Genomic DNA, 57,671 nt, shown 5'->3' on the forward strand with positions numbered 1-57,671 from the left:
TTATAAAGATAGGCCATATGGTGGCTCGGCTCGTTTCCATGAGCGTATTGGCCGATCAAGCCGGTAATATCTCCGGAGGCTTCCGCCCCGTCAATCTGGGAAGAGGTGGTGAATAAGGTGTCTAAACGTGTTTCCAGCTCTTTCTTGCCACCGATAGCGGCGATGAAGTTATCCATATCATGTGGTGCGAAGAAACTCCATTGGAAGGCATTCCCTTCGGTATAGTCGCTTTTCATATGCGAAGAATAGCGAGGGTTGAATGGAGTACGGAAAGAACCGTCGCCCATTACCGGACGCATCATCTTCGTCTCGGGATCTAAATAGCGTTTGTAGTATTCGGCTTTCTTGGCATACTCATTCGCCAACTCCATGTTGCCTGCCTTCTTGGCGATTTGGGAGATACACCAATCCTCGTATGCCATCTCCAATCCCCACGATACGGATTCGGGAACAGAGTCGGCGGGGACGAAACCATATTTCTCCTTATAGTAAGGGTGCATCGTGATCAGATCCAACTCACGGGTTCCTTTGAACTTCTCGGCAAGATCCTCACGGTAAACGGAAGAACGTGCGCCGGCTTCCGCCCACGTGCTCATATCACCTTCCGCTAAATCTTTCGCTACAAGATCGGCGAGGACCGAGACGGCCGGATATCCTACCATACAACCTGTATAACTAGAGGCTAAAGGCCATTTGGGTAATATTCCACCTTCTTTATAACCTTGCACGAGTACCTTACCCCAATCAGTCGCTAAGTCCGGATTAATGATTGTCATTAACGGATGAAGCGCACGGAACGTATCCCACAAGGAGAATACGGAATAATTTACGTAACCCGGTTCGGCGGTATGCACTTTCTTGTCCATGCCCAGATAACGCCCGTCCACGTCTTGATAAGCGAAGGGGGCGATCATGGTATGGTAGAGCGCCGTATAGAAATTGACCATGACTTTCGGATCTGCCTCGATCTGGATCAAGTTTAACGCCTCGTTCCAAATATGCGTTGATTCCTCACGGGTCTTATCGAAGTCCCATCCGGGCAATTCTGCCTCGAGATTCTTCTCGGCGCCTTCCGGATCGACTACGGATAAGGCTACTTTTACATAAAGCGGTTGTGCCTTTTCAGCGAATTTGTAATGGAACTTCAAATCTTCTGCCGTATTTAGGCGTAAGAACAAGGAGTCTTTACGTAATTTCCCTCCGATGTATTGGTATACGGTCTCGATCGGTTCCGAGAAAGTAATCCGATAGGACATGGAGTGGAAATGTGCCCAACCTTGTGTCTTCACGGTTCCTTCCACCGTGGAGTCGTTTACAAGTAAATATTGGTTACCGATCAGCTTATGTCCCCAGTTCGGTTGAAGGATATGCCCTAAGTCAAGCAGGACACGACGTTCTTTGGGATTGTCGTATGTATATTTATGGAAACCTACACGATCCGTAGAAGTCAATTCCACGTTGATGCCAAAGTTATCCAAGCGTACGGCATAATACCCCGGTGTCGCTTTCTCAGTGTCTTTCTTGAAGGTAGCTACCGGTTTGATGGAATCTCCACCGGAGAAAGGCAATAAAGCTACGTCACCCAGATCGCCGATACCCGTACCAGAAAGATGCGTGTGGCTGAATCCATAGATATGGTCGTCGTCATAATGGTAGCCACTACTTGCGTCCCATCCCAAGATATGGGTATCCGGGCTTAGTTGTACCATTGCGTACGGACGGGTAGCTCCGGGGAATGTGTGTCCATGGAACCCGGTTCCGATGAATGGGTCTACATACCTCACCTCATCTTGTAGTCGCAGCAACTCCGGCGCTTGCTTGCATCCTACCAGCAGGCAGGCAAGAGCGGCCTGAAAAAATAAGATCGTTCTTTTCACTGTTATTATTGATTTAGTTTGTAATAAGCGAATTATCAATCATCTGTCACAAAGATAATGGCTTTGGGGGAATATTGGAAATTTCCTTTTAAAATCTGCAACCTTTTTCGGGCTTGGCTCGTCTTATAGATAAAAAAGTATGGGAACAAACGAATTTACGACAAAGATATTGCCGCTGAAGAATAACCTTTTCCGGGTTGTTTTCCGGATTACCGGAGACGTGGAGCAGTCTGAGCAGATCGTTCAGGAAGCCCTGCTTAAGGTTTGGGAAGACCGGGATAGCTGGATTGTCATTGAGAACTTACCTTCCTATTGCATGATGGTAGCGCGTAATCTGGCATTGAGGGAAACGTATTCCGGAAATAAGGAAAGGATGGATCGGTATGCGGTAAGGTAATCTGTTTATGGATCGTGTATGGACTATCAACGAATAAATAAGTTGCTGGATAAATATTGGGAATGCGCCACATCCGTGGAGGAAGAGCGGGAATTACGCCAGTTTTTCTCCTCAGCGGTGGTACCTCCCGACTTATTACCCTATAAGGCTTGGTTCGTATCTCATGAGGCCGAGGCATTACCCCCTTTGGGGAAAGAATTTGATGCTCGTATATTAGAACATATCTCGGAAGATCGAAAATTAATCACTACATTTGGAACGTTATTTAAATCTATTACTCATTTAATACATAAGATTATGGGAACGAATATGAAGAAAGCCTTTACCACCCTTTTATGCCTTTTGTTTTGTATCACGATCTCGGCACAGGATAAAGCCGCTGATTTTAGTAAGCTCGTAGGCGATTGGTCCTTCTCTGCCCCCGACGCTCCGTATGGATATCAAGATGGAAGTTTTCAGATAAAGCAAGAGAACGGCAAGTTGACCGCTAAAGTGAATATACAAGGTAGTACCTTGGAGATAAACGATATCAAGGTGAAAGGAGATACCTATACCAGTTCTTTTTATGTGGATGGAACGCCTGTAGACTTAACTATGACCCAGAAAGGAAATAAGTTAGAGGGAATGGCCGACGCCGGAGGTATGCAGATTCCCGTGAAATTCAAGAAAACGAAGAAGTAACCGCTTTGTGGTACTGTGAGTTTCTGTTAACTTCGCGGCAAAAACTACAAAGGGATGTTTACAGTAATCGGAATCATGTTCTGCGGCATTGCCGTCGGGTATTTCTTTCGTAAAGTAGAATTGCTGCAAAAGATCGGTAAGCCTATTTCTTATACAATTCTTCTTCTTTTGTTCCTGCTGGGAATTTCGGTAGGGGCCAATGAGTCTATCGTGAATAATCTTACGACGTTGGGCGGGCAAGCCTTGTTGATCGCTTCGGCCGGTACGTTGGGTAGCGTCTTGGCGGCGTGGGGAGTTTATCATTTCTTTTTTAAGGAAAGGAGCCGGGGATGAAAGGGAGTTTGATCGTCGTGGGCTTCTTTGCCTTGGGGTGCTTGCTGGGATGGAGCGGTTATCTGCCCGGGGTCGTTATCGAGAATGATATAACGGTTTATGTACTTTACCTCTTGATGTTTCAAGTAGGGATTAGCATCGGAAGCGATAAGAAACTGAAAGAGATTTTGTCGAGCATACGGCCGAAACTCTTATTGGTGCCTCTGGCTACTATTATCGGGACGTTGAGCTTCTCCGCCCTGATCAGCCTTGCTCTTACCAAATGGAGCGTGTTCGATTGTTTGGCGGTCGGAAGCGGTTTCGCCTATTATTCACTATCCTCCATCTTGATAACAGAGCTAAAAGAACCGACGCTGGGGGCTCAATTGGCGGCGGAGTTAGGAACGATCGCCTTGATCGCTAATATTATCCGTGAGATATTCGCCTTGCTGGGCGCTCCGTTGTTCGTTAGATATTTCGGAAGGCTATCTCCGATCTGCGCGGGAGGAGCTACTACGATGGATACGACATTGCCGATCATCACCCGTTATTGCGGAAAGGATTTGGTCTTTGTCTCTATCTTTCACGGGATCTTGGTGGACTTCACGGTTCCGTTTTTCGTTTCTTTCTTCTGTTCGATGTGAGTGAAAGAGGCTTCCGAGATCTCGGAAACCACCTTGCAAGGTTGAAAAGTCATTTCCGAGGCCTCGGAAGGCATTTTGCAAGGTTGAAAAGTCGTTTCCGAGGTCTCGGAAGGCATTTTACAAGGTTGAAAAGTCGTTTCTGAGGCCTCGGAAGGCATTTTACAAGGTTGAAAAGTCATTTCTGAGGCCTCGGAAGGCATTTTACAAGGTTGAAAAGTCATTTCCGAGGCCTAGAAAAGCTATTTTACAGTTTGCAGCATCACTTCTACCGCTCTTTTTAATTGCGTGTCCTCGCCGGAGAGCTGCGCCTCGGGAGTATTGTACACCTCGACATCCGGTTGCAATTGTTGGTTTTCCAGATAATTGCCTTGCATATCTTTCACGCCTACTTGCGGGATACCGAACACCAAGGTCGGATCGATTTGCGTTTCCCACCATACGGCTGTCATGGTTCCCGGAACCGGGGCGCCGATCAGCTTGCCGATACCTAAGGTCTTATAAACCCAAGGGAAACCATGAGCGTTCGAATAATTATCCTCGCACATCAAGACACAGGACGGTTTGGTCCACTTATTGTAAGGATCGCTACCGATGTATTGTCCGCGAGGCTCGAAGCGCTGATACTCCTTGCCGCTCAATAAGGTAGCCAGATCATCATGCAACCAGCCACCTCCGTTATGGCGGGTATCCACGATCACGGCTTTCTTATTCCGGCACCGGCCTAATAAAGCGGAATAGACCTCACGGAAACTCTCGCTGTTCATACCTCTCACATGTACGTACCCGATTTGCCCGTTCGATAATTTATCTACGGTTTCTTGGCAATTCTCGATCCATCTTTTATAAAGGAGGTTCGATTGCTCTCCGTTACCGATCGCTTTCACCTGTTCCTCGAAACGCTGTTTACTGGTAGGATCATAGACAGAAAGCATTACTTTCTTACCGACTTTACCGCTTAGCAGTGGATAATAATCGGCGTCTTTCTTTATCGGTGTCCCGTCTATCTTCTCGATGATACAGCCTTTCTTTATCTGGCTGCCGGCCAATGTCAGCGGGCCCTTGGCGATGATTTCCTCGATCTTCAATCCGTCGCCCGTGTATGCGTTATCGAAGAAAGCGCCTAGGCTGGCGGTTTCCGGCCCGGTTAGTCCCGGATTGTAACGGGCGCCCGTATGGGAGCCGTTCAGCTCGCCCAATAGCTCGGAAAGCATCTCTTGGAAATCAAAATTATTGTTGATATGCGGAAGGAAACGGGCGTAAGCGGTCTTATATCCTTTCCAATCCATGCCCCGGAGTGTCGGATCATAGAACTTATCCAAGACTTGACGCCAAGCGTGGTGGAAGATATAAGCACGCTCCTCTGCCGGACGATAAGCGAACTCGGCCTTGAAAGCGATCGGTTTTTCCTTGCTATCCTTCAACTCGATCTTTTTCAGTTTACCGCCGGCGGTAAGATAGAGGTTCTCTACTTTCTTATCGGCGAATAGAGTGCCTCGACCGACATTCTTGAGCAGTAATTTAGTGGACTTTTCCTTCAAGTCGTGTTCCCATAAATCAAAGCCTTTCTCGAAAGCGGCGCAATAATATAGTTTATCTCCTTTCGGGGCGAGTACGGCGTCTCCCAATGAGGATGAATTGGCGGTCAGGCGAATAATCCGGTCCTTGCGGTTCTCCAATTCAAACTTCAAGGGGGCTACAGGCTTATCCTTATCCTCTTTTTTCTTATCGGAATCTTTATCGGATGTCTTATCTTCGTCCTTATCTTTGTTTTCATCCGCTTCTACCAAGGCCTGTTCTTCTTTACTGAGGCGGAATTTATCGTAAGCCTCACCGTCGAAGAACATGATGTACACATCCCGCTCAGCACCCCAGCTACCGTGGCTGCGGAAACCGGCACGGTCGGAGGACCAGATTATGGCCTTACCGTCTAATACCCATTTCGCGTCGCCATCCGAATAACCGCTTTCCGTCAGGTTCGTTACCTCGCCGCTACCGTCCGCTTTCACGAGGGCGATATCCGTATTGTTCCATCCTCCGACGGAGATGTAATCTACCAAGAACCACTTGCTGTCTGGCGACCATTGGAAATGCTGGTCTCCATCGCTATACGAATAGAGGTATTTCCCGTCCAATACGGTGCGGACCTGCTTGGTCTTTCGGTTGATAACACGTAAGGTGGTGCGGTTCTCAAGGAAAGCCACCTCGTTACCATCCGGAGAGTATAAGGGTTGGAACGAGGTTTGTCCGGAGACGACAAGAGGCTCCTCTTTCAATTCCGGGGCGTAAGTGAATTGCTTATCTTCGTCACGTGTAAGTTTACTTTCGTAGATCCCCCATGTTCCTCCCCGTTCGGCGGAATATACCAATGAACGTCCGTCGGGGCTGAAATCTATATTGCGCTCTTGTTGCGGCGTGTTCGTGATTTGACGAGTAGTCTCGTATTCAATAGAAGTTACGTAAACATCGCCACGAGTGATAAACGCTACCTCTTTTCCATTCGGGGAGACGGCGATATCCGTAGCTCCATCGGTCAGAAGACGATGGATCACGTCGTTCTCGATCTTATCCGCGACGATCTGGATATTCACCTTGGCAGGTTTCTGGCCTTCCTTAACGGTATAGATCTCGCCGTCGTAACTATAGCATAGAGTCCCGGAATTATCGGAGGTAAGGAAACGCACAGGGTGGGTGGTATGCGTCGTGATTTGTTTCTCGCTGTTGCCTGCCAAATCCTTCTTGAAGATGTTAAAGCTTCCTTTCTCCTCGCTTAGGTAATAGAAAGACGCCCCATCCGCGGCCCATACAGGATTACGATCCTCACCGCCAAAAGTGGTTACTTTCTGGAAAGAACGATCTTTTCCAAGCGTACATAACCAGATATCACGGGTGATAGAAGATTGATGATGCTTGCGCCAAGGGTCCTCGTAACCTTTATAGTCATTGTATAATAGCTTACTGCCATCCTTGCTGAGGGCTATATTCTCCATGTATAACGAAGAATATAAATCCGGCCTTCCTCCGTCCGTGCTTATCTCATAGACTTGCATAAAGCGGGTGCCGGGGAATTGGATATCCTTGGCATCTTGCAATATGTTGGCCAGATATAAGATGTGTCCGTTATCCTTAAAGGTCGTGGGATATTCGTTTGTGGAGTGGGTGGTGAGCCGCTTGGGTTCCCCTCCCTCCTTATTCATGAGGAATACATCGAAGTTACCGCTACGGTTGGAGGCAAAGGCTATTTTTTGTCCGTCGGGCGACCAGACCGGACGGGTGTCATGAGCCGGATGTGTTGTCAACTGCCGGGCTTTCCCTCCGGAAGAAGGGACCGTGTAGATATCCCCTTGGTAAGAAAACGCGATCGTCTGCCCGTCCGGGGAGATCGCACAGTAACGCATCCATAACGGACTGTCGTCTGCTTGCGCCGCCGCCGATAAAAATAACGCCAGCGCAGGAATCATCAAGTTTTTCATGTGTACTCTATTTTAGATTTACAAATGTAATCGATTTTCGATATTTATTAGGAGAAATAATTGCGTAGATTAAATTTTTAAATATTTTTGCATATGAACTTTAAAACCGCCAAGATGATGACGAAATATAGAGTGTGTATGACTTTTATGTCCATTTTATTATTGCTATTTCATTTTGTGTTTCTGTTTTCTTGTGGAAAGCTACCGGAAAAAACATTTGCTTTTTCTGATAACCTGCGGATTGATTCTTTGGAACATATGGCTATGGATTCGATTTACCGGAATCCTCGATATGCTCATTCCGCATTGGATGAAGCTTTAAGTCTAACTAAAGATAGCGATAAATATTATAAATTGCTTGCGGCTAAAAGCCAGATTTATTTTGCTAATAGTGTATATGATTCCGGGTTTGTTTTACATCGGTCAATTATAGATTATTGCGACCGTGTACCGATGTCTCCCAAGATACATGGACTCTTAGGGACGCTGAAAAATACGGTTGGCAATTATTATTCATTTTTGGATAAAACGGATTCGGCCCTCCTTTGCTATTCCGAGGCGTATCAAGAGATCCGGCAGAGTGAGATGGAGCATAAAATCCCGGATATTTATATCAATATAGCGGATATATATGCCCGGAAAGGAGCTTACGATCAGCGAGCCCGCTACTTTCGCCAAGCTCTTTTCGTGAGTGATTCATTGGGTATTATGGATCGGATGTCCTTTCCTATTTATTTTGGTTTGGGCGAGACGTATATGGAATTGAGGGACTTTGACTTATCCGATCACTTTTACCGTTTGGCGGAGAAAGAACTGGATTCTCGTAACTTGAGCGAGAAATTCACCTTTTGCAATAGCCGGGGAAATTACTATTATTACAAGGAAGAATACGCGGAGGCGCTTCCTTGGTTCTTGAAAGCCCGTGAGGTGGTACGTCCTACTCATATGGATTTCTATACCAACGTATGCGAGATCAATTTAGGGGAGATCTATCTATGTATGGATCAGTTGGATTCCGCTCGTTTTTATCTGGAAAAAGGGTTTAGGTACTTCCATACCTATAATAATAAGACAGCCTTGTACCATTTGACAACCCTGAAGGCTTCGCTAGCCTTAAAAGAGGGGAACTCCGGGCTGGCTTATCAATTGTTGAGGAGTTACACGGATACGGTAGGCATAGATCCCAAGATGGTAGTGATCCGTAATAAGAACTTGCAGAATTACTTCGCTACCACGGGCGATTTTAGGCGTGCTTATGAGTATCAAACGAAGAATAGCGTCATTGAGAACAATATTCGTAGCGAACGAACCCAGATGCGTGTCGCCGAGATCGATATGCGTTATAGGCAAGATACGACTTTGCTCAAGCGGGAGGCTATTATTAAACAACAGGCCGGCCGGATGGAATACTTGGAAATGAGCCGTTGGGTTTGGATCTTGCTTTTTGCGATCTTGTCGATCGTCAGCGGCATGGCTTATTACTTTATGAAACGTAAACGGCATGCCCAGTGGTTAAGCCATATCGATCAGGTGACGAAGCTGAAGATGGAGAGTATCCGCAACCGTGTATCCCCTCATTTTATATTCAACGTTTTGAACCGGGAAATCAGCACGGAAGAGGAGGGAAGCCTCCGCCGCACGCAACTTTCCGGGCTGGTGGAGTTGTTGCGGAGTAGCTTGGAGATCTCGGAAAAGCTCAGTATTACGCTGCGGGAGGAGCTGAGGTTCGTGCGTACGTATCTGAACCTGCAAACGCAAGCGCTGGGGCCGGACTTCCATTTGGCATGGAATATCGATCCTTCCCTTGACACGGACGCGATCTATCTCCCGGCCATGCTGATCCAGATTCCCGTAGAGAATGCCGTGAAACATGGCTTGTGTGCGATTGAGGGCGAGAAGCGATTATCCGTTTTCGTGGAGCGCGACGGGAAAGGCATCCATATCCGTATAGAGGATAATGGACCCGGGTATCGTCCGTTTACGAATGCGGGACATACGAACGGTACGGGGATGGGAACGAAAGTCCTTTACCGTACGATCCTATTGTTGAATAGGAGAAATAAAGAGAAGATCACCTATTCGGTCCAAAGCAAGGAGAAGGGGATGGGGAGCGGAACAATCGTCAGTTTCTTTATTCCGTTGGATTTTAATTACGCTTTCTAGGTATCGTGAATGTACGAAAGTAATCCGGGCCGTTTCCTCCGGATAGTGGAAGGAAGCGGCCCGGATCGAATTGAATCGAATCGGTTGATTCGGGTTATAGTCGCTCAATGTCTTCAACAGAAAGTCCGGAGCATTGGGCGATAAGTTCGGAGTCAAGTCCTTGCTCCTTCATCTTTTGGGCTATCTGGAGTTTTTCCTCTTGACGGCCTTTCTCGATCCCTTTCTGCATTCCTTTTTCAATCCCTTCCGTTTGTGCGTAATCGATGGTCGCATACCAATCCCGATAATTCTTTAGGTTTTCCTCGTAGATCGCACGTTCTTTTTCGCTGAGTGAGTTGACGTTCGCCACATCCAGCAAGCGAAGGAAGGTCTCCTGTTCCTCCTTGAAGGGAGATTGTTCAAATAGGTTCATATTCTTCAATGTATAAATCCAACGTTCGAAGGAGCTCTTGCACTCCTCCTTGCTTAAACTGAATAACGGGAACGATATGTAGATCTGCTTCATCTTGATCTCATTGAACACCTTTCCCGTCCTCTCGTTAGCGAGGACAACATCTGTACGGAAGTCTGTGAACTCCGGCAACTTGAAATTCAAGAAATAGACTCCGTAGATGGGTAGCAACCGATATTGCCATTGCTTGCCGATTTGTCCTTGCCGGGCCACCATGCGACAAAGATAATAAAAACCTCTGTTAAAGAAATAGTACTGGGGACAATTCTGCATCTCTAGGATGAACTTGGCCCCGGACACGTCCTCGCAGAGCAGGTCGAATATGATGGTACGGTTCTCGACAATCTCGGGCTTGGTCTCCTTGTCGAGGTAGGTGATGTCCTTGATCTGTCGTTCGCCGGCTAGGGCGGCGTTAAGGAACTTGATGGTAACTTGCTTGTCTTGGAAGACAGCCTTAAATCCAGCATCAGTCATGATGTCTACGTATTGTGCCATAGTTAAATGGTTTTAGGTGATTACTGCTCCAAAGGTAAGGTTTATTTTCGTATCGCACATCCTGTTTATTGTATATTTCTTAAAAAGCAGATTCATGGTAGTCAGCTTTACTATTTATAGAAAGTACGATTAGTATTAATAGTAGTGCAAAATACTATGGATAGTAATCGGCTCCCATTTTGATCAATTCTTATTATACGCTGATTATCAGAAATATAAATAACAATCTTTAAATATTAGGCTTATTGTACTTTTTAAGAGATCAAATTTGGTATGGTTGACTTATTCTTTTCACGTATAAAGATAACATTAAATAATAGACTAAGCCGCTAGCATAAAGTTCTCCAAGTGAATAACTAATCACTTCTCAACTCGTAAGCTTATGGCTTGACAAGCCTTGGATTATACGTTTGTAGTATTTGCAATGATTACATGTGAATGTTTGTATTTTGTATTTATTATGCGGTTATGGATGGATACCATATATAATGTACATGCGTACATTATATAATAGATAGAAACGGCTAGTCTAAACGATCGATTCTTTTAGTCATTTGCAAAGGTACGCGTTTCTTCGATACTTGCAACCCTTCCGAGCTATTTTTTTTTCACTTATCCTCTTTCTTATCAATAGGATAGGTTATCATTTACCAAACAAGCGATTCCTTCAACGAACCTCCCTCTCAAGCGTCTAAAAAAACGCAAGATCTAAACGATCGTTTAGACTAGTCGTTTTCGAGAAAAACAAGGGTGCTAAACGGTGGGATGGACTTTAATTAACACTATTATTAATATTAAATTTTTGATTTATGAACAAAAAGATTACTACGCTTTTAGCTAGTGCTATGTTGGCGACTGCATTCTCTGCGGGAGCTAGCATAAACGCTAAGAAGGGCGAGGCTACTTTGTTGGGTGCATCATCAAATTACTTATCTGTAAATACAGAGAATAATTATGGTGCATTGAGCTTTGATCCTACAACTCTTTCTGATTTAAAAGAGTTGAATCCAGCAACATGGACTGTCTCTAACGTGAAGACTTCTTTAGGAAGAACTCTTTATTCTTTCGTAAATAAGGCTACCGGTTTAACATTGTCTGTAGATCCTGCTACAGCTATCGCTGTGGATGACAATAACAAGTCTCAAAAGATCGCTAGTGCTGCTCCATTGGCTTTAGGAGGAAGTGCTTCTGAGTGGGTTGTTGAGACAGTGGGTGGAAAGGATATCTTGGTTTCTTATATTGATGGTGAGAATGTTGTTTATATAGCTCAGTCAGGTAGCAAACTTTATTTGGAGAAAGCAAAGAAAAGTGCAATCTCTACTGCTGCTATAGCTTTGTCTTCTGACCAAGCAAATATTCCTGCAAGTATTTCTTTGGATAGTGACGCATTGAATACTTTATTACATTCAGTAAAGGGCAATAATGCAGCTATCGCTAAAATGTTCTTTGGCTTAACGATGAATCCGGAGACTTCAGGGAATAATAAGAATGTTTTAACTGCTACAGCTTTACATGCAGGGGATCAGGAATTTGATACTCAAAATGGAGGCTATTGGGTAACATTGCAAGCTAAAGACCAAAAGATTGGTGACAAGAAAGCATATGTTGTAGTTGATACCGCTTATTATGACGGAACAGAGACTAGCAAGTTCTTGAAGTTTGCTTGTGATGAACTAAACGCTGATGGCCGTAATGAGGGTTCTTATAAATTTAAGTTCACTTATAACGCTCAGAGAGATGAGCTGTATGCTCAAGTTCAGAAGGCTGTTTATAAGATTACTAAAAACGGCGGTGTATCTGATGAGGATTTCGCTAAATGGGTGAAAGAGGAGAACAACAACTCTAATTGGGTACTTTCTGATAACACAGCTTCTGCTAAGGGAACTCAAACAGCAGCTATTGATAAATACATTTACATGGCTCGTTTGGCCGGTACGAATGTATTGACTGTTAATACAGATGAAACAGATGGTACTACTGCTGGTGCTCTTGTTGCTGTTAAGGATGTTCAGAAAACAGTTATCAAACTTGGTACAAACTTCACGGGTTTGACTCAAACAACTTTGGCAGACGGTGTTTATATGATTCAATATAAATCTACTGGCGGTAATAAACCGGAACAAAACAACGCTTATGCATTGGCTAACTTGGCTGGTAATTTTGGTTGGGCAAAACAAGCAGATCGCCAAGATTTCAACCATATTCCGGCAGCTCAGTGGGTTATTACAAAGAATGGTACGGCTTCTACTGCTTCTATTACGATCCAGAACCGTGAGTTCAACGATTTGTCTGATAATGCTGTAGGTCTGAATAAGAAAACTGTTCAGCTGTATGCTGTAAAAGATAGCAAAGATGTATTCTTCTATAATAACGGTGTTGCTGATACTTTGAGTTTTATCCCTGTTAAAGACGCTAATAACTTAAAGGTTGGTTACAGATACTTGACAGAGGATTCCGCTAAGGTTCAGACATATGTATTCAATTATTTACATGGTTTGGCATTAGATAAATATTTGTATACTCCGGCTGGTAAGGATTCTATCGTTCGTGTAAACGAGAACGGTGATAAGACTAACTTCCGTTTGGAGATCGTGGTTAAGAATGATAACTATGGTGTTGGCGATAGCTTGGTAAGAAATGTTTACTATGTTAAGAATGGCGAGAGCTATTTGTCTTACGATGATGTTGCTAAAAAGTATATGATGAAGAAGGATACTAAAACTCCGTTCTTCTTAAAAGAAAACAACTGTGTGGACGGTAAGCACTATTATGCGTTAGTTGAAGCTGAAATAGTAAAAGTTTATGATAAAGATAATAAAGAATTCTTCATCGTAAAAGATAATTCAGAAGTAAAGGCTCGTGCTTCTGTTGGTGCGGCAGAATCTATAATTACTTATTCATCTGATGAATATACGAATGGTGTAAAAGTTTCTGTTGATGATAATACTCTGGACTTATTACAAGGTTCTACAGATGATAAGTTCAATCAAGGCAATAATCGTGAACTTCGTACATCCGCTTTCGCTGTGGTAACAGATGACTCTCCATTATACCGTCGTTTCAACAACGTAGCATTGGGTGAGAGCGCTACAGACGCTTGCGATAGCTTGGCATTCGTAGAGAGCGTACGTGGTGAGTACTTGATGGATGAGTGGAACAAGAACTTGCAAGACAAGGTGGTTAACTACGCTGGTATCTGGAATAAGGATAAAGCTAATGGTAAATTGTTCTTCCATATCGATACGGCTTGGGTAAATCGTGGCGCAGGTAATATCAAACCTCAATATTTGATCTCTGCGGCTCACGTAGATGTACCGGGAACTCCGGGTGTACCTTGTACTTATGCGCATAATCACTATGATAATGCTGGTAATAAGGTTGATGCTGCTCACTGCTCACACGCTACTCCTGCTCACGCTGGCTACCACTATGGTAAATATTTGGTAAACTTCTCTGATTCAGCGAAGGTCTATGATGAAAGAAAGGTTGCTAATCCGTATAAATTAAGTACTAACTCAAGTGTTAATAGCAGCTATACTCGCGTTGGTTTCGTTGAGGCTATTCACATGGGTGACAGCTTGTATGTATTGACAAATGGTTTCGAGAAGATGGCTCCGGCTGATTTGGATACGGCTGAAATCATCGCTAACTATAAAAAAGCAAAAATTGAACATTTCATTGTGAACTTGACAGGTGATAAACATAAGAACGTAACTTGGTCTTTCCGTTATGTAAATCCTGACAAGGCTGGAAATGTAACAGAAGAAGGTGCAGATAACTCTTTCTTGTTTGAGTCTAATGTTTATGGTTCAGCGGAAGTTAATGGACAACCGGTTTATGATGATCAGTATACAACTGTTTATGGCAATAAAGATGAAGCAATTGCTCCGAAAGAGAATGTTGCTTGGTTGAAGATGCATAATGGTTGCTTGGTAATCACAGATGAGAACGCTAAGTTCGATAATGCTAAGACTAGCGGTGACGGTGCCTTGGTATTCAATGTACAACGCATGACAGAAGATGATGAATTCGTTACTTCTAACGATGAGATCGCTACTGAAGGTGTATCCGTAATCGCAGGTAACGGTACCGTAACCGTTCAAGGCGCAGCTGGTAAGTCTGTAGTTATCACGAATATCTTGGGTAAGGTAATCGCTGAGACCGTTCTTACTTCCGATAACGCTACAATCTCTGTTCCTGCCGGTATCGTAGCAGTGGCTGTTGATGGTGAGGAAGCTGTTAAGGCTATCGTTAAATAAGAATTTAACAAAATAAGATAATCATACAATTCCCGTGCGGGTATCGATCCAAGTAATCCGTGACGGATGAACAGGCGGGAGTTGGATTAATATTAATACTAAAGTAATAAATTAAGAGGTCCGTAAGTACCTCCGTGAGGAGGAAGTACGGATAAAGGAACAAGAGGATGCGTCGATATAATGTACGCATCCTCTTTTGTGTTTATAGCGGGTGTTGAGGATAAATCCTGCTTCTACTTGCAAAAGAGCGAGATAAGCAACGGCACGCTGATCTCGAGGATAATCCCGTGAATAATAGCCACAGGTACGATATTCTTTCCGGAATACCGGCTGATAACGGGAAGACAGACATCCATAGAATTGATTCCCGCCACGGATACCGGAGCGAATTTACCAAAGAAAGAGGCATACAACGGTGCCCCGAATAAAGCTAACATTTCCCGGATGATATTAGCCAATAATGCGATAGCCCCGAGTTGCGAAGCGATTTCTATCCCTGCCGACGCCTCTTTCAGTTGTACGATAAGCAAGGAGGATAAGGAATAATAAGCGAATCCGCTTCCTACAGCCATACAATCATATATATTCCACGAGGTCAATAACAAACTCGCCGCCGCAGAGAATACTAACGTGCCGATGATCGTAAAGAACGGCAGTAGCAAACTGGAAAACCGGATATCCTTTACCATCTTTCCTAATTCGGCGTTTGCTCCCAGGTTCAATCCTACTTGGATAACGAGAGCGTATAGCAAGAATTGCGGTAGTTTTTCGCAATACGTGGAGATAGTCGTGTTGGCGAAGGTTCCGCAAAAGATTCCCGCTGTGAAACATAAGATAACGATTAGGTTATTTTTCATTGAGACCTCCTTTCTTGATAAATAATTTATAAGCGATAAAAGATGCTACCAGACTTCCCAATACTCCGCAAATAGCTAGTATGGCAGCTTGTATTCCAAACTCACCAATATTATTCAGCAAAGATTGGTTGGCTCCTATGGTAATACCAAATATGAACAACATCGCGAAAATCGTATAAGAGATGGAATGTTCCAATCCCTTGAAAGCGGGGACGTGTCGGCATAAATAACCGACGCTTATCCCCAGACCTAATAGACCTAGAATGATAAACATAAGCATATTGTATTTTGAGATGCGCAAGACATCTTTTCCCCGGAAACGAAGCATACGAATACTCCCTCTTTTCCGCAGAAGTTAAACTTGAGTGCAATTAAGACCTAGATGTAGGTGTAAGAAGAGAACTATAAAAAGAAGTCCTCTCAAGAAGAGTATGGATGGATTTAGACAAAACCGCTGAACCAATGAACATGCACGATCGTATTGCCCGAGAAAGCCCGGGTATACCATCTTTTTGAGTTGTTCAGAAGCTTCTTGTTCATCTTATTTGTATCATTGTTTGATTTCCGGCGCAAAGGTAGTAATAAATTAGAGATTCTAAAACTTTTTCTAGGATCGGATATATAAGGGACTTGACTTGGATTTTGGATCTTTTTATGTACATTTGAGGTCCTACCCGCTATTGGGCCAACTAAAAACGGATAGAACAGATATGATTAAAAGAAAAGATTGGTTATGAGGAAAAGAATGATTTTAACAGCATTGGCGGCTGTCGCTATCCCTACGTTGTTGATGGCGGCGGATGAGGCGAGATTAATGCGCTTTCCGGCTACAAATGGTTCAGAGATTGTATTCTCGTACGCTGGCGATTTATATAAGGTCCCGGCTACAGGTGGTGAGGCACAGCGATTGACATCGTATGTGGGGTATGAGATGTTTCCCCGTTTCTCCCCGGATGGTAAGACGATCGCTTTTACGGGACAGTACGACGGTAACACGGAAGTGTACACGATGCCCTCTTCCGGCGGTGAGCCATTGCGTATCACTTACACGGCTACGAATAGCCGTGATGATCTGGGCGATCGCATGGGCCCGAATAATATCGTGATGACTTGGACACCGGACGGTAATGGTATTGTTTACCGCAACCGCATCAGCGATGGGTTCTCCGGCAAGTTATATACGGTAAATAAAGAAGGTGGCCTTTCCGAGGTGGTTCCCTTGCCCGAGGGCGGCTTTTGTAGCTATTCGCCCGACGGAAAACAATTGGCTTACAACCGGGTAATGCGTGAGTTCCGTACATGGAAATACTATAAGGGCGGTATGGCCGATGATATCTGGGTTTATAATCCGGAGAAGAAAAGTGTAGAGAATATCACGAACAATGAGGCGCAAGATATCTTTCCGATGTGGATTGGTGATGAGATCTATTTCCTTTCGGATCGGGATTACACGATGAACTTGTTCGTTTACAATACGAAGACTAAACAAACAAGTAAGGTGACGAACTTCACTGAGTACGACGTGAAATTCCCTAGCAGCTTCGGCAATACGATCGTTTTCGAGAATGGAGGCTATATCTATAAGATGGATGCGGTGTCGAAGAAACCGGAGAAAGTGAACGTAACCCTCGCCTCCGATAATGTCTACGCACGTAGCGAGATCAAGGATGGCTCCAAATATATCACGAGTGCCAGCCTCTCCCCAAAAGGTGAGCGTATGGTGGTGACAGCTCGTGGCGAGGTATTCAATATCCCGGTAGATAAAGGGGTTACGAAAAATATCACCCGTACTCCGGGAGCGCACGAACGTGACGCTCAATGGTCACCGGACGGAAAACATATAGCCTATATCTCCGACGCTACCGGCGAGACCGAGCTGTATCTCCAAGATTTCGAGGGGGGCGAGCCTACCCAGTTGACCAAGAATAACGATACGTATATCCGTACTTTCCAGTGGAGTCCGGATTCCAAGAAGATTGTCTATACGGATCGTAAAAATCGTATCAATCTTTTGGACGTATCTAACAAACAGCTAACAACTATCTCACAAAGTCTGTTAGGTGAAGCCCGCAACGTAAGTTTCTCTCCGGATAATAATTGGTTGACTTATTCCCGTGTGTCCGATAATAATTTCTCGATCGTCTATGTCTACGATATCGCGGGTAAGAAAGAATATCCCGTGACCGATAAATGGTACGAGTCTTATTCTCCGGTATTCAGTACGGATGGCAAATATCTGGTATTCACTTCCGCCCGTGATTTCAATCCTACGTATAGCCAAACGGAATGGAATCATGTGTATAATAATATGGGTGGCGTATATCTGGCGTTATTGTCTAAGGATACCGCTTCCCCGTTTATGGAAACGGATGCGGAGGTAGCCATTGAATCTACCCCGGCGAAAGCGGATGCCTCTAAAAAGGACGAGACAAAGAATGAGGCTTCTACTCCGGTCGTAAAGATTGATATAGAGGGTATCACGGATCGAATCGTTAAGCTCCCCTTGCCGGGATCGAATTACTACGATCTTTATTCCGATGGAACGAACGTGTATTATTTCACGAAAGGCGGCATGAAGATGTTTGACTTGAAGAAACAGAAAGAGGAAACCGTTAGCGATGCCGCTATGATGGTTGATCCGGCTGGCAAGAAAGCTGTTTTCTTTAAGGACGATCAACTATTCGTAACCGATATACCGAAGGGTAAAGCGGATTTAAGTAAGCCGGTTAATCTGGCGAATATGAAGATCACGGTAGACTATACGAAGGAATGGGCGCAAATCTTCGATGAGGCTTGGCGTGCTTTCCGGGATGGTTTCTATCTGGAGAATATGCATGGCAAGGATTGGAAGGCGATCAAGGAGAAATACGCCGCCCTTCTTCCTTACGTGAAAACACGTTTGGACTTGAATTATATTATTGGCGAGATGATCGGCGAGCTGGGAGTAGGGCATGCTTATGTGAACCCCGGTGAGGTGGAAAGTCCTAAACGGGTATCGATGGGGCTGCTAGGTGCTGAGGTTTCTCGGGATAAGAGTGGTTTCTTCCGCTTGGAAAAGATCCTGCCGGGGGCTTCTTGGAGTAAGGAATTACGTTCTCCATTGACAGAACCGGGTGTTGAGGCGAAGGCCGGAGAGTATATCGTCGCTATAGACGGAGTACCTACGAATAGCGTGAACGATATGTATAAGTTGTTGATCGGAAAGGCGAACGTTCCGACCGAGTTGTCTTTGAATAGCAAGCCTCAGTTGGCGGGCGCTCGTAAGATCGTAGTCAGTCCGTTGGCGGAAGAGTATTCTTTGTATCATTATAATTGGATCCAAGATAATATCAAGAAGGTGGATAAGGCGACGAACGGTAAGGTCGGTTATATCTATATCCCGGATATGGGGCCGGAAGGCTTGAATGAGTTCTCCCGCTATTTCTATCCGCAATTGGATAAGGAGGGTTTGATTATCGATGATCGTGCGAATGGCGGTGGAAATGTCTCCCCGATGATTCTGGAACGTCTGTCTCGTGAGCCGTATCGTTTGACGATGCGCCGGGGTTCTTCTTTGATCGGGACCGTGCCGGATGCCGTACAGGTCGGCCCGAAAGTTTGCTTGATCAATAAGTATTCCGCTTCCGATGGCGATTTGTTCCCGTGGGGCTTCCGTGCGCTTGGCTTAGGTAAATTGATTGGAACCCGTACTTGGGGAGGTATCATCGGTATTAGCGGCCCGCTTCCTTATATGGACGGTACGGATATCCGTGTGCCTTTCTTCACGAGCTATGATCCGAAGACGGGTAACTGGATTATCGAGAACCATGGTGTGGATCCGGATATCTTGATCGATAACGACCCCATCAAGGAATGGAACGGTGAGGATCAACAGTTAGACCGTGCTATCGAGGAAGTCATGAAACAATTAAAAGAACGCAAACCGCTAGCCCCTGTCCCCGCACCAAGGGACTGGAGCCATAAATAATGAGAGGTTATTTGTAGAGACGGGGCACGCCCCGTCTCTACAAATAAATAGTAAACGGATTAAAAACTAGTAATCTATCTATGGAACGATTCGCAGCCATTGACTTTGAGACCGCTAATGGAAAGCGGAGCAGTATTTGCAGTATAGGTATCGCCATATTGGAGGATGACTGGGTAGTAGATAGCATTTATACCTTGGTACGTCCTACCCCTAATTTCTATACCCGTTGGACTACGGCCATACATGGATTGACTGCTGAGGATACGAATGACGCGTTATGTTTCGAGGAGGCTTGGGAAAGCATCGCCCCGAAACTAAAGGATCTCCCCCTTGTTGCCCATAACAGTCCGTTTGATGAGGGATGCCTGAAAGCCGCCCACGAGGTGTATGACTTAGCCTATCCGAAATATCCCTTCTATTGCACTTGCCGTCTCTCCCGGAAGATGTACCCATTTCTGGTAAATCATCAGTTGCAGACAGTAGCCGCCCACTGCGGTTACGACCTTACCCGACATCATAACGCCATGGCCGACGCTTACGCCTGTGCTCATATCGCCCTTACGATGATGCGGGAAAAAGAGGTCGATACCTTAGAGGCACTTATGGCTTCCTGTTACTCTAGGTAACTATGGGGTGTTTTTCCCGGCTATTTTATCCACCACGACAGCGATAGCGCCATCTCCCGTCACGTTGCAAGCGGTGCCAAAACTATCCATGGCAATATAAAGGGCGATCATCAACGCTTGCAGTGTCTCATTGAATCCCAGCATACTTTGCAAGATACCCAAAGCGGCCATAATAGCCCCTCCCGGAACCCCCGGAGCCGCTACCATCGTAATTCCCAGCATCATGATAAATCCGCTGAAGTTGGAGAAGGTAACCGGTTCTCCCGCCATGATCATGATAGCCATAGCGCAAGCTACGATTTTCATGGTGCTACCTGCCAGATGGATCGTTGCGCAAAGCGGTACGGTAAAGATCGCTATATTCTCCCGTACGCCATTCTTGACAGCCTGCGCCAGTGTCACGGGAATCGTGGCGGCGGAGGATTGGGTCCCCAGAGCCGTAGCGTAGGCCGGTAACATATTCTTCAAGAGGCGGAGCGGATTCTTCCCGGCTATGGCTCCGGCTATCGTGAATTGGATCAATAACAATAATACATGTAAGACAAAGATGACTATGATAACCTTAAGGAACATCGTGATAATACTCATGACTTGTCCACTCACGGTCATGTTCAGGAAGATACCGAAAATATGGAGCGGTAATAACGGGATGATAACCACCTCGATCAGCTTAATGATAATTTCCTTGAAATCCGTGAAAGAGTCACGCAGGGTGGTTCCCGCTATATTAGAAAGCCCTAGGCCAATCGTAAAGGATAGCAGCAAGGCTGTCATGACATCCATTAAAGGCGGCATATTTACCGTGAAGTAAGGTGTCAGCATGAAATCTTCCGGATTCTCCATCGCCGTCAATTCCGTGTTGGTCGGTAGTATGTGCGGGAATATAGCCAATCCGCTCAGGAACGTGAAGAAACCCGAGAAGACTGTTGAACCGTAGGCGATCAAGGCGGTTATCAACAATAGCTTTCCGGCTCCTTTACCCAGATCTCCGATAGCGGGAGTCACCAGCCCCAATATGATTAGAGGGATGGAGAACGATAGGAAGTTGCCGAACAATGAATTGAAGGTTACAAAGATACGTGCGATTCCTCCCGGTAAAAACTGGCCGAACAATACGCCGGCGGCGATAGCGATAACGACTTTAGTTAACAATGATACTCTGATCTTCTTCATGGTGTTGCTTTATTTTGAAGCCAATGGCGGCCATCGTAATACTCATCAACGGACTGATCAGGTTAAAGAAGCAATAAGGAAGATACGTCAGAGTCGCTACGCCTAATATCGTGGCTTGCGTCATGCCACAGGTGTTCCACGGTACCAGCACGGACGTTACGGTTACGGAATCTTCCGTCGTACGGCTTAACAGGCGACTCTCATATCCTTTTTTCTTGTAGATATCCTTGAACATATTTCCGGTAAGGATAATAGATATGTATTGATCGGCCGTAACGATATTCAAGAATAAACCGGAGAATACGGTAGACGCCACCATGCCGACCCTCCGTTTCATAAAGCGCAGGAATACGGACGTAAGGCTTTCTAGCATACCGCTGGCCGTCATGGAACCACCGAAGCACATGGCGCAGATGATCAGCCAGATCGTATTCATCATACCCGCCATACCCCGGGTGGCGACCAAGCTGTTCAAGGCCTCGTTGCCCGTATCGATTTGGGTACTCCCGTAGAATGTCATGAATAATCCCTTAAACAGGGAGGAGGCATCCGCTACCGACGCTCCCGCTACCTCTTGCAATAAATGAGGCTGGAAAAAGATCGCGAGCACCCCCGCCATCGCTGTCGAGATAAACAAGGTGATCAAAGACGGTACTTTCTTGGCGATTAATATACCCGTTACCACCGGTACGATCAGTAGCCAGAGCGAGATATTAAAACTTTCGTTCAACGAGGCGGCGAACTCGGCTATTTGCCCGGATGCGTTCGAGGTATGCGTAAAACCCGCTATGGTAAAGATAATCAACGTGATCACCATAGACGGTATTGTCGTAAGCATCATATACCGGATATGGGAGAACAAAGGGGTATGCGTTACGGAAGAGGCTAATACCGTCGTGTCCGAAAGCGGTGAGATCTTATCCCCGAAATAAGCGCCCGAGATGATCGCCCCGGCTACCCACCCCGTAGCGAAGCCCTGTGCCTCACCGATACCCATCAAGGCGATACCGATCGTGGCGATGGTAGTCCACGAGCTACCGGTCATAACGGATACGACAGCGCAGATCACGCAACAAGAGGCCAGAAAGAAACTCGGATGGATGATTTGCATCCCGTAATAAATCAAGGTCGGGACGATACCGCTGATCATCCAGCTACCGGATAGAGCGCCAATCAACAATAGGATAATTATAGCTGTGGCCACTCCCAATATGTTTTTACATATCGCCTCTTCTATATCACGCCATTTGACTTTGCAGAAGATCATGGCCAAAAGGGAGGCGACCGCCGTGGTGGTAAGTAATACGACTTGGCTTCCGCCGCTCAACGCGTCGCTGCCAAAAGTGCGTATGGTTACAAACAAAAGAGCTACCAGCACGAGGATAGGCACTAGTGAAAGTAGAGGGGAGGGCATCTTCTTAAGATGATTTTCCATTGTTCATTCAGTCGCTTAAATAATGATGGTGCGAAAATACTAAAAATACCTTGAATAACGCTATGAATTATAGATTGATTTCCTTATTTCACAGTCTTTTGGACGATCTTATAACCGGTTGCCGCTATAAGAATGCTCATAAACGGGCTGACGATATTAAAGATGCAATAAGGGAAATAAGTCCAAGTAGATACGCCAAGGATTGTAGATTGTGTCATACCGCAAGTCGTCCACGGGATCAGCACGGAGGTGACGGTGACGGAGTCTTCCGTTGTCCGGCTAAGCAGGCGGCTCTCGAATCCCCGTTGCTTATATACTTCTTTAAACATTTCGCTGTTCAGGATGATGGCGATAAACTGGTCCGCCGTGCAGATGTTCAAGGATAATCCGGACACGACGGTAGAGGCGACCATGCTGGTACGGCCTCGCATGAAATGCAAGAAGATACGTGTGATGCTTTCCAGCATGCCGCTAGCGGACATGGCCCCGCCGAAACACATGGCGCAAATGATCAGCCAAATCGTGTTCATCATCCCGGCCATTCCCCGGGTAGAGACTAGAGAGTTCAGGGCCTCGTTGCCGGTCTGTATCTGCGTGCTGTCATAGAAAGTCATCAGCAGGCCTTTGATATAGGCGATAATCCCGCTATCCGTGATCCCGGAAATCTCCAATAAGGCGTTTGGCTGGAAGATCAAGGCGAATATTCCGGCGAGTATGGAGGAGGCGAAAAGCACCACGATCGAAGGTGTCTTCTTGGCGATCATGATTCCGGTAACGATCGGTACGATCATAAGCCAAGGCGTGATATGGAACGAGCCTTTCAAGGCTTCGGAGAAAGTGGCTATCTGGGATGCGTCCGCTGCCTCCCTCGAGAATCCGGCGATGCTGAATACGATCAGTGTGACGATCATAGAGGGAACGGTCGTATAAAGCATATACCGGATATGCGTGAAAAGGGGCGTGTCCGTTACGGAGGCCGCCAATACCGTAGTGTCTGATAACGGCGACATCTTATCCCCGAAATAAGCGCCCGATATAATCGCTCCGGCTACCCACCCCGTACTGAAGCCTTGCGCCTCGCCAATCCCGATCAAGGCGATCCCGATGGTGGCGATGGTAGTCCACGAGCTACCCGTCATAACCGATACGATACTGCATAGCAGGCAACAGGCCACGAGGAAGAAATCCGTTTGCATGACTTGCAACCCATAATAGATCAAGGACGGCACGATCCCGCTTACCATCCAACTGCCCGATAGGGTTCCGATCAATAAAAGGATGATGACAGACGGTGCGATCCCATAGATGTTACGGGCGATTTGCCCCTCGATATCTTCCCACTTGATCTTGCAATGAAAGACGGCGATCAAAGAGCAGATCGAGGTGGCTATCAATAAGACGATTTGGCTGGCTCCTCCAAGGGAATCGCCCCGGAAAATATAGATGGCTACGGCCAGCATGATGACTAATGTCACTACGGGTAGTAAAGAGATCGCGATGGAGGGTGTCCGGGGCTTTTCTGCCATGGGTTTATTCACGTCGTTTGTTATTTATCATGGATAATCCGAATAAATTCTTTATACGGACCTTCCTTGTGTTATCAATTCTAATTAATTTCGCTGCAAAAATAAAAAAGGATTTGGATAGGGGGGTAACTTATGGTAGTAAATAATCGGTTAGGCTATTTATTTGTCTTTTTGGGGATGAGTATGGCGCTATATGCCCAGCGAAAGACGGAAGTGATCCGTTATGGCGATCTGGATCAGTGGGTGGTACGTAAGATCACGGAATCGGCTATTATCGGGAAGGAGACAAAGACTCTTTACTGCGTTGGCCCTATGGATACGATTATCGGAAATAAACCTTTTGAGCCGAAAGCTTCGCCTTGGGGCAGTTCTAACGTGATGGCAAGGGTGAGCGGGATTACGAAAGCTAGCGTCAGTGTCTACCCCGAAAGACGGGATGAGGGGTATTGCGCACGGCTGGAGACGGGTATAGAATCGATCTCGGCGATGGGTATCATGAACGTGAAGGTGCTGGTCGGTGGATGCCTCTATCTCGGCCGTTTTCTGGAACCGGCGAAGAATTCTTCGGAGACGTGGGGGCAGATCGTTTGCGGTATCCCGTTTCACCAAAAACCTACGTCCTTGTTATTCGATTATAAGGTGAAACTCTCCGGTGATCCCAATCGTATTAAATTGAGTGGTTTTAGCAAGAGATCGGAGGTAAATGGCATTGATATGCCTTTGGTGAATCTCTTTCTTCAGAAGCGTTGGGAAGATAAGGACGGGAACATATATGCTAAGCGTATCGGTACGCTGGTAATCCGGATGGATGAAAATACGGATTGGGTAAACGATGCCAGTTTTACGATCTTATACGGCGATATCACGAAACGTAGCGATTATGAAGAATATATGGGGTTTCAACTCGGTGAGTCCGCCCGTTATAGCTTGAACAGCAAAGGCAAGAATGTGCCCATCCAAGAAATCGGCTGGGGAACGGAGGACGATGAGGTAACCCATATGATCTTAGAGTTCTGTTCCAGTCACGGAGGCTCATACATAGGGTCTCCGGGAAATACCTTTTGGGTAGATAATATCCGGTTGGGATATTGATCCTATTATCGTTGAAACCCTATGGTATTTGTCTCCGGTCTTGATACAGAAGCCAACAAATGAAGCGTAGCTTGTTTTATTCTATGGTTTCGTGATCAGAATATAATAGTCTGATATTAGCCTCTAATATTCTGAATCCACTCCCATGGTCGTGCGGCATACCATATTTGGGGCCAGATTTATAGCTCCCGATTCTTATATCATACATTATCTTCCCATCGGTTAAGAGTGATATAAAACGTTCAAATGATGGCTCTGTATATATATCGGCTTTATTGAAGTAGAAGAGTTCCTTACCTCCTTCTTTTTTCGTTTGGGCAGTTACATATAATAAGTTCTTTAGCTTCTTTGTTAGTGCTTTTTGAATGTCTTGATAGGTGTAACCTACGCTACAATCTAACAGCTCTTTTGTATTTAAGTCAAATACTCCTATTAATATTGTCTTGGCGACAGGGTTGTTTAGGAGTTTAAAAGAATATTTCTTCATATATGTGTTATAGCTATTTGCAAACATAGACGTATGCAAGCTATTTATAGATGGTGCATCTTCATAAGGTGTGCCAAATTTATCTTTTAAATAAGCATTCGCACGTTTGGGAAATGAGGGGCTTTTAGTGAATAGGGTAACGTAAGAGCATGAAGCGCCGCGATGAGATTTTATTTCGAATCCAGCTAAATCGGGCTCGTCTAAATTGTTCTCGACAACTCCGATGTAATCTTCAAATGTTTTTCCAATCCCAGTATTGTTGGCTCTATTGCTTGGAACATATTCCAAGGATTTAACCTCTTTGAACTTTGAAATAATAAAATCCTTATTCTCCATAACGTATTATATTAAATATGAGTAAGTCAATAATATCTCTATCTTTGGAAAAATCTTCCTCTGATATGAATAGCTGTTCTATGGTAATGTTGAAATAGTGGCATATTTTATAGATCTGACTAAGGGTGTACTTATGTGGAAATTTAGGGCTTTCTATACTTCCTATTAAGCCCGGAGCCACTTCGAGGAGATTCGACAACTCTTTTTGGCTAACATTGTTGGCCTCTCTTAGCTCCTTTATCTTAAGGATGATTTCAAGTTGATACTCGGTCTTTCTAATCATTATTGTTATTTTTGCCCAAAAATATAGTTTTATATATGCTTGTGTACTCACAATATGTGAGCAATTGAGTATATTTGCACTCACATAATATAAGTAAGGAAGGTATGTACAAAAGAACGATTGATAATAGGTGGAGCTTTAAGGATGCCGATACCAAAGAATTTACTCATTGCTATCATGCGTATCCTGCGATGATGATTCCCCAAGTAGCAAGAGCTCTAATAGAGGAATATAAGCCAGAGGATGGAGTTGAGCTACTTTTTGATCCATATATGGGAAGCGGTACATCGTTAGTTGAGGCTTCTATAAAAGGTATAAACGCGATAGGAACAGACCTTAATCCATTGGCTAGATTGATGAGCCATGTAAAAACAACCCATTATGATTTATCTTGTATCAGAGATACTTTTTCAATGATGCAAGCCTTGTTCTTTGAGTATTCTGAAGATAAGGTCAAGAATAAGAATTTCGATAATATTTCTAATTATACTTATTGGTATTCCAGAGATAGCCTTTTGCGCCTTTCTTATATTTATCAAGTAATTAATGAATGTGTGGCTTTAGATTTCGCTGATTTCTTTAAAGTCCCTCTTTCCGAGACTGTTAGAGAGGTATCGTTTACGAGGAATGGAGAATTTAAGCGGTTTAGGATGAAGGAAGAGAAAATTAAAGACTTCAAACCGGATGTCTTTCGATTGTTTGAAGAAAAGGTTATAAGAAATATAAATGGACTTGAGGAGTTTAATAGTATAAAATATCCATGTAATATAGATATCTATGACTTTAATAGTACTATAGAAATCCCTTCCGATATAATACAGCCGAATAGTGTTGATATGGTTGTAACCTCTCCGCCTTATGGCGATAGTAGAACAACCGTTGCTTATGGACAATTTTCAAGGTGGGCAAATGAATGGTTCAATTTTGAAAATGCTAAAACACTAGATAATCTCCTAATGGGGGGACGAGTTCAGAAAGAGGAACTTTTTGAGACTAAAAGCATTAAATCTGAACTGGACGAAATAAAGAGCATTGACCCAAAGAGAAATTTGGAAGTGGTCTCGTTTCTTAATGATTATAGCTGTTCTATAAAGAATGTCGCATCTGTAATAAAGAGTGGTGGAGTCGTTTGTTATGTCGTAGGGAACAGAACGGTTAAGGGGGTTCAAATTCCATTAGATTACTTTACTGCTGAAATGTTTGAGAAGAATGGTTTTACACATATCGATACTATTGTTAGAGAAATACCTAACAAAAGGATGCCTTCCAAAACAAGTCCTACTAATGTGGCAGGGAAGAAGGTTAGTACGATGTGCAATGAATATATAGTCATATTGGAGAAGAAATAAGGAAAGAGGCTGTTTTATTTGACTGAATTGATAGCCAATGGCTCCTAGTGTCGAGTTCTTTCTTTTTGACAGTTTGTAATCTTAACGCCCGTAGAATCGATTATTGCGGGGGAATGTACAGTCTACTCTTAAATTTGAGTTAAAATATATTTAATCGCTTGTTGGATAGTTGGATATCAAAAGATGCTCTTTTGTTCTAGCGAAACTAGCTCATCCTAATTCCTATTTTATGGGATGAAAAACCTATCTCAATGGGTTACGATAGGGAAGTGACAGGGTTATGATGGCTATTCTTGATAGTTCACGACCCTATTCTTGACTATTCACGATGCCCAACGGCACTATTGGCGTTGCCAAACACGACCGATAGCGTAGGCTTTTGTCGATACTCGTGTGTAAAAAGTAGTACTTTGCCGCATAAAACGCCGCTTACAACCTCCTTTTTCCCATTATCTTGCCTCTTTTACGAATAGGCTATGTCACGATATGCGCTTTATTTCGGTCAAAAGGATTGTATAACTGTTGTTTTACTGACAGGTGGATTCTTGCTGAATATAACCTGTCTCAAAACAGGCTTACACTGAAAGTATTCCGGCATTAGATAAATAACTTAGAGCGAAATAGTCTGTGTTGAGAGTAAATAATAAATAGATTATTGGAAGTGGGAAATAAGCTGCTTTTAATGTACGTGCGTACATTCTTACGCCGCATGGTTGAAGATGCAAAACGGTTGTTTGGTATTGACTCGTGGCGACTCTGAATTCAATGCCGCTAAGACTGGTTCTGACGGTGCCTTGATCTTCAACGCATACCAGAAGACTGACGCTGAGGATATGGTAACATCTATCGAAGGCGCTGACGCTGAAGGCGTATCTATCGTAGCGGTAGCTGTTGACGGCGAGGAAGCTGTAAAGGCAATCGTGAAATAAGAAATAAACGAAATAAGATAATCATACGATTCCCGTGCGGGTATCGATCCAAGTAATCCGTGACGGATGAACAGGCGGGAATTGGATTAATATTAATACTAAAGTAATAAATTAAAGTTCATCCGTAAGTACTTCCGTGAGGATGGAAGCGGATAAAAAAACAAGTCCTTGGCAATGTGTTCGCATGCCGAGGACTTCGTTTTTATACTTGCCTTCGTCAGACCTAATGAGTGTATGAATTGTTTAATTCTGCGTAAGCAACTCGGTCAGCCTCTTGACCCCTTCCGAGGCCCCGGCCTGTATATGCTCAATATCGTTGCGATAAGTACGTACATCTTTCGGGTCGATCAAGTAGATCGGTTGGCCCCGGCGCACGTAGTTTAGCAATCCGGCGGCAGGATAGACGTTTAAGGAGGTACCGATAATCACGAAGATATCACAATCTTCCACCAGCTTGATGGAAGGCTCTATCATGGGTACCGCCTCTCCAAACCATACGACGAAAGGACGTAGCTGATTTCCGTGAGGGTCCTTGTCACCCAGATGAATATCCGGGTTCTCCGGTGATAGATCGTAGGTCGTGTCCAGATCCCTTACGGAGCATGCCTTCATCAACTCTCCATGCAGATGGATCACGTGGCTGCTACCCGCACGTTCATGTAAGTTATCGATATTCTGGGTAATGATCCGTACGTCGAAATCTTTCTCCAAGGCGGCTAGGCCGAGGTGACCGGCGTTAGGTTTCGTATTCAATAGCTCTCTTCTACGCTGGTTGTAGAAGTCGAGAACCAATTTTGGGTTAGCGGCGAAGCCTTCTGGTGTAGCTACCTCTTCTACACGATATTTCTCCCATAACCCGTCCGAGTCACGGAAAGTGGAGATGCCGCTTTCCGCGCTCATTCCCGCTCCGGTAAGTATGACTAACTTTTTCATCTGTTACTTGTTTAAAATGTATAGATGTATATATTAATAGTTACGAAGTTACGACTTTATCTTGAAAAAGCGATGAATAATTACATTTCATCGCTTTCTTTTATATCCCAACCGTTAATTTTTATATCGATCGGACTATAACCATTGAATGATATTTCAATTGTAAAATCATGTTCATTTTCTAAATTAATATTGGGATTTTTCCCAAGAAGTTCTCCGATAAGGTTTTCATCGTAGCAAACTGTATTTGTTTCATCCACTATCTGTAAACGTGGTATCCGGTTCTTATCAAGTTTCATTACATTGAAATCAGCGGTTAACGTATTACTCTCTTTTGCGACCCTCATATAAACAGGTATATAAAGAATCGGATCGTCATGGGCGAACAATGATGAATATCCATATTTACCATTGTTGTCTTCAATATAGATGTTATGAGATATGTCCTTATCCAAATTATGAGCAATAACACGGATATGATTTGTAATCTGTTTTAGATTTATCCAAGCAATCATTTTTTCGTGTTCATCCAATGCTACAGTCTCGTGTATCCCATGATATAGTAACTTGGGCTGATCTGTAACTCGGTTATCCGTATCCCGTTTCAGGAATAAGAAAAAATCTTCTATATGTGTTTGACCCGGTATGCATGTTGTTATTCCGTAGGTTGCCTCGTTATAACCCGCCCATGTTACAAATTGGTAACTTCCTTGTTTATAAGGAAGTTCCAATTCGTAATTATCATCGATCCATATCAGAGAATCATTTATTTGTGAAACGAAAATACCTTTGTCATCAAAAATGAATACAGATAACCGATCAACCCCATTTTTGTTACTTTGGGTATTTGTACCGGTCGGATACCGGAATTTAAGAACGATGCCGGTATTGTCCGGAATGCATTCAGGTAAATTTTCTTTTATACAGCTCGTCATCGTGAACGACCATGTAATTAATACTATCCATTTTAAATAGGCTTTCATCTCACAGATAAATTTTAAGAATTCATAGATAGTGGGCTATAGATCATAGTCTTCTTCATAGACTTCCCATGGAGTTATTTCTATATCAGTACTTATCCATGTTTCTGATTTAATCACCTCTCCGGTATCGAAATTGTCTGAAGGATTTCCCGGAGCTTGTATGCTATGGATGTTTACCTTAAAATACTGATTCCGGTAAACGTTATAAGGTGCTTGAGGTGACGTAGCATTGGCATTGACGAAAATGTGGAAGTAACAGATACCATTTGTAAATGTATTCTCATTCAATATGTATGTTCCGTTGTAAAGAGGCATCCCCGGAGTATTTTTACTGCAAAGATCGGCATATTGTTGTGCTATAGTCCCATTTACAAAATAGTTGGCAATACCGTCGGCTGTTCTGACTACATAGAATGTTTTGTCGGAATTATTGGGATTACTGATAATCGCAAAATCTGCCGGTTGGGTTGGGCTGGGATTTGAAGTCGATATTACTTTATCTGGCGTAAACACTCCGCTGACACTAATAAAAGTCGTTCCGTTTACTTCTGTTTGATCCAAGCTGTATTTGAATGAGTTCTCAGGTGCGTAGGAAAAAGTGACCGGATCGTCCGTTGAAGTATAGGTGTTTATGGCGTCCGACCCTCTTTCGAAATCCGATACGGAATAATTTTCCCAATTATAGTCCTTGATAATCCCGTCTCTTTTATCCTGTATGAAATAGAACTTTTTATTCAAGTTCCTCCAACCGAATTTTATCTCCGTCATGTTTCCTCCTCCGTTTACAACAAAGTCATTAGCTTTGAATACTGCTGCTTTCGCTACAACGCGGGAAACCGGTATAGCCATGCGATTCGTTTGGGCAAGGCTTTCATTTTCATATAAGTTTGCAGCCGGGGTACTTTCCGGATAACTCGTGTTGAACATGACAAAGCCATTTGTCAGATCTGCCAGTTGCGAGATTTCTTGGGCAAATTGATTGTAACTGAATGATCCGAGTCCATTGGCTGTGATATAGTTGACCATATCTGTATTGAGGTTCACTGCTGCAAAAATATATTTATCGGCTTTTTTAGTTTTGATAGCTCTGTTTGTTACCCAAGTGGAGCTACCGGGAGATTTGGGGGCAAGAGAATTGTCGTCTACCGTAAATTCGGCAACTGTCGGAGTATTTGGGGCATCGGTATCGTAGATAAATACATGTAAGGTCTTGACCTTGTTCTCGTCCGCTATTCCCTGATCAATGGCACGGCCCGAAGCGGCTTTCGTCATAGTGGTGTGGGGAATATTGATAGCGATAGAGGTATATGCGTCCGGCATATCGGCATTCGGGTCTTTAGCAGATCCTTGAGGAAGCTCGTTATCTTTACTGCATGCAGTGATAGCTAATGCCGCAAATAACGTAATATACAAATTGTTTGTTTTCATATGCCTATATTTTTTAGTGAATACTTATATTATTATTTAATTCATCCGGTTTGGCCCGGTTGTCCTATAGAACACCCGTTCTGTCCAAATAGTTATATTTTCTTGGGAAATGGAAATTCTTTAAAAGACAATGAGTTTGGTTGATGGAACAAAGGGAGGAGGATTTGTGTTCTATCTGAAAAATGCATCATGAGAAAATTTATATATATCCTGGTCGTTTTTCTTTTTTTTATATCCTGTAATGACGAGACAGGGATATCTGTCGGAAATGATGTAGGTGGTATAAAAATGAGATTGGTAATAACGAGTCCGTCTTCTACCGTTTATTCTAAGACAAAAGCTGAGATTGATCAGCCCACTCATGAGTCTTTGATTAGTGAAGTTCAGGTATTGGTATTTGAGGACCAGAAATACCGGTATCGGGTACCTGGCATATCTATCAGTAGTAATATGGCACAAACAACATTCACGGTACTTCTGAAATCAACCTCCTTGCCTGTGGAATTGCTTATTTTGGCAAATACTGACGAAACTGTTGTTTCCAATGAACCGTCGTTGGACGATAGTAAAGAGGTCGTAAAAAAGAAGATAAATCGGGAGTTTGATAATTTAGTTTCCAATTTCCCGATGTATGGCGAATATAAATTTCCTGCCGGACTGTCATCCACCGAAATGCAAGAAATCACCGGGATAAAGATGTTGCGCTCCATAGCCCGTGTGGATGTTGTTGCTACCGAAGCTGCAAATTTTAAACTGGCGGGAGTAAAAGCATATCGTGCTAATAATTCGCTGCAAGTGATTCCCAATGAAACGGGTTCTATGAAAGTAACGACACCAAGCGTTCCCGACGGAAGTATGGCAAATGTAAGCAGCCGTATGTTTTCGGTCTCAGAGGAGGATCGGAATGAATTCTCCGCACAACTTTATTTGCCGGAGGTCAGTTCTCCAGCCGAAGGCGACCGGGTGAGCAGTGCGACGTGTATCGTTGTAGGCGGTTACTATAATGGAAGTGAAAAGATGAGTTATTATCGTATGGATTTTGACCCGGACAATAAAGAGAATGCTTTTGGGCAAATCTTGCGTAATCACAAATATATATTTAATGTGAAAAAGGTTTCCGCTCCCGGATGGGATAATCCTGACGATGCGGCGAACAATCAGTCTGCACATATTGTGGCAGAAGTGCGACAATGGGATGATAATACGATCGATATGTCTTTTGACGGAGAGCATCATTTCGGAGTTTCCTCCCGTGAAATCATATTGAAGAATAAGGCTGGTTCTAAAGCTACTATAGAGGTGTTTACCGACTTGTCCGACTACACATTACAGTGGGCGGATGAGAATGGTATGCCGATTGGAAGTGAGGGGCAATCATTGTCAAATGATTATTTTACCGTAGAAAAGAATCTGGACGGCAGCCAGTTAGTTGTAACGGCCTTACAGAATAATATGTCTGGCGATGCTGGGCCGGTCCAGAACTTTGTCATTACTGCTCATCGGTGGAAAATCTTGGTGGCGATCAAGCAAAAATATAGCGTAGCAGCCAATACGGTAATTAATTTGTTGACATTTAATGTCGGCTTAGGCAGTTTAGGTACTAATATTGTTGCTTCGGTACCTCCCGACGCACGTGCAGACGGTTTAAGAGGCATATTGGATAATCAAAGTAATTTCGGTCCGAACGGGAATGTCGTCTGTGGAGGGTATAATCTGATACGGTCCAACGTTAGTAATAATAGATTGACAGATGCCCTTTTTGCTGCTTTTGATGTCGTATATGTCCATTATATGAGCAATGGTTATTTTGGAAATGAAGATGCGAAGAAAGTACATAATTGGTTGAATGCAAAAAAGAATCGTGTGCTAATCGCTTCTTATGACGCTGCGGATGTAAGTAAATATCTGATCGATGAATTTTTAGGAGGAAATAGCAATATAAAATTTTTGACTGTCAATAATGGTGAGTTTACCGTAGCTCCATCAAGTGCGGATAATAGTTTCTTCACTTCTACTGGACCTTTTACAAGTGGATCTTATACTCCGGTCTCTTCGAGTTTCTCATTTCGTAACTACGATGCCTATCATGGTGAGATACTTTTGAACACTGAGTCGGCAAAAGGAATCACGCCACTCTTGACTGGGAAGGCTGGTGGTATCGTATTAGGAGTAGACTATTCGAGACGGATCGTTTATATAGGAGATACGGATTTGGGGAATTCTTCATCTGGGACTGGAGGTACAAAAGATAACCGGATAAATAATACTTCAGGAGAGATAAATAATGATGCTTCCAAATTGATAGCCAATGTTTTTGCATGGATAACCAATGTCGTATTATATGGGGAATAGGGAAAAGACTGAGGATGTATGTCTTTTGTTTGTTCTAAAAAGATTTGAATGAAATAAAAAGTTCTTACAAAATGCTGTTATACGATTAAAAGCATTACTTTTGTGGCTTATAATTAGTTGAACAAGAAAAAAGAATGGATAAAGTAAGTTATGCGCTTGGCTTAAGTATCGGAAATAATTTCCAGAACTCAGGCATCAAGGATCTTCAAGTGGAAGATTTTGTACAGGGATTGAATGACGTCTTAACAGAGGCAAAACCTGCTCTTAGTTATGATGAGGCAAAACAAGTGATCAATGATTACTTCATGAAGCTTCAACAAGAGAAACTGGAAATCAATAAGAAAGCCGGTGAGGAGTTCCTTACTATCAATAAGCATAAGGCTGGTGTGGTAGAGTTGCCTAGCGGTTTGCAATACGAGGTGCTGAAGAATGGTACAGGCGCTAAACCTACGGCGAACGATAAGGTAAAATGCCACTATCACGGTACGTTAATCAACGGTCAGGTGTTTGATAGCTCCGTACAGAGAGGCGAGCCTGCCGTATTCGGTGTTTCACAGGTAATCCCGGGATGGGTAGAGGCCTTGCAGTTGATGCCGGTCGGTTCTAAATGGAGATTGTTTATCCCGTCTAACCTTGCTTATGGCGAGCGTGGGGCAGGTGAGGCTATCGAGCCGAATAGTACATTGATCTTCGACGTTGAGTTATTAGATATCGAAAAATAATATATAAGAGTTAAAGAAAAATGAAAAAGTTAAGTGTATTAGTCGCTACAGTGATTGTAGCAATGGGCGCATCTTTCACCTCTTGCGGTGATTCTCACAAAAGCGCGAGCTTGAAGACTTCCATCGATAGCGCAAGCTACGCTATTGGTATCAGCACAGGTGCCGGTTATAAGGAAAACTTAAAGACTTTGCCGGGTGGCGAGGCTAACGTAGATGATTTGATCGCTGGTTTTATCCAAGCTATCAAAGGGGATTCTTCTGCGATGAAGATGAATCCGCAACAGGCTCAACAATATTTGCAGACTTACTTCGTAGAGGCTCAGGCTCGCGAGGCTAAGAAGACAAAAGAAGAGGGTGATAAGTTCTTGGCGGAGAATAAGACAAAAGAAGGCGTTATCACGACTGAGAGCGGCTTGCAATATAAGGTAGAGAAAGAAGGTACAGGCGCGAAGCCAACCGCTACCGATAAGGTAAAAGTTCATTATACCGGAACTCTATTGGACGGTACTAAGTTTGATAGCTCCGTGGATCGTGGCGAGCCGGCTGAGTTCGGTGTTGGCCAAGTAATCAAGGGCTGGACTGAGGGCTTGCAGATCATGCCGGTCGGTTCTAAATATATCTTCTGGATCCCGGCTGAGTTGGCTTATGGCGAACGTGGCGCAGGACAAGATATCAAACCGAACAGCGTATTGAAGTTCGAGGTTGAGTTGCTTGACATCGTAAAAGAATAAGTAGCGAAGAAATAGAAACGGAACGTTTGTAAGATAATAGGCGGGCAAATTATGCTAAAAAGCATTTTTTGCCCGCTTTTATTATTTATTGATTACTTTTTTCTTTCAGAATGATATATGATTCAAATTTATTATATACTTTTGATACATTAAATCTGAATGCATATAATAAAGCGAATTTAAAATGGAGAAGATAGACAAACTGGACCGGCAGATATTGAACATTATTTCAAAGAATGCTAGGATTCCTTTTAAAGATGTTGCCGAGGAGTGCGGTGTATCTCGTGCAGCTATTCATCAACGGGTTCAACGCATGATTGATATGAATGTGATCGTTGGCTCAGGGTATCACATCAATCCTAAAATATTGGGGTATAATACATGTACCTATATCGGCGTGAAATTGGAGCGTGGATCTATGTACAAGGATGTTGTCCCGGAATTCGAGAAAATACCCGAAGTGGTAGAATGCCATTTCACTACGGGTCCGTATACGATGCTGATCAAGCTGTATGCCCGTGATAACGAGCACTTGATGGAACTTTTGAACTCTAAGATTCAGGAGATACCGGGTGTTACGGCTACAGAGACCTTGATTTCTTTACGCCAAAGTGTTAAACGTGAGATCCCTATTTGTAATATCAATGAATAAGACGAAGAATTATACATGAGCCCGGCCTATTCCAGTGCCGGGCTTTTTTGTTTATTCGGCGGTATCATCTATCTTTGTAATTCGTAATTGTGTGAGGTTCTATGAGTAAATATATAGGAATATTCGTTTTCGTATTCAGTTTGTTTTCTTTGGGAGTACATGCCGGGGAAAGTTTTCGTTTTCGGGTGTATTTGAAAGATAAAGGGGATTCCGGTTATACGCTGGATAACCCGGAGGAATATCTTTCCAAGGAGTCTGTCGAGCGACGGAACCGGCAAGGTATATCGGTGTCGGAATCGGATTTGCCGATCGCTCAAGCTTATCTGGATACCTTGTCCGCCAATGGAGGAAAACCGGTGCTGGAGAGTAAATGGTTCTCTACGGTCGTGGTGTCCAGTCCGGATAGCTTGGTCGCTGAGCGTCTCTCGCGCCTCCCGATCGTGGATTCCGTGAAATGGGTCTGGAAAGGTGACGAGGAAATCGATATTCCTAGGGAGGAGAAAGATACGACACGGTTTATGCCAATAGATAAACCTGAGAAATCGCCTTACGGTTATGCCGAGGAGCAGATCAAGATGCTGAACGGTATCAAATTGCATGAGGCAGGCTTTAAGGGTGAGGGTATGCGTGTGGCCGTGGTCGATGCCGGTTTCATGAACGTGGATCGGATCAGCGTATTTGATTCCTTGCGGTTATTAGGAACGCATAACGTGGTTTTCCCCGGTCGAAGTGTTTTCATCGGGGATGATCATGGGACGAAGGTCTTATCTTGCTTGGCCGCTGATGCGCCGGGCTTGATGGTCGGTACGGCTCCCCAAGCCGAATATTGGCTGATAAAGAGCGAGGATAGCCGTTCGGAGTTTCCCATCGAGGAGGATTATTGGACGGCAGCTATGGAATTTGCCGATAGCGTGGGAGTGGATGTGGTCTCTTCTTCGTTGGGGTATTTCTCTTTTGATGTAGAGGCCCTGAACTATCATCAAGATCAATTGGACGGGAGGACTTCCTTGATCAGTCGTGCCGCTAAGATGGCTTCATCAAAAGGGATCTTGTTGTTTAGTAGCGCCGGCAACGAGGGGGGCGGTAGCTGGGGAAAGATAACCTTTCCAGCGGATGCCCCGGATATATTGACAGTGGGCGCTATCACGGATCGTAAGAAGAAAAGTAATTTCAGTTCTGTCGGCTTTACAGCGGATTACCGGGTGAAGCCGGATGTGGTTGCCTTGGGTACGGGCTGTTGCGTGATAGATCCTACGGGGAATATCCGTTACGCGAACGGTACCTCTTTCGCTACGCCGATCTTAGCGGGGTTGGGTGTTTGTCTATGGCAAGCGTTTCCCAGTCTGACGAATAAGGATATAATCTCTCTTTTGCAGCGTTTCGGCAGTAAGTTTGAGCAACCGGACGCTGAGTTGGGATATGGCATCCCGGATGTGTACAAAGCTTATAAACAGGAGCGTAAATATGCGGCCGAATCTAAATAACTTATCGGGTGAGAAAGAGGCTCTATCTTTGTTAGAGCTGAATACCCGCATACGGGGTGCGTTGTCGAGGGCTTTCCCGGAGACTTGCTGGGTGCGTGCGGAGATGAGCGATGTGCGGGTGAATACTTCTTCCGGACATTGTTATCTGGAGTTTGTGGAGAAGAATGCGCAGACCGGGCAATTGGTGGCCAAGGTACGAGGGTCTATCTGGGCGAAGACATTTCGTATGTTGAAACCTTATTTCGAGATGGAGACCGGTCAGATGTTCGCTTCCGGCTTGAAAGTGTTGGTGAAGGTGTCTGTTGAGTTCCATGAGTTATATGGATTGAGCCTTACGGTGCTTGATATCGATCCGGCTTATACGTTGGGGGATATGGTGCGTAAGCGTATGGAGATTATCCGCCAATTGCAGGAGGAAGGGGTCTTTACGCTGAATAAGGAATTGCCTTTTCCGCTACTTCCTAGGAGAATCGCTATCATTACTTCTCCGACGGCTGCCGGCTACGAGGATTTTATGAATCAGTTGACACGGAATAAAGGAGGTTATCCGTTCTATACCAAATTATTCCCCGCCTTGATGCAAGGAGAACGGACGGAGGCTTCTGTAATAGCGGCTTTAGACCGGATTTATCAACATCAAGATCTTTTTGATGTGGTCGTGATTATCCGTGGGGGTGGGGCTACCTCGGACTTGAATAGCTTCGATTCTTATCTGTTGGCGGCGAATTGCGCTCAATTCCCTTTACCGATTATCACGGGTATCGGGCACGAACGGGATGATACGGTCGTAGATTTGGTGGCGCATACCCGGATGAAGACACCGACCGCTGTCGCTGAGTTCCTTATTTCTCGAATGGATAGCGTAGGTGAGGAGTTGGAGAATTTGTGTCAAGACGTGAGTTTATTGGCTATGGATATTCTATCCCGCCAGAAAAACTATTTGCAATTGGTCGCTACCCGTTTCCCCTCTATCGTGACAAGCCGGATCGAGCGGAATCGTTCGGGACTGCAAACAATCGCGAGTGGTTTACCTGCGATGGCATCGGGCTTGTTATCACGCCGCCAGTCGGTGCTTGAGAATACGGAACTTCGCTTGCGAAACGGTATTACCTCTAAACTCTCCGAGGATGTGCGTTTTATCCAGCTTACGGAACAGTTTATCAAGATGGCTTCTCCTGATTATATCTTAAAGCGAGGCTATAGCTTAGCCTTGAAAGATGGCAAGATTATCAAACATGCCTCTGATTTGCGAGCCGGCGAAGAACTGACGACTCGCTTCATCGATGGTGAAATAAAAAGTATTATCAAACCATAGAGGGTGGTTTTATAACCGTCCGATAAATACATAATTAATATGGCGAAAAAAGAAGAAACATATAACGAGGCGATCGAGAAACTTCGTAAGATCGTGGCTGAGATCGAGAATGGAGACTTAGATGTCGATATCCTGTCCGAGAAGGTAAAAGAAGCTACCCGTCTGATCAAGCTCTGCAAGGAGAAGCTGTATAAAGTGGATGAGGAAGTTAAAAAAGTTTTGGAGGAATTGGATTGATGGATAAGTACGTCTTGATCGTTGCCGGGGGTAAAGGGCTTCGTATGGGTGGAGATCTGCCGAAGCAGTTTATTCCTATGCGGGGGAAACCTCTTTTGATGCATACCTTAGAGGCTTTTCATCGTTGGGATGCTTCCGCACGTATAATCCTTGTGCTTCCGGAGGATCATCAGCCGTATTGGAATATGCTTTGCAAGGAAATCGGCTGCAAGGTCCCGCATGCGATCGTGAAAGGGGGAGATACTCGCTTCTTCTCGGTTAAGAATGGGTTGGATTGGCTTTTGGCGGAGATGCGTCGGAAGGGGGAGGAGGATAGCGGTCTGAGTTTGGTCGCTGTGCACGATGGCGTTCGTCCTTTCGTCTCTCCGGAGGTTGTTGAGGCCTGCTTTGATAAAGCGGCTGTCACGGGAGCCGTTATCCCGGTTGTTCCGATGATTGATTCCCTGCGTGAGACAGATGAAAAAGGGAGCCATCCGGTGGACCGTTCCCGCTATATGGCTGTACAAACCCCGCAAGTCTTCCTTCTGGAATTATTGACAAAAGCCTATGAGCAACCTTATTCGTCTTTATTTACGGACGACGCTTCCGTGGTGGAGGCGATGGGGCATGCGATTGATACGGTTCCCGGTGATCGTGAGAATATCAAGATTACCACGCCCTTTGATTTGTTAATAGCGGAAGCGATGTTTGCCCGGTAAACCCTAAAAACTCATAGACGTTATGCTGGACCTTGATAAGCGATCGATTACGTACTTGCCGGGAGTAGGACCCAAGAAGGCGGATATCCTGCAAAAGGAAGCGGGGATATCGTCGTATGAGGACTTGCTCTTTTATTTTCCTTATAAATATATAGATCGCAGCCGGTTTTATAAAGTAGCTGAGATCAGCGGGAATATGCCTTATATCCAGTTGAAAGGCCAGATTCTCTATTTCGATACGCTAGGCGAGGGGCGGAGTAAACGGCTGGTTGGTAAGTTCTCGGATGGTACGGGCACGATCGATTTGGTCTGGTTCAAGGGCTTGAATTATGTGACGGATAAGTATCGTCCCAATACTGAGTATATAGTTTTCGGAAAGCCTACGGAGTTCGGGCATACCTATAACATACCGCATCCGGATATCGACTCAATGGAGCAAGCTGATCAAGTGGCGAATGGCTTGACTCCTTTCTATAATACCTCGGAGAAAATGAAGAAATCTTTCTTGAATTCCCGGGCGATCCAGAACCTGCAATATACGTTGTTAAGCTGGCTGAACTGGGAACTTCCGGAGACGCTTTCCCCCGACGTATTGAAACGGATCCATATGATGTCTATGACAGAGGCGATGCGGAATATCCATTTCCCGGAATCTGCCGCTAAGTTGCGTGATGCCCAGTTACGTTTGAAGTTTGACGAGCTTTTCTTCATACAATTAAATATATTACGTACTGCTAGTGTTCGGAAACTGAAGCTAAAAGGGATCATATTCCCGACGGTCGGCCATTATTTCAATACGTTCTATAAAGAGTATCTTCCTTTTGAGTTGACGAACGCCCAGAAGCGGGTAGTCCGTGAGATCCGGATCGATATGGGTAGCGGGCGGCAAATGAATCGCCTGCTGCAAGGTGATGTGGGGAGTGGCAAGACTTTGGTAGGCTTATTGTCTATGCTATTGGCGATAGATAATCATTGCCAAGCTTGTATGATGGCTCCTACCGAGATCTTGGCGACCCAGCATTATGCGACGATCATGGGATTCCTGAAAGATATGGACGTGAAGGTCGCTCTTTTGACTGGATCTACCAAGAAGAAGGAGCGGGATAAGATATTACCGGCTATTGCCAGCGGTGAGATCCAGATCGTGATCGGGACGCATGCGTTGATTGAGGAGACGGTGGTTTTCTCTTCGTTGGGATTAGCGATTATCGATGAGCAGCACCGTTTTGGTGTGGAGCAACGCTCACGCCTTTGGATGAAGAACGCTATCGTGCCGCATGTGCTGGTGATGACGGCTACCCCGATTCCCCGTACTTTGGCGATGACTTTGTATGGGGATCTGGATGTATCGGTGATCGATGAGTTACCTCCGGGACGTAAACCGATACAAACGCTTCATCGCTATGATAATAAAAAGGCGCAATTGTATGAGTTCCTTCGGAAAGAGATACAAAAGGGGCGTCAGGTTTATGTGGTATATCCGTTGATTGAAGGAAATGAGAAACTGGATTATAAAGACTTGGAGGCCGGTTTTGAGACGTTCAAGGAGGTTTTCCCTGAATATAAGGTATGTATGGTACATGGCCGTATGAAAGCGGCGGATAAGGATACCGAGATGCAGAAGTTTATCTCCGGCGAGGCGCAAATCTTGATGGCTACTACGGTTATAGAGGTTGGCGTGAACGTGCCGAACGCATCCGTCATGGTGATCGAGAGTGCTGAACGTTTCGGCCTCTCTCAACTTCATCAGCTTCGTGGCCGGGTAGGACGTGGTGCTGAACAATCCTATTGTATCTTGGTCTCATCCTATAAACTAAGTAATGATACTCGTAAGCGATTGGAGATTATGGTGAACAGTACGAATGGCTTTGAGATCGCTGAGGCGGATCTCCGTCTCCGGGGACATGGAGATTTGGAAGGTACCCGACAAAGTGGCGAGGGGATAGACCTTAAAATAGCGGACTTGGCGGCCGATGGACAAATACTTCAGTATGCGCGGGATATCGCTCAAGGAGTTCTTGACGAAGACCCCGAATTATTGTCCGAACAGCACCGGATATTGAGCGAAAGGCTCAAAACTCTGTTCACAAGGAAGATAAATTGGGGAATGATTAGCTAATATGTTGTGAAACATATTGTTCTGTAAGTCTTTGATATTTAGCTTGTTTATTCGCTTGTTTTGCTTTTATTCAAAGTCATTGCAGAAATTTTTCGTTAATCAATTTTGTCGGCTTATTCAAATTTCCGAACTTTGACAAGTTGACAATCAGGCAGAGATGTCGGGTATTGCCGTTTTATCCTGAATTATAAGAATGAAAGTTATCAAAAAATGAGTATAAGGACATTTCTATTCATTTGTTGTGCCGCTGTGATGGTATCGACTGCTAATGCGGAGAACCCGGTGAAACCGGAAACTCCGGAGACTCCCAATCATCCAACCCACAAACTTATGGACAAGCGTGTATCTGAGTTAATGGCTGACCGTGTTGGCTTTAAGAAAGATATGGCTTTGAAGGAGCTTGCGGAGATTAATGAAAAAGCGGAGTTGGAGGCGAGAGAGAACTTGATGTTCCCTGCCGATGAATTATATGGCGAATGGACAAATGAATGGGTGAATCCTTTCCGGGGTAAAAAGGTAGATATGCCGGATTCTTGCGTAATCGATTGTTCTACTTTTGTCTTGCCTATGGACTCTATGACAAGGGTCACTTCAAAGTATGGTCCTCGCCGTAGACGGATGCATAAGGGGATAGACTTGAAAGTGCAAATTGGAGATACGATCCGTGCGGCGTTTGACGGCAAGGTGCGTATCAAGAATTTCGAGCGTAGGGGATATGGCTATTATCTTGTGATTCGCCATCCGAATGGTTTAGAGACTGTATATGGTCATTTATCTAAATTCTTAGTAGGTGTGAACGATATCGTACGGGCTGGAGATCCGATCGCTTTAGGGGGAAATACAGGACGCTCTACGGGATCTCATTTGCATTTTGAGACTCGTTTTCTTGGACAGGCTATTAACCCGGCTGATATTATTGACTTCGAGAACTCAATACCTCATCAGGATCAATATGTGTTTCGTAACGTCAAGATTAACGGACGTAAGAGCAATATCTATACATCTTCCAATAGTCAGATGGTGTACCATCGTGTAAAATCCGGTGATACCTTAGGTAAAATCGCACGTATATATGGTACGACAGTGAATGAGCTTTGTCGTTTAAATGGATTGAAATCTACTTCTATGTTACGTATCGGCCAGTCCATTCGTTGTAGTGCCGGTGTGGAAACCGCGGCTAAAGCGACTCCAAAAGCTCAAACTCAAAAGAAATCGACTGCTTCCGCATCTTCTAAGAAAATCACGGTACAGGCAAGTTCTTCCGCTACCGCTTCTTTAGGAGAAGACACGAATACAATGAATGATGTGGAGGCTACTTCGGTTTATCATCGTATTAAATCCGGTGATACGCTTGGCGCTATCGCTAAAAGATACGGTACTTCTGTTAGTAAACTCTGCGAATTGAACGGTATCACAAAGACTACCGTGTTGCGTTTAGGACGCTCATTACGCTGTTCATAACGATATATAAGATGTAAGGAAACGAAAAGGAGCCGCTTATAAAGTGGCTCCTTTTTGTTGTAACCTCTTTTCATTTATCTTATTAGCTTTTGTTGTCTTGAATTTTCGAGAACATCTACGTCTTTTTTCCTATATTCGCGGGTATAATCTAGGATAGTATGCCAAATACAAAGGAACAATTCGAGCAAGTGATCTCCCTGTGCCGGGAGTTGTTCGAGAAGAAGTTGAAAGATTACGGGCCGTCGTGGAGGATCATGCGCCCCCAGTCGGTTACCGATCAGATATTTATCAAGGCGAACCGTATCCGTAGCTTGGAGATCAAGGGGACGAGCATGGTGGACGAGGGAATCCGTCCGGAGTTTATCGCTATCGTTAATTATGGTGTGATCGGCTTGGTCCAATTGGCGTTGGGATTTGCGGATACGACCGATATCACGATAGAGAAAGCCTTGGAATTATACGATAAATACATTGCGGAGACGAAGGAACTGATGTACGCCAAGAATCATGATTATGATGAGGCGTGGCGCAGCATGCGTATCAGCTCGTATACGGATCTTATTTTGATGAAGATTTATCGGACTAAGCAAATCGAGAGTCATGGAGGCAAGACGCTCGTTTCTGAGGGAGTGGACGCCAACTACATGGATATGATTAATTATGCCCTCTTCGGTTTGATCAAGCTGGAGTTTGGTGAGGAGTGAGCTACATGGAATATAAGGAAACCGTAAAGAAAGTGATCGCAGAGGTCTGCCGCCTGTTACTGGGAGTAGTCTTTATCTTCTCCGGGACGGTGAAGGCTGTCGATCCCATGGGAGGAGCCATTAAGATTGGCGACTATCTGACTTCCTTTGGGCTGGATAAGCTGCAACCTTTTACGGTATTGATCTCCTTCAACTTGTCCGCTCTGGAATTCATGCTGGGTGTCTGTATGCTATTAGGGGTGTACCGGCGGTATACGACCTTCTTGACCTTGCTGATGATGTCTTTCATGACGCCGCTGACGCTGTATCTGGCGATCTTCAATCCCGTATCGGATTGCGGTTGCTTCGGGGATGCCTTGGTGATCAGTAATTGGCAGACCTTCTATAAGAATGTCGTACTTTTGGCCGCCGCTATTTACGTGTTCATCCATAATCAGCGGCTTTTACAAGGCTATACCTACCATGTCTACTGGTTCGTGGCTTTGTGGTCATATGTCTTCGCTATCGGTTTCGCTTACCGGAATTATAATCATTTGCCGATCTTGGATTTCCGTCCCTATAAGTTGGGTGCGAATATCCCTGCCTTGATGTCGATACCGGAAGGTGCGCCCGAGGATGAATATGCGTATTCTTTTATTTACGAGAGGGATGGCGTACAGAAAGAATTTTCTTTGGAGAACGCCCCGGCCGATGATAGCACGTGGACTTTCGTGGATTCAAAGACCAAGCTGATCAAACAAGGATACGTTCCCCCCGTTACCACATTTCATATTTATAATGAGAATGACGCAGACGTGACTGATGAGTTGCTGAACGACCCGAAAGGTCTCTTTCTTTTGATCGCCCCCCGTCTGGAGAATGCGGATGATGAGCGTATTGACGAGATCAACAATGTATACGATTACGCCTTGGAGAACGGTTTGGGCTTTTATTGCGTGACGGGTTCTTCCGCCGAGGCTATCGCTACATGGAGTGATAATACCGGTGCCGAGTATCCGTTTCTTATGGCCGATGATGTCCTTTTGAAAACGATCATCCGCTCCAACCCGGGATTGGTCTTGCTGAAGAAAGGTACGATCTTGATGAAGTGGCATTACAACGATATTCCACAGGAAGAAGACCTGAAAACGATCGTAAACGGCTATCTGGAAGGAAATACCGACTGGAAAGCGAAAGAAGATGCCCGGCTAATAACCAACCTATTAAGTTTTACCGTACCTTTGTTGCTGGTTTGGGGATACGATGCCTTGCGCAATCGCCGTCGCCGGAAAGGAAAAGAATCTGAATAGAGATTTATTTGTATTACATATTTAAATTATTAAGTTATGAGAAAGAATATTGTTGCAGGAAACTGGAAAATGAACACTACTCTTGCTGAAGGTCTTGCTTTGGCTAAAGGTTTGGACGAGGCTTTGAAGGGTAAGACTCCGAATTGCGATGTGATCATCGGTACTCCGTTCACTCACTTGGCAAGCGTTGCTGCCGCTATCGATACAAACAAGATCGGTGTTGCCGCTGAGAACTGCGCTGACAAGGAAAAAGGTGCTTATACAGGTGAGGTTTCTGCCGCTATGGTAGCTTCTACTGGTGCGAAATATGTGATCTTAGGCCACTCTGAGAGACGTGCTTATTATCATGAGACTCCGGAAATCTTGAAGACGAAGGTTGAGTTGGCTTTGGCTAACGGTTTGACTCCGATCTTCTGCATCGGTGAGGTTTTGGAAGAGAGAGAAGCCGGTAAGCACTTCGAGGTAGTAGACGCTCAGATCGCTGGTTCTTTGTTCGACCTTTCCGCTGAGGATTTCGGTAAGATCATCTTGGCTTACGAGCCGGTATGGGCTATCGGCACGGGTAAGACTGCTTCCGCTGAGCAAGCTGAGGAGATCCACGCTCACATCCGCGCTACTTTGGCCGCTAAATATGGCAATGAGGTAGCTGATAACTGCACGATCCTTTACGGTGGTAGCTGCAACGCCGGTAACGCGAAGGAATTGTTCGCTAAACCGAACGTAGACGGTGGTTTGATCGGTGGCGCTTCTTTGTCCGTTGACAAATTCATGCCGATTATCGAGGCTTTTTAATTAATTCATAATAAGAAGGCATCTTTTCCCTCTTCAGAGGGGAAAGATACCCTTTTAATAGTATATCGATGAAAAGAATTCCTTGTATCTTATTGCTATTTGCCTTTTTGATGGCCGGTACTTCATCTTTATTCGCTCAGACGGCGTTGGAAGGTGAGCGTTCGACCATATTCGACGCATTGCGGAGATCCGGTTTGGGAAAAGGCGAGGTCGTTATCAATCAATCCGCCGCTATTGGCGAGATGGTGGGCGAGCGTATGCGTGGAGCGAACGTGGAGACGACCGATAGCCTTACCTTCTTGAAGGTACAAGGGTATCGTACGCAGGTATTTTCCGGTAACAACCAACGGGTCTCGAAAGACGAGGCTTTTCGTAAGGAGAAGGAGATCAAGGAGCTTTTTCCCGAGGTCCCGACCTATGTCACTTACAACGCCCCGTTCTGGAAATTGCGTGTAGGGGATTTCCGCTCACATGAGGAGGCTTATCATATGATGCGCCTGTTGATGGGCGCTTTCCCGAAATACGGAAAGGAAATGTATATCGTACGAGAAGAGATAAAAATTCCCCTAAATTAAAGATGATGTCAGAAGTAAACGAAGAGACGCTATGTGCCCGGGAAGCTTTGGCCGGCCATTATAAGGAAGTATTGGGTTTGCTGGGTGAGGACGTGGAGCGTGAGGGTCTGCTTAAAACGCCGGAACGTGTAGCGAAAGCGATGCAGTTTTTAACCAAGGGATACCATGAGGATCCGGAGGCGGTACTCCGTTCCGCCATGTTTCAGGAAGAGGATTACAAACAGATGGTTATCGTGAAAGATATCGATTTCTTCTCCCTTTGTGAGCATCATATGTTGCCTTTCTTTGGCAAGGCCCACGTGGCTTATATCCCCAAGAAATATATTACGGGCTTAAGCAAGATCCCTAGGGTAGTGGATATCTTCGCCCGCCGCCTCCAGATACAGGAGCGTATGACGATGCAGATCAAGGATTGCATCCAGAGGACCTTGGACCCGTTGGGCGTGATGGTCGTGATCGAGGCGCAGCATATGTGTATGCAGATGCGTGGCGTGGAGAAACAAAATTCCTTGACGACTACCTCTGATTTCACAGGCTTTTTCCAACAAGCTAAGACGCGCGAGGAGTTTATGAATCTGATCAAGCATAACCGCTGATGACTTAATACAAGTCGGCATGCGTACCAGTATCGGTCATGATCAAGACCAGTTCGGTATCGTTTTGTTGCCATATTAAGAGCCAGTCGCTTTTAATATGGCATTCCCATAGGCCCTCAAATTTACCGCTTAGTTTATGGGGGCGATATTGGTTGGGGAGCGTACCGGTTTCTTGAAGAATATCGATAACCCTTTGAAGTAGATGAAGTTCTAATCCCCTTTTCTTACACGTTTTAAGATCTTTCTTAAAATTCGTGGTGTATTCCAATCGGTACATGGGTCAACCAAGGATTTGTTGAAACATATCTTCTGCGTTTTTCGCTTTGTGTGTTCTTCCGGCCTTGATATCCTCCAGTCCCTTCTCTATACCGGACTTCTTCCTGCCGATATTCCAACCGAATTTCTTGGCCAGTTCTTTGAGCAAGGCCATGTCTACCTCCGGTAAGGTAATTTCTACTTTCTTGACTGTCACTTCCATATCTTGGGTTGTTTATAGATTGTATGTGACAAAAATACGTTTTTTTATTGAATTGATAATCATCTTTGAGAGATTTCGAGAAAGACGATCGAAGGATATGACAATTTGTTAGGATTGACAATTTGTAATCGGAAGTCCCGGAGAATCGATTTTTCCGGGCTAAGGTACGTCTTGTGCTTGAATTTGAAAAAATAAATCAGCAATCGGTTCATTGATAGAGCAATGCCGAAAAATAGCCTTTTGTTCTAGCGAAAATAATTCATCGTAATTCATATCCGATGGAGCAAAAGGAGGGAAAAACGGTGTTACGATAGGGCTATAAGGAGGTAAGAATGCTCATTCACGACTACTTACAATCCTATTTGCGACTGCTTATAATGCCCAATGGCACTACTGGCGTTGCTTAATGCGACCGTATGTGTAGGCTTTTGTCGCCTAATGTGTATCGAAAACGGTCTTTTTCATTGGAAAAGCACTGTTTATTGTTATCTCCCTTCCTTTATCTTGTGATTCCTGTGAAAATGAGATGTCATGGAAAAGCTCTAATACTACTCAAAAAGACAGAAAAGTCTCTTCGTGGATGACCTTATGGAAATGAGAATTTTGCTTGATCAACAGCTAGAAAAAGCCTTTAGAAGTGAATAACTAATCACTTCCAAAGCCGTTAGTTATTCACTGGGTATACTCGTTAGTTATTCACTCGACAAGCCGCAAGTTATTCACTTCAGAAGGCAAAAGTAGGAGATTTTACCTTTCATCCCCCGGATACTTCCGTTGGTCACAATAATTTGATTGGATATTCCTGCTGATGTAATTTTGATATAAAAACGACATGAGCAGGAATCTTTTTATAATAGTTCTATTGATAATTACCCCTTTTTGTGGTTGGGGACAGGTCGATACGATAGCGGACCAGAAGTTACAGGAGGTGGTGATAATGGCTAAGCTCCCTACGGTAGAGATGAAATCGGGGAAGATGACTTATAGGCTGGATGCCTCTATCACCCAAAGCCAAGGGAATGTCTACGACGTGTTGACCAGTTTGCCGGGAGTCGTGATACAAAATGATGGCACTATTTTCTTGAATGGTCAAAACGGAGCGAATATCTTGATGGATGGTAAGCCGACCTATTTATCGGGGCAAGATCTTGTCAACCTCTTAAAATCGACTCCTGCCTCCATTACGGATAAGATTGATTTGATTACGCATCCCTCGGCACGTTACGACGCTAGTGGAAACTCCGGTATTATCGATATACGTACGAAGAAGATATTGCGAAGGGGAATGAACCTTTCGGTAAACGGTAGTTATGACCAAGGTAAATATGGAGAGGGTTTCGCTTCTACTACCCTGAATCTGCGAACGAATAAGCTCAACTTCTATCTCTCTTATTCCTATTCCCGGAAGAATGATTACGATGATCTGTATGTGGAGAGAAACTATCTGGAAGGTTGGCGGCCGGAAGGGGAGACCGGGCAGATGACGCAATCTTCCTATCGAACTTGGAAGAATACATCAAACTATTATCGTTTCGGGATCGATTATCAAATGTCGGATAAGACTACGATCGGGTTTTCGACGGATGGTAATCTGGCGGGTAACAAGGTTGAGGGAGATATGAACTCATCCATTCCTAAGCGATCTCCGCAAACCGGAGGTTCGCTTCGCACCTTGAACGATCAGAATCGTTCACAGGATAATTTTACGGCTGTTTTAAGTTTAACACATACCTTTAACTCTGATGGTGGGGTCTTGGATGCCTCTATGGATTACTTGCGTTATCGATACGAGGAAGACCAATATTTGAATAGCCAAGATACCTTGTTTGGGGATATGGATGGAGGAATCCATTTATACTCCGGACAAGCGAATCTGGTGTGGCCTTTCTCGAAATCCTTCACGTTCCATGCGGGCGCCAAGACCTCTTTCGTCTCTATCAATAATAACGCTGATTATAATCGGCTACAAGGCGACTCTTGGCAGTCGGACCATGACTTGAGTTGTGATTTTCAGTATGACGAGAATATAAACGCAGGCTATATACAGCTTGACGCCAAATTCTCTTCGGTAAGTCTGGAGGCAGGTCTTCGTCTGGAGAATACCCGTATAGAGGGCGAACAGTCGGGTAACGCTTATCAAAGAGACTCCTCCTTTACCAATCATTATACACATTTATTCCCAACGCTTTCTGTTCAGTATGCCTTGAGGAATGGGAATAGTCTGTCGCTTACTTATGGCAAACGGATTGTCCGTCCGAATTACCGGGACCTGAATCCGTTTGTATATATCCACGATGAGTATACGTATGATAAAGGTAACACCTTATTACGCCCGGAATTATCCGATAATCTGGAACTGGCCTATATACATGGCGATTTATTCCGGGTGGGGCTTGCTTTCAATTATACGAAGGATGTAATTATCAAGAGCTATTTGGATCAAGGGAACTATGTCGTTTATGTCTCACCGGAAAATCTCTCTTCCCGCGTCAGCGTAGGTCCCCGGCTCAGTACCTCCCAATTACCGCTAACCTCATTTTGGAACGTGAACGTCAGCGCATCCTTGATCTATAACCGGTATCGTTTACCGGAGAATTATCAAGTAAAGGTGAATAAGAGATGGACACCGAATATCGGGATCTCGAATCAGTTTAACTTTGCCCGGACTTGGAGCGCTGAACTTATCGGTTTCTATAATGGGAAAATGGCGGCGGGACAAGCTACGATCTATCCGTTATGGCAAATAAATGCCGGTATCCAGAAGAAGATATGGAAAGGCCGGGGAACGATCCAGTTATTCGCACGGGATATTTTCCATTCGAATGTATCGAGAATGAGCGTGATGACTCCCACCCAGCACGCTTTTATAAAAGAGCGGATGAACCGGACGGTAGTCGGTATTTCATTGACCTATCGTATAAATCGTGGTTTGGAGGTGAAAGAATCTCGCCGGAAGCATAGTGTAGATGAAAGTAAAAGAATAAATTTGTGAAACCTCTAGACAAATGGTTTATGAAAAAGATATATAAGTGGGTATATGCCATGATTTTTGCGGTCTCTTTGTATTCTTGTATCCGCTGGGTAACGGATTATACGAAAGAAGGACACTATTGGACACAGTCCTTGGGGAATAGTATCTTAGAAATCGTGATCCTTGCTTTTGTCTCTTATTTGTTTTTTATTTATTTCAGATGGCAGATCGAGAAGAGCCGAAGAGCGAAAGAACCGAATAGATGGAAATTTGTTTGGAGATCGTATGGAATGCCTTTCTTATTGATTATATTGGGTGTGAATGCTACGTTGGCAATAACCCGTATATTTACCGGTGATGCTTTCCATATGGACGATATAATAATCGCGAACGTGATAGGGTGTTTGTTTGCGTTTATGGTCTATAATGTTCAGCGAGCTCAAGTATTGGATAAAGATTACGCAGAGCAGCGTATCCAACTGGAAAAGATCAAGAATGATCAATTACAGACGGAATTGAAGTTCTTGAAATCCCAATATCATCCTCACTTCTTGTTTAATGCGCTTAATACCGTTTATTTCCAGATTGATGAAAGTAACAAGGCGCCTCGTCGCACGTTAGAGATGATATCCGAACTCTTGCGTTACCAACTGTATGGCGGTAATCAGAAGGTCAGTATCCTACAAGAAATTGATTATTTGAAAACTTATATAGCTTTGCGTAAGCTTCGTATGAGTGAACGCCTGCGGTTGCGTGTAGAGTTTCCGCCCGAATTGAATGAACTGAATATTTATCCGTTACTCTTCCTCCCGTTGGTAGAGAACGCTTTTAAATACGTAGGTGGCGATTATCAATTGGATATTATCATGAAATGGGAAAATAACCGGATCAGTTTGTTTATACGAAACTCCATCCCCGAGCTTTCAGCGGAGGACGAAGCGTTGCGTAAATCGGTGGATGAACGGCAACGTAAAGGCATCGGTCTGGTAAATTTACGCCGCCGATTATCTTTGTTGTATCCCAATAAGCACCGTTTGGAAACCCGGAAAGAAGAGACTGAGTTCGTAGCGGAATTAATGATTGAAATAGAAGATATATGACAATAACCTGCGTGATAACAGATGATGAGCCGATGGCCCGTAAAGGATTGCAATCGTATGTGGAGCGAGTGGATTTTCTCTCCTTGACCGGTGTATGTGAGGACGCTATCCAATTAAATACCCTGTTGAAAACTCAGCAGCCGGATTTACTTTTGTTAGATATCGAGATGCCTTATCTTTCCGGTTTGGATTTATTGGCGACCTTAAACCAGCCTCCCAAAGTGATCGTTACTTCCGCTTATGAGCAATATGCCTTGAAAGGGTATGAGCTGGATGTCGTGGATTATTTGCTGAAGCCTATTTCCTTTGAGCGTTTCTTAAAAGGCGTGAATAAGGTGCACGACCTGTTGGCTCGGGAGAATACGCCGGATGCGGATGCCTCGTTTTTCGTGAAAAGCGAGAAGCAAATGCGTAAGATTTACCTAAGAGATATCTTATTTGTAGAGGCGTTGGAAAATTATGTTAGTATCTATACTACTTCCGGTAGAGTATTGACCCATTCAACCTTGAAGCGGATCGGGGAATCCCTACCCGATGATCAATTTCTCCAAACGCATAAATCGTATATAATTAATGCGGATCGTGTCGATCTGGTAGAAGGGAATAGATTACGTATCGAATCCTATCAAATCCCGATCGCCCGTAATCTCAGAGATGTTGTATTTAAGCGTATCCTTAAGAATACGTTGTAATTATATGACTGTAGCTAGGTCATAGAGATGCGGCACATGCCGCGTCTCTACAACTGGGTATTTTGTTATTTGAATAACATTGGGGCGAATTTTGTGAGGTAGATGCGCCAGTTTTTCCAGATATGGCCGCCGTCGCTCTCGTAGTATTCGTATTTGTAGCCGTTATCGTCTAGTTTCTTGCGATAGTCTACGTTGTTCTTGTATAAGAAGTCGGTCTTGCCGATGGCGATCCAGTATAATTTCGGGTGCTTGCCGAATTGTACTTTCAGCTTCTCATCCATATTCTGGTAGATGGGAGATTCGGAGCCTTCACGGGGGAGGATAGCGGCAGAGAATAATCCCACGTAATCGAACATATCAGGATATTGCTTAGATATATGCAAAGAATGGAAACCGCCCATGGAAAGTCCGGCTATCGCACGGCTGGATTTCTTTTTTTCCACACGGTAATTGCTCTCGATAAACTTAATGACATCCGGGAAGCTGCTTTCCATGCTACCCTCCATGGTTTTAGGTAGTTGCATATTCGGCTTAACTAAACCTAGGCTGGATTCTCCCGGAGCGGCCTCTTGATCCGCGTTTCCGTTTGTCATAACCACGATCATCGGTTTAGCCTTGCCTTGGGCGATTAGGTTATCCATGATCTGGGCCGTACGTCCTAAGGCGATCCAAGCTTCCTCGTCGCCACCCATGCCATGTAAGAGGTAGAATACCGGATATTTTTTGCCACTTGTCTCATAGCCAGCCGGCGTATAAACGGTAATACGGCGAGTCTTTCCCAATGTCGGGCTCTCATACCAACGGCGGGCGACCGTTCCGTGAGGAACATCATTAACGCTGTATAAATCACCCTGTCCACCCTTAATGATAAAGATATTCGTAACGGATGCCACGTCACGGTTCAGATAGACATTGTTCGGATCTGTAGTCTTTAATCCGTCGACAATAAAGGAGTAGCTATATAATTCGGAGGGAAGAGGTTCCGGTGTGGTATATTCCCAAACGCCTTCTTTACCTTCCTTTAAATCAACGGTACCGGGTACATCCACTAAACCGAACTGAGTCTCCATCTTCTGTGTGGGAAGGAAATCTCCTGTTACCTGCACCTTGATCGCTTTGGGCGCCATGAACCGGAAGGTTACGGTGTTATCCGGATGAATCTCCGGAGAGATGATGTTCTGACTACCCCAAAGGGCTTGTTGGGCGAACGTGATCACGCTGATCAGCATGAATACGGCCAAGAATGATAATCTTTTCATAATGATAAATTTATTAATGGTATTACTAGGGTCTAAAGATTTTTACAAATGTAATGAATAATCTGTTACATGAGCAATAAATAGGCTCGATAATGTGTGTCTTTCGTGACGGGGCATAATGAGAGGTAGCCTTCTTGAATTCTTCCATTCGCAAGGCGAAGTGGATAAGTCTCAGACATGAGGCGGTGTTTCTCGAGAGCTTCTCCGGCTTCCTTCTCGTAAGAAACCCGGTAATCGCCAACAGCCCTAGGCGCTACATAATGCTGGAATAGACGTAAAGCGACCATTCCCATCGTGTATCGCATATTGATCTCAATGCAGGGATGAATAGCGAAAGATCCGTCCTTTTGTCTATAGACCAGCATGTCCACACCTATACAGCCTGCGTAAGTAGATCCGTACACTTCTTGTAATACAGTGCGTACCGCCTCTTGGATGCGGGAATAGGTCTCTTCGCCCGTGAATCGGGTGATGCGGGAGAGCATGGTGGATTGTTCCTCTAGGATGTTGCCTGTATAGGAGCCTCGCTCCTCGGTATTGAAAACGGATAATCCCTCGTAACGGACAGTACCTTGCCCGTCGGAATAAAATTCCATGGCGAAATCCTGTACTTTGTCTAATCCGCTTTCGATGCTGATCATTCCTTGTTTGTTGAATGCGCCCTCTATCCAGTTTTTCGTCTTCGTATCCGGTTTTCGTTTCTCTACCCATAACAATCCCCGTCCGGAAGAGGAATAGGGTGTTTTTAATACGAAGGGAGCGTTGCATAAGATCATGTATCTCTCCACCTCCCGGATTTTCGTGCAGAAACGAGGCGCTACCGGAATAGGGAGATCGGGTAGGAGGGCCTGTATCTTTTCCAGACATTCCGCCGCCGTTTGCCTACCGGTAAGGCGAAAATAATCCTCTTTCCAAGTCGGGACGGATAGCCGGACTTTTGCCTTGTTCCTCAACTGCTCGAATAAATGAAGACTATGCGGGGAAAGTCCCCACGGGGCCGCGTCCATAGGAGAGAGGTAGGGAGCATTTTTCGCCAGCATCGCTTTTGTTACAGGTATAGGAGCCGGGTGTAGGTCTTTGGGTAAATGGGAGAAAAACGGAGGGGCTGCCTTACTATCTTCCAGATAGACAAAATCATCCTCTTCCGCATACCAAACCGGCAGCAGCGCCAAGTCTTTTTGCATTTTACGGACATTTGTCGGTGCCGTGTAGTTCTGTGTCCCTAAAAGTACGGCCGTCTCGTGGCCGGGATTGAAATAATGTATCCGTGACATAAAAGCGTAAAAACAACAAAGCCGTCTTTTTAAAGGACGGCTTTGCTCGGGTTTATGAGATTGTTATTCCAGATTCTCGTCGATGGCATCGATCTTCTTGACTGTTAAAGCCATATCCTCTTTCAGTTTTTCGATCTTGCGTTCCATTTCTTTCAGTAAACCGCCGCCGCCCTTGGAGGAAATGCTTAGGAAGCCGATGTTGTTCTCGTAAGTCTGAAGCTCGTTCTTCATGCGCTCGTACATACGCATCAACTTATCACGCTCGCTGAACAAACGGCCTTTACCTCTTTCGCCGCTGGTCATCTCGTTTAGGTTGTTGCGGAACGACTGCATCTTGCGATCGTTCTGGTCTACCTTCAAGCGATCGAATTGTTGGTCAACCGCCTCGTGATATTCCTTGTAGATCTTATCTTTCTCCTTGAACGGTACGAAACCGATCGTGTTCCATTCCGCCATATAAGACTTCAAGGTCGTGATAGCCTCATCATGTCCAAGGCTCTCGTCCATGCCCTTAATCTTAGCGATCAACTCTTTCTTAGCGGCCAAGTTGGTCTGCTCTATGCTCTTTTGGGAAACAACGTTCTTATTCTTTTGCTCGAAGAAATAATCACAAGCCGAGATAAAACGTTTCCAGACAGCGTCGGAATGCTTACGGGCTACCGGTCCGATCGTCCTCCATTCTTTCTGCAAAGCGATCATCTTATCCGTCGTATCCTTCCAGTCCGTACTATCCTTCAAAGCCTCGGCTTTCTCACATAACGCACGTTTAGCGTCGAGGTTTTTCTCCATATCGCTCTTGATCGCCTTGTAGAACTCGCTTTTCTTCTCGAAGTAGACATCGCAAGCGGCACGGAAACGTTCGAATATCTTTACATTATATTTTTTCGGAGCGAAACCAATCGTCTTCCATTTCTCTTGCAAGCCGATTACCTCCTTATTCTTTTCTTCCCAATCCTTAAACGATTTCAACGCACTGAAATCAATCGCCTCGATTTGTTCGCAAATCACGGTCTTCGCATCCAGATTCTCCTGCTCTTTCGCTTTCAGTTTCTCGAAGTGCTCTTGGTGACGCTTATTGATCACGGTTGAGGCAGCTTTGAAGCGAGCCCATAAATCCTCACGCAACTCTTTCGCCACCGGCCCGATCTCACGCCATTGCTGGTGCAGCTTCTGAAGCTGGTGGAAAGCGGAGATAACATCCGGCTCGTTACCTAGTTTCTCTACGGTTTCGCACAAGGCGGTCTTCAATTCCAGATTCTTCTTGAAGTCGTAATCACGGAACTGATTGTTTATCTTGATAATATCATAGAATTTCTCGGTGTAGATCTGATAGTTTTTCCAAAGCTCGTTCACGTGCTCTTGGGGAACGGCCTTCACCTCTTTCCATCTTTGTTGGATGTCCTTGAAAGAGTTGTATAATTTATTGAAATCATCTTGGCTTTCGCAAAGCTCTTTCAACTGGTCGATCAACTGCAATTTCAAAGCGTAGTTAGCGGCCTTTACACGCTCTTCCTCGGCGAGGATAGCGGCTCTTTTCTCTTTATAAGAAGTGAGCAAATCCTTGATCTTGTTCTCGGTTTCGTCAGCGGGAGCTGTAAAATCCTTTTCTTCGCCACCATCAGCGATGAATTCCTTCTTGAGCTCTTCCACCTCGTTACGACGGATCTTGTAGTAAGCCTGTTTCAAAGCCTCTACTTCTCCACGGGAAGTCTTTACGGAAGTCTCAACAAGTTCGGTTAACTTAGCGAGAATTTCTTCTTTGGTTAATTTACCTGCGGCAATAGCAGCGTCCGCCTCCGCTGTATCGTTGGCTTCAACGTCTGCGGTAGCATCGATTTCCGGCGTCTCAACCGGTTTTTTAGTTTCTTCCAATTTCCCGGCTTCTTCCGGCAAATTAGTCTCAAGAGTGTCCTTCATATACAATCGCTTTTAAGAAAAGGATAAATACATTCCTATATCAAGTCACAAATTAAACTAAATATTTTTGGATTACAGCATTTCGGGGAAATTATTTATC

The 57,671-nt window shown here is 44.6% G+C and carries 47 protein-coding genes (1 of these 47 cut by a window edge); 29 read left to right on the forward strand and 18 right to left on the reverse strand.

The window, feature by feature from the left end; translation table 11 throughout:
* Positions 1–1,877, reverse strand: partial view of a GH92 family glycosyl hydrolase gene (locus CI959_RS08940; protein ID WP_057316906.1) — the 5' portion only. Its footprint begins 382 nt before the window's first position; 1,877 of the gene's 2,259 nt are visible here — the first part of the coding sequence; its start codon is at positions 1,875–1,877; its stop codon lies off the left edge, out of view.
* Between the two features lie 139 nt (positions 1,878–2,016).
* Between CI959_RS08940 and CI959_RS08945 the strand changes: the two genes are divergently transcribed.
* From CI959_RS08945 to CI959_RS08960, 4 genes are read left to right on the forward strand one after another with little or no spacing between them, the layout of a single operon-like run.
* Positions 2,017–2,274 carry an RNA polymerase sigma factor gene (locus CI959_RS08945; RefSeq protein WP_009018440.1) on the forward strand — a complete coding sequence of 86 codons (258 nt, stop codon included), beginning with the start codon at positions 2,017–2,019 and terminating at the stop codon, positions 2,272–2,274.
* An 18-nt stretch (positions 2,275–2,292) separates the two neighbouring features.
* Positions 2,293–2,955 carry a hypothetical protein gene (locus CI959_RS08950; RefSeq protein WP_009018439.1) on the forward strand — a complete coding sequence of 221 codons (663 nt, stop codon included), beginning with the start codon at positions 2,293–2,295 and terminating at the stop codon, positions 2,953–2,955.
* A 54-nt stretch (positions 2,956–3,009) separates the two neighbouring features.
* On the forward strand, positions 3,010–3,288 hold the full coding sequence (locus tag CI959_RS08955) for a LysO family transporter (RefSeq protein WP_005860915.1): 279 nt from the start codon (positions 3,010–3,012) through the stop codon (positions 3,286–3,288).
* Positions 3,285–3,911, forward strand: a complete 627-nt coding sequence (locus tag CI959_RS08960; RefSeq protein WP_009018438.1) for a lysine exporter LysO family protein — start codon at positions 3,285–3,287, stop codon at positions 3,909–3,911. Before CI959_RS08955 ends, CI959_RS08960 begins: the two co-directional genes overlap by 4 nt.
* Positions 3,912–4,150: 239 nt before the next feature.
* On the opposite strand, the gene CI959_RS08970 is transcribed toward CI959_RS08960, so the two are convergent.
* Complete coding sequence (locus tag CI959_RS08970) at positions 4,151–7,381, reverse strand: S41 family peptidase (RefSeq protein WP_057316904.1); 3,231 nt, start codon at positions 7,379–7,381, stop codon at positions 4,151–4,153.
* A gap of 93 nt (positions 7,382–7,474) precedes the next feature.
* On the opposite strand from CI959_RS08970, the gene CI959_RS08975 reads away from it, so the two are divergent.
* A complete protein-coding gene (locus tag CI959_RS08975; protein ID WP_008780607.1) occupies positions 7,475–9,544 on the forward strand; it encodes a histidine kinase in 2,070 nt (689 codons plus the stop codon).
* Between the two features lie 94 nt (positions 9,545–9,638).
* On the opposite strand, the gene CI959_RS08980 is transcribed toward CI959_RS08975, so the two are convergent.
* Positions 9,639–10,490, reverse strand: a complete 852-nt coding sequence (locus tag CI959_RS08980; RefSeq protein WP_057316902.1) for an Rpn family recombination-promoting nuclease/putative transposase — start codon at positions 10,488–10,490, stop codon at positions 9,639–9,641.
* Between the two features lie 809 nt (positions 10,491–11,299).
* On the opposite strand from CI959_RS08980, the gene CI959_RS08985 reads away from it, so the two are divergent.
* Positions 11,300–14,749 (forward strand): DUF6383 domain-containing protein, encoded by a 3,450-nt coding sequence (locus tag CI959_RS08985; protein ID WP_011966956.1) that lies wholly within the window; start codon positions 11,300–11,302, stop codon positions 14,747–14,749.
* Positions 14,750–14,982: 233 nt separating this feature from the next.
* Here the strand turns inward: CI959_RS08985 and CI959_RS08990 are convergent, their stop codons facing one another.
* Positions 14,983–15,606, reverse strand: a complete 624-nt coding sequence (locus CI959_RS08990; RefSeq protein WP_005860926.1) for a lysine exporter LysO family protein — start codon at positions 15,604–15,606, stop codon at positions 14,983–14,985.
* On the reverse strand, positions 15,596–15,880 hold the full coding sequence (locus CI959_RS08995) for a LysO family transporter (protein WP_172718840.1): 285 nt from the start codon (positions 15,878–15,880) through the stop codon (positions 15,596–15,598). The genes CI959_RS08990 and CI959_RS08995 overlap by 11 nt, the downstream gene beginning before the upstream one ends.
* A 459-nt stretch (positions 15,881–16,339) precedes the next feature.
* Here CI959_RS08995 and CI959_RS09000 point away from each other — a divergent pair, with 459 nt between their 5' ends.
* Together CI959_RS09000 and CI959_RS09005 are read left to right on the forward strand one after the other, a co-directional pair.
* Positions 16,340–19,573, forward strand: a complete 3,234-nt coding sequence (locus tag CI959_RS09000) for a S41 family peptidase (RefSeq protein ID WP_057316900.1) — start codon at positions 16,340–16,342, stop codon at positions 19,571–19,573.
* 80 nt (positions 19,574–19,653) lie between these two features.
* A complete protein-coding gene (locus CI959_RS09005) occupies positions 19,654–20,199 on the forward strand; it encodes a 3'-5' exonuclease (RefSeq protein WP_005866535.1) in 546 nt (181 codons plus the stop codon).
* Here the strand turns inward: CI959_RS09005 and CI959_RS09010 are convergent, their stop codons facing one another.
* The 3 genes from CI959_RS09010 to CI959_RS09020 all read right to left on the reverse strand — a co-directional run bounded on the left by CI959_RS09010 (position 20,200) and on the right by CI959_RS09020 (position 24,333).
* On the reverse strand, positions 20,200–21,372 hold the full coding sequence (locus CI959_RS09010; protein ID WP_057316898.1) for a dicarboxylate/amino acid:cation symporter: 1,173 nt from the start codon (positions 21,370–21,372) through the stop codon (positions 20,200–20,202).
* Positions 21,341–22,807 (reverse strand): Na+/H+ antiporter NhaC, encoded by a 1,467-nt coding sequence (nhaC, locus tag CI959_RS09015; RefSeq protein ID WP_005860937.1) that lies wholly within the window; start codon positions 22,805–22,807, stop codon positions 21,341–21,343. Before nhaC ends, CI959_RS09010 begins: the two co-directional genes overlap by 32 nt.
* 83 nt (positions 22,808–22,890) lie before the next feature.
* Complete coding sequence (locus CI959_RS09020) at positions 22,891–24,333, reverse strand: Na+/H+ antiporter NhaC family protein (protein WP_009276401.1); 1,443 nt, start codon at positions 24,331–24,333, stop codon at positions 22,891–22,893.
* A gap of 132 nt (positions 24,334–24,465) precedes the next feature.
* Between CI959_RS09020 and CI959_RS09025 the strand changes: the two genes are divergently transcribed.
* On the forward strand, positions 24,466–25,425 hold the full coding sequence (locus tag CI959_RS09025) for a PCMD domain-containing protein (protein WP_005860941.1): 960 nt from the start codon (positions 24,466–24,468) through the stop codon (positions 25,423–25,425).
* A gap of 76 nt (positions 25,426–25,501) precedes the next feature.
* On the opposite strand, the gene CI959_RS09030 is transcribed toward CI959_RS09025, so the two are convergent.
* Together CI959_RS09030 and CI959_RS09035 are read right to left on the reverse strand one after the other, a co-directional pair.
* The gene (locus CI959_RS09030) at positions 25,502–26,248 is read right to left on the reverse strand and encodes an MvaI/BcnI restriction endonuclease family protein (protein ID WP_005860943.1); all 747 of its coding nucleotides are present in this window, start codon (positions 26,246–26,248) and stop codon (positions 25,502–25,504) included.
* Positions 26,238–26,531: a helix-turn-helix transcriptional regulator gene (locus CI959_RS09035; RefSeq protein ID WP_005860945.1), complete on the reverse strand. Its 294-nt coding sequence runs from the start codon at positions 26,529–26,531 to the stop codon at positions 26,238–26,240. Before CI959_RS09035 ends, CI959_RS09030 begins: the two co-directional genes overlap by 11 nt.
* A 104-nt stretch (positions 26,532–26,635) precedes the next feature.
* On the opposite strand from CI959_RS09035, the gene CI959_RS09040 reads away from it, so the two are divergent.
* Both CI959_RS09040 and CI959_RS09045 read left to right on the forward strand, forming a co-directional pair.
* Positions 26,636–27,880, forward strand: coding sequence for a hypothetical protein (locus CI959_RS09040; protein WP_005860946.1), 1,245 nt, complete (start codon positions 26,636–26,638; stop codon positions 27,878–27,880).
* A gap of 719 nt (positions 27,881–28,599) precedes the next feature.
* Complete coding sequence (locus CI959_RS09045; protein WP_041525591.1) at positions 28,600–28,809, forward strand: hypothetical protein; 210 nt, start codon at positions 28,600–28,602, stop codon at positions 28,807–28,809.
* A 243-nt stretch (positions 28,810–29,052) separates the two neighbouring features.
* On the opposite strand, the gene CI959_RS09050 is transcribed toward CI959_RS09045, so the two are convergent.
* The 3 genes from CI959_RS09050 to CI959_RS09060 all read right to left on the reverse strand — a co-directional run bounded on the left by CI959_RS09050 (position 29,053) and on the right by CI959_RS09060 (position 32,153).
* Positions 29,053–29,742: an NAD-dependent deacylase gene (locus CI959_RS09050; protein ID WP_009018430.1), complete on the reverse strand. Its 690-nt coding sequence runs from the start codon at positions 29,740–29,742 to the stop codon at positions 29,053–29,055.
* A gap of 80 nt (positions 29,743–29,822) precedes the next feature.
* Positions 29,823–30,725, reverse strand: coding sequence for a FimB/Mfa2 family fimbrial subunit (locus CI959_RS09055; RefSeq protein ID WP_009018429.1), 903 nt, complete (start codon positions 30,723–30,725; stop codon positions 29,823–29,825).
* A 36-nt stretch (positions 30,726–30,761) separates the two neighbouring features.
* On the reverse strand, positions 30,762–32,153 hold the full coding sequence (locus tag CI959_RS09060) for an Mfa1 family fimbria major subunit (protein WP_009018428.1): 1,392 nt from the start codon (positions 32,151–32,153) through the stop codon (positions 30,762–30,764).
* A gap of 189 nt (positions 32,154–32,342) precedes the next feature.
* Between CI959_RS09060 and CI959_RS09065 the strand changes: the two genes are divergently transcribed.
* The 15 genes from CI959_RS09065 (at position 32,343) to folE (ending at position 47,880) form a co-directional block, all read left to right on the forward strand.
* Complete coding sequence (locus CI959_RS09065; protein WP_011966949.1) at positions 32,343–34,505, forward strand: DUF4906 domain-containing protein; 2,163 nt, start codon at positions 32,343–32,345, stop codon at positions 34,503–34,505.
* Positions 34,506–34,639: 134 nt separating this feature from the next.
* Complete coding sequence (locus CI959_RS09070) at positions 34,640–35,227, forward strand: FKBP-type peptidyl-prolyl cis-trans isomerase (RefSeq protein WP_005860958.1); 588 nt, start codon at positions 34,640–34,642, stop codon at positions 35,225–35,227.
* A 20-nt stretch (positions 35,228–35,247) separates the two neighbouring features.
* On the forward strand, positions 35,248–35,958 hold the full coding sequence (locus CI959_RS09075) for an FKBP-type peptidyl-prolyl cis-trans isomerase (RefSeq protein WP_005860960.1): 711 nt from the start codon (positions 35,248–35,250) through the stop codon (positions 35,956–35,958).
* A gap of 184 nt (positions 35,959–36,142) precedes the next feature.
* Complete coding sequence (locus tag CI959_RS09080) at positions 36,143–36,610, forward strand: Lrp/AsnC family transcriptional regulator (protein ID WP_005860962.1); 468 nt, start codon at positions 36,143–36,145, stop codon at positions 36,608–36,610.
* A gap of 101 nt (positions 36,611–36,711) precedes the next feature.
* The gene (locus CI959_RS09085) at positions 36,712–38,094 is read left to right on the forward strand and encodes a S8 family serine peptidase (protein WP_005860964.1); all 1,383 of its coding nucleotides are present in this window, start codon (positions 36,712–36,714) and stop codon (positions 38,092–38,094) included.
* Entirely contained in the window at positions 38,075–39,409 is a 1,335-nt protein-coding gene (gene xseA / locus CI959_RS09090; protein WP_009018425.1) for an exodeoxyribonuclease VII large subunit, read from the forward strand. The genes CI959_RS09085 and xseA overlap by 20 nt, the downstream gene beginning before the upstream one ends.
* 39 nt (positions 39,410–39,448) lie before the next feature.
* Positions 39,449–39,646, forward strand: coding sequence for an exodeoxyribonuclease VII small subunit (xseB, locus tag CI959_RS09095; RefSeq protein ID WP_005860969.1), 198 nt, complete (start codon positions 39,449–39,451; stop codon positions 39,644–39,646).
* Complete coding sequence (locus CI959_RS09100) at positions 39,646–40,344, forward strand: 2-C-methyl-D-erythritol 4-phosphate cytidylyltransferase (RefSeq protein WP_057316895.1); 699 nt, start codon at positions 39,646–39,648, stop codon at positions 40,342–40,344. The genes xseB and CI959_RS09100 overlap by 1 nt, the downstream gene beginning before the upstream one ends.
* 22 nt (positions 40,345–40,366) lie before the next feature.
* The gene (gene recG, locus CI959_RS09105; protein WP_005860973.1) at positions 40,367–42,463 is read left to right on the forward strand and encodes an ATP-dependent DNA helicase RecG; all 2,097 of its coding nucleotides are present in this window, start codon (positions 40,367–40,369) and stop codon (positions 42,461–42,463) included.
* A 210-nt stretch (positions 42,464–42,673) separates the two neighbouring features.
* A complete protein-coding gene (locus CI959_RS09110; RefSeq protein WP_011966948.1) occupies positions 42,674–43,924 on the forward strand; it encodes a M23 family metallopeptidase in 1,251 nt (416 codons plus the stop codon).
* A gap of 158 nt (positions 43,925–44,082) precedes the next feature.
* Positions 44,083–44,628 (forward strand): DUF1599 domain-containing protein, encoded by a 546-nt coding sequence (locus CI959_RS09115; protein WP_005860977.1) that lies wholly within the window; start codon positions 44,083–44,085, stop codon positions 44,626–44,628.
* Between the two features lie 5 nt (positions 44,629–44,633).
* Positions 44,634–45,917, forward strand: coding sequence for a BT_3928 family protein (locus tag CI959_RS09120; protein ID WP_005860979.1), 1,284 nt, complete (start codon positions 44,634–44,636; stop codon positions 45,915–45,917).
* 36 nt (positions 45,918–45,953) lie between these two features.
* Positions 45,954–46,709, forward strand: a complete 756-nt coding sequence (tpiA, locus tag CI959_RS09125) for a triose-phosphate isomerase (RefSeq protein ID WP_008780623.1) — start codon at positions 45,954–45,956, stop codon at positions 46,707–46,709.
* Between the two features lie 68 nt (positions 46,710–46,777).
* Positions 46,778–47,284: a cell division protein gene (locus tag CI959_RS09130; protein ID WP_008780624.1), complete on the forward strand. Its 507-nt coding sequence runs from the start codon at positions 46,778–46,780 to the stop codon at positions 47,282–47,284.
* Positions 47,285–47,289: 5 nt separating this feature from the next.
* The gene (gene folE / locus CI959_RS09135; RefSeq protein WP_010185314.1) at positions 47,290–47,880 is read left to right on the forward strand and encodes a GTP cyclohydrolase I FolE; all 591 of its coding nucleotides are present in this window, start codon (positions 47,290–47,292) and stop codon (positions 47,878–47,880) included.
* Between the two features lie 4 nt (positions 47,881–47,884).
* On the opposite strand, the gene CI959_RS09140 is transcribed toward folE, so the two are convergent.
* On the reverse strand, positions 47,885–48,157 hold the full coding sequence (locus tag CI959_RS09140) for a type II toxin-antitoxin system YafQ family toxin (protein WP_005860988.1): 273 nt from the start codon (positions 48,155–48,157) through the stop codon (positions 47,885–47,887).
* Positions 48,158–48,160: 3 nt separating this feature from the next.
* Positions 48,161–48,358: a hypothetical protein gene (locus CI959_RS09145; RefSeq protein ID WP_005860990.1), complete on the reverse strand. Its 198-nt coding sequence runs from the start codon at positions 48,356–48,358 to the stop codon at positions 48,161–48,163.
* Between the two features lie 832 nt (positions 48,359–49,190).
* On the opposite strand from CI959_RS09145, the gene CI959_RS09150 reads away from it, so the two are divergent.
* Genes CI959_RS09150 through CI959_RS09160 form a run of 3 tightly spaced genes read left to right on the forward strand, consistent with a single transcriptional unit; the run spans position 49,191 to position 53,121 of the window.
* A complete protein-coding gene (locus CI959_RS09150) occupies positions 49,191–51,350 on the forward strand; it encodes an outer membrane beta-barrel protein (RefSeq protein WP_009276407.1) in 2,160 nt (719 codons plus the stop codon).
* Positions 51,351–51,370: 20 nt separating this feature from the next.
* The gene (locus tag CI959_RS09155) at positions 51,371–52,429 is read left to right on the forward strand and encodes a sensor histidine kinase (RefSeq protein ID WP_011966945.1); all 1,059 of its coding nucleotides are present in this window, start codon (positions 51,371–51,373) and stop codon (positions 52,427–52,429) included.
* Complete coding sequence (locus CI959_RS09160; protein WP_005866589.1) at positions 52,426–53,121, forward strand: LytTR family DNA-binding domain-containing protein; 696 nt, start codon at positions 52,426–52,428, stop codon at positions 53,119–53,121. Before CI959_RS09155 ends, CI959_RS09160 begins: the two co-directional genes overlap by 4 nt.
* A 65-nt stretch (positions 53,122–53,186) precedes the next feature.
* Here CI959_RS09160 and CI959_RS09165 read toward each other — a convergent pair whose 3' ends face one another.
* The 3 genes from CI959_RS09165 to CI959_RS09175 all read right to left on the reverse strand — a co-directional run bounded on the left by CI959_RS09165 (position 53,187) and on the right by CI959_RS09175 (position 57,571).
* A complete protein-coding gene (locus CI959_RS09165; RefSeq protein ID WP_005861002.1) occupies positions 53,187–54,380 on the reverse strand; it encodes an esterase in 1,194 nt (397 codons plus the stop codon).
* A 65-nt stretch (positions 54,381–54,445) separates the two neighbouring features.
* Positions 54,446–55,654, reverse strand: coding sequence for a hypothetical protein (locus CI959_RS09170; protein ID WP_036632827.1), 1,209 nt, complete (start codon positions 55,652–55,654; stop codon positions 54,446–54,448).
* 63 nt (positions 55,655–55,717) lie between these two features.
* Positions 55,718–57,571: a DUF349 domain-containing protein gene (locus tag CI959_RS09175; protein WP_095231436.1), complete on the reverse strand. Its 1,854-nt coding sequence runs from the start codon at positions 57,569–57,571 to the stop codon at positions 55,718–55,720.
* Positions 57,572–57,671 lie beyond the last annotated feature (100 nt).

This window comes from Parabacteroides sp. AT13, from assembly GCF_002272965.1.
Taxonomy (GTDB): domain Bacteria; phylum Bacteroidota; class Bacteroidia; order Bacteroidales; family Tannerellaceae; genus Parabacteroides; species Parabacteroides distasonis.

Bases quoted from the DNA above. Each gene is read 5' to 3' on its own strand.
- CI959_RS08945 (WP_009018440.1), top strand. From the start codon at position 2,017: ATGGGAACAAACGAATTTACGACAAAGATATTGCCGCTGAAGAATAAC.
- CI959_RS08950 (WP_009018439.1), top strand. From the start codon at position 2,293: ATGGACTATCAACGAATAAATAAGTTGCTGGATAAATATTGGGAATGC.
- CI959_RS08955 (WP_005860915.1), top strand. From the start codon at position 3,010: ATGTTTACAGTAATCGGAATCATGTTCTGCGGCATTGCCGTCGGGTAT.
- CI959_RS08960 (WP_009018438.1), top strand. From the start codon at position 3,285: ATGAAAGGGAGTTTGATCGTCGTGGGCTTCTTTGCCTTGGGGTGCTTG.
- CI959_RS08970 (WP_057316904.1), bottom strand. From the start codon at position 7,381: ATGAAAAACTTGATGATTCCTGCGCTGGCGTTATTTTTATCGGCGGCG.
- CI959_RS08975 (WP_008780607.1), top strand. From the start codon at position 7,475: ATGAACTTTAAAACCGCCAAGATGATGACGAAATATAGAGTGTGTATG.
- CI959_RS08980 (WP_057316902.1), bottom strand. From the start codon at position 10,490: ATGGCACAATACGTAGACATCATGACTGATGCTGGATTTAAGGCTGTC.
- CI959_RS08985 (WP_011966956.1), top strand. From the start codon at position 11,300: ATGAACAAAAAGATTACTACGCTTTTAGCTAGTGCTATGTTGGCGACT.
- CI959_RS08990 (WP_005860926.1), bottom strand. From the start codon at position 15,606: ATGAAAAATAACCTAATCGTTATCTTATGTTTCACAGCGGGAATCTTT.
- CI959_RS08995 (WP_172718840.1), bottom strand. From the start codon at position 15,880: ATGTTTATCATTCTAGGTCTATTAGGTCTGGGGATAAGCGTCGGTTAT.
- CI959_RS09000 (WP_057316900.1), top strand. From the start codon at position 16,340: ATGAGGAAAAGAATGATTTTAACAGCATTGGCGGCTGTCGCTATCCCT.
- CI959_RS09005 (WP_005866535.1), top strand. From the start codon at position 19,654: ATGGAACGATTCGCAGCCATTGACTTTGAGACCGCTAATGGAAAGCGG.
- CI959_RS09010 (WP_057316898.1), bottom strand. From the start codon at position 21,372: ATGAAGAAGATCAGAGTATCATTGTTAACTAAAGTCGTTATCGCTATC.
- nhaC (WP_005860937.1), bottom strand. From the start codon at position 22,807: ATGGAAAATCATCTTAAGAAGATGCCCTCCCCTCTACTTTCACTAGTG.
- CI959_RS09020 (WP_009276401.1), bottom strand. From the start codon at position 24,333: ATGGCAGAAAAGCCCCGGACACCCTCCATCGCGATCTCTTTACTACCC.
- CI959_RS09025 (WP_005860941.1), top strand. From the start codon at position 24,466: ATGGTAGTAAATAATCGGTTAGGCTATTTATTTGTCTTTTTGGGGATG.
- CI959_RS09030 (WP_005860943.1), bottom strand. From the start codon at position 26,248: ATGGAGAATAAGGATTTTATTATTTCAAAGTTCAAAGAGGTTAAATCC.
- CI959_RS09035 (WP_005860945.1), bottom strand. From the start codon at position 26,531: ATGATTAGAAAGACCGAGTATCAACTTGAAATCATCCTTAAGATAAAG.
- CI959_RS09040 (WP_005860946.1), top strand. From the start codon at position 26,636: ATGTACAAAAGAACGATTGATAATAGGTGGAGCTTTAAGGATGCCGAT.
- CI959_RS09045 (WP_041525591.1), top strand. From the start codon at position 28,600: ATGCAAAACGGTTGTTTGGTATTGACTCGTGGCGACTCTGAATTCAAT.
- CI959_RS09050 (WP_009018430.1), bottom strand. From the start codon at position 29,742: ATGAAAAAGTTAGTCATACTTACCGGAGCGGGAATGAGCGCGGAAAGC.
- CI959_RS09055 (WP_009018429.1), bottom strand. From the start codon at position 30,725: ATGAAAGCCTATTTAAAATGGATAGTATTAATTACATGGTCGTTCACG.
- CI959_RS09060 (WP_009018428.1), bottom strand. From the start codon at position 32,153: ATGAAAACAAACAATTTGTATATTACGTTATTTGCGGCATTAGCTATC.
- CI959_RS09065 (WP_011966949.1), top strand. From the start codon at position 32,343: ATGAGAAAATTTATATATATCCTGGTCGTTTTTCTTTTTTTTATATCC.
- CI959_RS09070 (WP_005860958.1), top strand. From the start codon at position 34,640: ATGGATAAAGTAAGTTATGCGCTTGGCTTAAGTATCGGAAATAATTTC.
- CI959_RS09075 (WP_005860960.1), top strand. From the start codon at position 35,248: ATGAAAAAGTTAAGTGTATTAGTCGCTACAGTGATTGTAGCAATGGGC.
- CI959_RS09080 (WP_005860962.1), top strand. From the start codon at position 36,143: ATGGAGAAGATAGACAAACTGGACCGGCAGATATTGAACATTATTTCA.
- CI959_RS09085 (WP_005860964.1), top strand. From the start codon at position 36,712: ATGAGTAAATATATAGGAATATTCGTTTTCGTATTCAGTTTGTTTTCT.
- xseA (WP_009018425.1), top strand. From the start codon at position 38,075: ATGCGGCCGAATCTAAATAACTTATCGGGTGAGAAAGAGGCTCTATCT.
- xseB (WP_005860969.1), top strand. From the start codon at position 39,449: ATGGCGAAAAAAGAAGAAACATATAACGAGGCGATCGAGAAACTTCGT.
- CI959_RS09100 (WP_057316895.1), top strand. From the start codon at position 39,646: ATGGATAAGTACGTCTTGATCGTTGCCGGGGGTAAAGGGCTTCGTATG.
- recG (WP_005860973.1), top strand. From the start codon at position 40,367: ATGCTGGACCTTGATAAGCGATCGATTACGTACTTGCCGGGAGTAGGA.
- CI959_RS09110 (WP_011966948.1), top strand. From the start codon at position 42,674: ATGAGTATAAGGACATTTCTATTCATTTGTTGTGCCGCTGTGATGGTA.
- CI959_RS09115 (WP_005860977.1), top strand. From the start codon at position 44,083: ATGCCAAATACAAAGGAACAATTCGAGCAAGTGATCTCCCTGTGCCGG.
- CI959_RS09120 (WP_005860979.1), top strand. From the start codon at position 44,634: ATGGAATATAAGGAAACCGTAAAGAAAGTGATCGCAGAGGTCTGCCGC.
- tpiA (WP_008780623.1), top strand. From the start codon at position 45,954: ATGAGAAAGAATATTGTTGCAGGAAACTGGAAAATGAACACTACTCTT.
- CI959_RS09130 (WP_008780624.1), top strand. From the start codon at position 46,778: ATGAAAAGAATTCCTTGTATCTTATTGCTATTTGCCTTTTTGATGGCC.
- folE (WP_010185314.1), top strand. From the start codon at position 47,290: ATGTCAGAAGTAAACGAAGAGACGCTATGTGCCCGGGAAGCTTTGGCC.
- CI959_RS09140 (WP_005860988.1), bottom strand. From the start codon at position 48,157: ATGTACCGATTGGAATACACCACGAATTTTAAGAAAGATCTTAAAACG.
- CI959_RS09145 (WP_005860990.1), bottom strand. From the start codon at position 48,358: ATGGAAGTGACAGTCAAGAAAGTAGAAATTACCTTACCGGAGGTAGAC.
- CI959_RS09150 (WP_009276407.1), top strand. From the start codon at position 49,191: ATGAGCAGGAATCTTTTTATAATAGTTCTATTGATAATTACCCCTTTT.
- CI959_RS09155 (WP_011966945.1), top strand. From the start codon at position 51,371: ATGAAAAAGATATATAAGTGGGTATATGCCATGATTTTTGCGGTCTCT.
- CI959_RS09160 (WP_005866589.1), top strand. From the start codon at position 52,426: ATGACAATAACCTGCGTGATAACAGATGATGAGCCGATGGCCCGTAAA.
- CI959_RS09165 (WP_005861002.1), bottom strand. From the start codon at position 54,380: ATGAAAAGATTATCATTCTTGGCCGTATTCATGCTGATCAGCGTGATC.
- CI959_RS09170 (WP_036632827.1), bottom strand. From the start codon at position 55,654: ATGTCACGGATACATTATTTCAATCCCGGCCACGAGACGGCCGTACTT.
- CI959_RS09175 (WP_095231436.1), bottom strand. From the start codon at position 57,571: ATGAAGGACACTCTTGAGACTAATTTGCCGGAAGAAGCCGGGAAATTG.